This is a genomic window from Pararhodobacter sp., assembly GCF_036802785.1.
Taxonomy (GTDB): Bacteria; Pseudomonadota; Alphaproteobacteria; order Rhodobacterales; family Rhodobacteraceae; genus Pararhodobacter.
The window spans coordinates 1-42,318 of the sequence record NZ_DAIRVN010000038.1; the positions used below are offsets into that span (position 1 = coordinate 1).

The 42,318-nt window shown below is 65.4% G+C and carries 38 protein-coding genes; 23 read left to right on the plus strand and 15 right to left on the minus strand.

The features are described 5' to 3' along the window. Nucleotides 1-425 (minus strand): AMP-binding protein (locus V7Q53_RS13460; protein WP_333829111.1); only part of this gene is annotated, 425 nt, incomplete at its 3' end. Between the two features lie 106 nt (nucleotides 426-531). Between V7Q53_RS13460 and V7Q53_RS13465 the strand changes: the two genes are divergently transcribed. Both V7Q53_RS13465 and V7Q53_RS13470 read left to right on the plus strand, forming a co-directional pair. Then, nucleotides 532-1,440 (plus strand): LysR family transcriptional regulator, encoded by a 909-nt coding sequence (locus V7Q53_RS13465; protein WP_333829112.1) that lies wholly within the window; start codon nucleotides 532-534, stop codon nucleotides 1,438-1,440. Nucleotides 1,441-1,504: 64 nt separating this feature from the next. Continuing rightward, complete coding sequence (locus V7Q53_RS13470) at nucleotides 1,505-2,446, plus strand: NADP-dependent oxidoreductase (protein ID WP_333829113.1); 942 nt, start codon at nucleotides 1,505-1,507, stop codon at nucleotides 2,444-2,446. Between the two features lie 296 nt (nucleotides 2,447-2,742). On the opposite strand, the gene V7Q53_RS13475 is transcribed toward V7Q53_RS13470, so the two are convergent. The 4 genes from V7Q53_RS13475 to V7Q53_RS13490 form a co-directional block, all read right to left on the minus strand. After that, nucleotides 2,743-5,952 (minus strand): efflux RND transporter permease subunit, encoded by a 3,210-nt coding sequence (locus tag V7Q53_RS13475; protein WP_333829114.1) that lies wholly within the window; start codon nucleotides 5,950-5,952, stop codon nucleotides 2,743-2,745. Between the two features lie 17 nt (nucleotides 5,953-5,969). Further along, nucleotides 5,970-7,172 (minus strand): efflux RND transporter periplasmic adaptor subunit, encoded by a 1,203-nt coding sequence (locus tag V7Q53_RS13480; RefSeq protein ID WP_333829115.1) that lies wholly within the window; start codon nucleotides 7,170-7,172, stop codon nucleotides 5,970-5,972. A gap of 285 nt (nucleotides 7,173-7,457) precedes the next feature. Then, nucleotides 7,458-7,832, minus strand: coding sequence for an RcnB family protein (locus tag V7Q53_RS13485; RefSeq protein WP_333829116.1), 375 nt, complete (start codon nucleotides 7,830-7,832; stop codon nucleotides 7,458-7,460). Between the two features lie 134 nt (nucleotides 7,833-7,966). Beyond that, nucleotides 7,967-8,434, minus strand: a complete 468-nt coding sequence (locus V7Q53_RS13490) for a MarR family winged helix-turn-helix transcriptional regulator (protein WP_333829117.1) — start codon at nucleotides 8,432-8,434, stop codon at nucleotides 7,967-7,969. Between the two features lie 86 nt (nucleotides 8,435-8,520). On the opposite strand from V7Q53_RS13490, the gene V7Q53_RS13495 reads away from it, so the two are divergent. The 3 genes from V7Q53_RS13495 to V7Q53_RS13505 are packed head-to-tail and all read left to right on the plus strand — an operon-like array spanning nucleotide 8,521 to nucleotide 13,251. Then, nucleotides 8,521-10,299 carry an N-acetylglutaminylglutamine amidotransferase gene (locus tag V7Q53_RS13495; protein WP_333829118.1) on the plus strand — a complete coding sequence of 593 codons (1,779 nt, stop codon included), beginning with the start codon at nucleotides 8,521-8,523 and terminating at the stop codon, nucleotides 10,297-10,299. A gap of 19 nt (nucleotides 10,300-10,318) precedes the next feature. Next, nucleotides 10,319-12,082, plus strand: coding sequence for an N-acetylglutaminylglutamine synthetase (gene ngg / locus V7Q53_RS13500; protein WP_333829119.1), 1,764 nt, complete (start codon nucleotides 10,319-10,321; stop codon nucleotides 12,080-12,082). Then, nucleotides 12,079-13,251: an osmoprotectant NAGGN system M42 family peptidase gene (locus tag V7Q53_RS13505; RefSeq protein WP_333829120.1), complete on the plus strand. Its 1,173-nt coding sequence runs from the start codon at nucleotides 12,079-12,081 to the stop codon at nucleotides 13,249-13,251. Before ngg ends, V7Q53_RS13505 begins: the two co-directional genes overlap by 4 nt. A gap of 5 nt (nucleotides 13,252-13,256) precedes the next feature. Here V7Q53_RS13505 and V7Q53_RS13510 read toward each other — a convergent pair whose 3' ends face one another. The 5 genes from V7Q53_RS13510 to V7Q53_RS13530 all read right to left on the minus strand — a co-directional run bounded on the left by V7Q53_RS13510 (nucleotide 13,257) and on the right by V7Q53_RS13530 (nucleotide 19,581). Continuing rightward, nucleotides 13,257-14,399 carry a M20/M25/M40 family metallo-hydrolase gene (locus V7Q53_RS13510; RefSeq protein WP_333829121.1) on the minus strand — a complete coding sequence of 381 codons (1,143 nt, stop codon included), beginning with the start codon at nucleotides 14,397-14,399 and terminating at the stop codon, nucleotides 13,257-13,259. Next, nucleotides 14,396-16,042: an ABC transporter ATP-binding protein gene (locus V7Q53_RS13515; RefSeq protein ID WP_333829122.1), complete on the minus strand. Its 1,647-nt coding sequence runs from the start codon at nucleotides 16,040-16,042 to the stop codon at nucleotides 14,396-14,398. Before V7Q53_RS13515 ends, V7Q53_RS13510 begins: the two co-directional genes overlap by 4 nt. Continuing rightward, on the minus strand, nucleotides 16,039-16,929 hold the full coding sequence (locus tag V7Q53_RS13520; RefSeq protein WP_333829123.1) for an ABC transporter permease: 891 nt from the start codon (nucleotides 16,927-16,929) through the stop codon (nucleotides 16,039-16,041). Before V7Q53_RS13520 ends, V7Q53_RS13515 begins: the two co-directional genes overlap by 4 nt. Continuing rightward, on the minus strand, nucleotides 16,926-17,867 hold the full coding sequence (locus V7Q53_RS13525) for an ABC transporter permease (RefSeq protein ID WP_333829124.1): 942 nt from the start codon (nucleotides 17,865-17,867) through the stop codon (nucleotides 16,926-16,928). The genes V7Q53_RS13520 and V7Q53_RS13525 overlap by 4 nt, the downstream gene beginning before the upstream one ends. A 100-nt stretch (nucleotides 17,868-17,967) precedes the next feature. After that, complete coding sequence (locus V7Q53_RS13530; RefSeq protein WP_333829125.1) at nucleotides 17,968-19,581, minus strand: ABC transporter substrate-binding protein; 1,614 nt, start codon at nucleotides 19,579-19,581, stop codon at nucleotides 17,968-17,970. 264 nt (nucleotides 19,582-19,845) lie between these two features. On the opposite strand from V7Q53_RS13530, the gene V7Q53_RS13535 reads away from it, so the two are divergent. From V7Q53_RS13535 to V7Q53_RS13605, 15 genes are all read left to right on the plus strand, one after another. Continuing rightward, entirely contained in the window at nucleotides 19,846-21,171 is a 1,326-nt protein-coding gene (locus V7Q53_RS13535) for an ArgE/DapE family deacylase (RefSeq protein WP_333829126.1), read from the plus strand. Nucleotides 21,172-21,180: 9 nt separating this feature from the next. Next, nucleotides 21,181-22,674 carry a M81 family metallopeptidase gene (locus V7Q53_RS13540; protein WP_333829127.1) on the plus strand — a complete coding sequence of 498 codons (1,494 nt, stop codon included), beginning with the start codon at nucleotides 21,181-21,183 and terminating at the stop codon, nucleotides 22,672-22,674. Nucleotides 22,675-22,677: 3 nt separating this feature from the next. Further along, complete coding sequence (locus V7Q53_RS13545; protein ID WP_333829128.1) at nucleotides 22,678-23,832, plus strand: M20 aminoacylase family protein; 1,155 nt, start codon at nucleotides 22,678-22,680, stop codon at nucleotides 23,830-23,832. A 123-nt stretch (nucleotides 23,833-23,955) separates the two neighbouring features. Next, a complete protein-coding gene (locus V7Q53_RS13550; RefSeq protein ID WP_333829129.1) occupies nucleotides 23,956-26,169 on the plus strand; it encodes a methyl-accepting chemotaxis protein in 2,214 nt (737 codons plus the stop codon). Between the two features lie 371 nt (nucleotides 26,170-26,540). Further along, the gene (locus tag V7Q53_RS13555; RefSeq protein WP_333829130.1) at nucleotides 26,541-27,722 is read left to right on the plus strand and encodes a substrate-binding domain-containing protein; all 1,182 of its coding nucleotides are present in this window, start codon (nucleotides 26,541-26,543) and stop codon (nucleotides 27,720-27,722) included. Between the two features lie 125 nt (nucleotides 27,723-27,847). Next, nucleotides 27,848-28,612, plus strand: coding sequence for an ABC transporter ATP-binding protein (locus tag V7Q53_RS13560; RefSeq protein ID WP_333829131.1), 765 nt, complete (start codon nucleotides 27,848-27,850; stop codon nucleotides 28,610-28,612). Further along, a complete protein-coding gene (locus V7Q53_RS13565; RefSeq protein WP_333829132.1) occupies nucleotides 28,605-29,327 on the plus strand; it encodes an ABC transporter ATP-binding protein in 723 nt (240 codons plus the stop codon). Before V7Q53_RS13560 ends, V7Q53_RS13565 begins: the two co-directional genes overlap by 8 nt. Continuing rightward, nucleotides 29,324-30,355 carry a branched-chain amino acid ABC transporter permease gene (locus tag V7Q53_RS13570; RefSeq protein WP_333829133.1) on the plus strand — a complete coding sequence of 344 codons (1,032 nt, stop codon included), beginning with the start codon at nucleotides 29,324-29,326 and terminating at the stop codon, nucleotides 30,353-30,355. The genes V7Q53_RS13565 and V7Q53_RS13570 overlap by 4 nt, the downstream gene beginning before the upstream one ends. 113 nt (nucleotides 30,356-30,468) lie before the next feature. Continuing rightward, entirely contained in the window at nucleotides 30,469-31,527 is a 1,059-nt protein-coding gene (locus V7Q53_RS13575; protein ID WP_333829134.1) for a branched-chain amino acid ABC transporter permease, read from the plus strand. Between the two features lie 2 nt (nucleotides 31,528-31,529). Next, the gene (locus V7Q53_RS13580; RefSeq protein ID WP_333829135.1) at nucleotides 31,530-32,330 is read left to right on the plus strand and encodes an alpha/beta fold hydrolase; all 801 of its coding nucleotides are present in this window, start codon (nucleotides 31,530-31,532) and stop codon (nucleotides 32,328-32,330) included. Continuing rightward, entirely contained in the window at nucleotides 32,330-32,920 is a 591-nt protein-coding gene (locus V7Q53_RS13585) for a TetR/AcrR family transcriptional regulator (RefSeq protein WP_333829136.1), read from the plus strand. The genes V7Q53_RS13580 and V7Q53_RS13585 overlap by 1 nt, the downstream gene beginning before the upstream one ends. Beyond that, complete coding sequence (locus tag V7Q53_RS13590; protein WP_333829137.1) at nucleotides 32,917-33,672, plus strand: enoyl-CoA hydratase/isomerase family protein; 756 nt, start codon at nucleotides 32,917-32,919, stop codon at nucleotides 33,670-33,672. Before V7Q53_RS13585 ends, V7Q53_RS13590 begins: the two co-directional genes overlap by 4 nt. Nucleotide 33,673: 1 nt before the next feature. After that, complete coding sequence (locus tag V7Q53_RS13595; protein WP_333829138.1) at nucleotides 33,674-35,149, plus strand: class I adenylate-forming enzyme family protein; 1,476 nt, start codon at nucleotides 33,674-33,676, stop codon at nucleotides 35,147-35,149. Next, nucleotides 35,146-35,508, plus strand: a complete 363-nt coding sequence (locus V7Q53_RS13600; protein WP_333829139.1) for a MaoC/PaaZ C-terminal domain-containing protein — start codon at nucleotides 35,146-35,148, stop codon at nucleotides 35,506-35,508. The genes V7Q53_RS13595 and V7Q53_RS13600 overlap by 4 nt, the downstream gene beginning before the upstream one ends. Continuing rightward, on the plus strand, nucleotides 35,505-35,864 hold the full coding sequence (locus tag V7Q53_RS13605) for a phosphate acetyltransferase (RefSeq protein ID WP_333829140.1): 360 nt from the start codon (nucleotides 35,505-35,507) through the stop codon (nucleotides 35,862-35,864). Before V7Q53_RS13600 ends, V7Q53_RS13605 begins: the two co-directional genes overlap by 4 nt. A gap of 55 nt (nucleotides 35,865-35,919) precedes the next feature. Here the strand turns inward: V7Q53_RS13605 and V7Q53_RS13610 are convergent, their stop codons facing one another. Continuing rightward, nucleotides 35,920-37,266, minus strand: coding sequence for a DEAD/DEAH box helicase (locus tag V7Q53_RS13610; protein ID WP_333829141.1), 1,347 nt, complete (start codon nucleotides 37,264-37,266; stop codon nucleotides 35,920-35,922). A 440-nt stretch (nucleotides 37,267-37,706) separates the two neighbouring features. Here V7Q53_RS13610 and V7Q53_RS13615 point away from each other — a divergent pair, with 440 nt between their 5' ends. Further along, the gene (locus V7Q53_RS13615) at nucleotides 37,707-37,913 is read left to right on the plus strand and encodes a cold-shock protein (protein ID WP_333829143.1); all 207 of its coding nucleotides are present in this window, start codon (nucleotides 37,707-37,709) and stop codon (nucleotides 37,911-37,913) included. A 74-nt stretch (nucleotides 37,914-37,987) separates the two neighbouring features. Here the strand turns inward: V7Q53_RS13615 and V7Q53_RS13620 are convergent, their stop codons facing one another. The 3 genes from V7Q53_RS13620 to V7Q53_RS13630 all read right to left on the minus strand — a co-directional run bounded on the left by V7Q53_RS13620 (nucleotide 37,988) and on the right by V7Q53_RS13630 (nucleotide 39,452). Then, nucleotides 37,988-38,311 carry an arsenate reductase family protein gene (locus V7Q53_RS13620; protein WP_333829144.1) on the minus strand — a complete coding sequence of 108 codons (324 nt, stop codon included), beginning with the start codon at nucleotides 38,309-38,311 and terminating at the stop codon, nucleotides 37,988-37,990. A 70-nt stretch (nucleotides 38,312-38,381) separates the two neighbouring features. Further along, a complete protein-coding gene (locus V7Q53_RS13625; protein WP_333829145.1) occupies nucleotides 38,382-38,837 on the minus strand; it encodes an Lrp/AsnC family transcriptional regulator in 456 nt (151 codons plus the stop codon). Between the two features lie 156 nt (nucleotides 38,838-38,993). Next, nucleotides 38,994-39,452 (minus strand): Lrp/AsnC family transcriptional regulator, encoded by a 459-nt coding sequence (locus V7Q53_RS13630; RefSeq protein WP_333829146.1) that lies wholly within the window; start codon nucleotides 39,450-39,452, stop codon nucleotides 38,994-38,996. 130 nt (nucleotides 39,453-39,582) lie between these two features. Between V7Q53_RS13630 and ilvC the strand changes: the two genes are divergently transcribed. Together ilvC and V7Q53_RS13640 are read left to right on the plus strand one after the other, a co-directional pair. Further along, nucleotides 39,583-40,605 carry a ketol-acid reductoisomerase gene (gene ilvC / locus V7Q53_RS13635; protein ID WP_333829147.1) on the plus strand — a complete coding sequence of 341 codons (1,023 nt, stop codon included), beginning with the start codon at nucleotides 39,583-39,585 and terminating at the stop codon, nucleotides 40,603-40,605. Between the two features lie 173 nt (nucleotides 40,606-40,778). Continuing rightward, nucleotides 40,779-41,006: a sulfurtransferase TusA family protein gene (locus V7Q53_RS13640; protein ID WP_333829148.1), complete on the plus strand. Its 228-nt coding sequence runs from the start codon at nucleotides 40,779-40,781 to the stop codon at nucleotides 41,004-41,006. Nucleotides 41,007-41,052: 46 nt separating this feature from the next. Here V7Q53_RS13640 and V7Q53_RS13645 read toward each other — a convergent pair. Next, nucleotides 41,053-42,318, minus strand: a 1,266-nt coding sequence (locus V7Q53_RS13645) for a molybdopterin-binding protein (protein ID WP_333829149.1), incomplete at its 5' end; no start/stop codon positions are given.

Here is a 42,318-nt window from a genome sequence, read left to right on the forward strand (position 1 = left end):
GGGGCATCATGCAGGGTAACGGGCACATCACCGGGCACACCCGCCTCCAGCAGGGCCCCGAAGCCCGGCACGGTGATCACCGCCTCGGCGCCGGAGACCTGCATCTGGTGGCGCAGCTCATCAGGGCGCATATCGCCGTTGAGCGGCACAATCGCCGCACCGATCGCGTTCAGCGCCAGCCAGTGCAGCAGGAACTCCGGCCGGTTGAGAAGCAGAAGCGCCAGCCGTGACCCGGCACCATAGCCCGCCGCCACATAGGCAGTGCTCAATGCTGCAACCTGCGCTGCCGCCGCGCCATAGGTGATGGCGTAGCCCTCAGGCGCCCAGGGCAACGCCGCCGAGGCCGGTGCACGGGCAAACACAAGCTCAGGCCGCCGCGCTGCGGTGCGCGCAAAAGCGTCATGGGGTGATGCTGCCTGTGTCATCCGATCTGCCTCCGCAGCCGCTTACACAGAGAACGATACGGGCAGATCCACAATGTTTCCAATTCAAAACATTTGCAGGACTGATAGCAAACTGGTATCAAACTGCATGGAACTGAGACAAATCCACTATTTTGTCGCCATCGCCGAAGCCGAGCATTTCGGCCGCGCCGCCCTGCGCCTGCACATCGCCCAGCCCGCCCTCAGCCGCCAGATGAAACTGCTGGAGGCCGAGATGGGCGTGGCCCTGTTCGAGCGTTTGCCGCGTGGCGTGCGGCTGACCGAGGCGGGGCGCACATTTCTCAATGAAACTCGGGGGTTGCAGGTGCAGATCGCCCGCGCTGTCGAGGCCGCCAAGGCGGCGGCGGCGGGGCAGCACGGCGCGCTGCGGCTGGGCTTTATCGAGGCCGCGGCCTGGCAAGGGCTGGTGCCCGATGCGCTGCGCCATTTCCGCGCGCGCTTTCCGGGGGTGGAACTGTCGCTTTCCGCCATGCCCACCGCCGAGCAACTGGCGGCGCTGCGGCAGGGACAGCTGGATGCCGCGCTGATCTACAATGCGCTGCCCGCCGATGACCTGACCGCAGTGCCGTTGGTGCGTCACCCGGTGGTGCTGGCTGTGCCCGTGGAATCGCCACTGGCCGCGCGTGAAACGGTGTCGCTTGCCGATCTGGCCGGTCAGCCCCTGATCGGCTTTCAGCGCCGCGCCAGCCCCCGGTTCTTTGACGATGTCCATTCGCGTTACCGCGCCCTGGGCCTCACGCCGCGCTACATTGCCGAGTTGATGACCGAGACTGATATCCTTGCGCTGGTCAGCGCCGGTGCCGGGATCGCGCTGGCCAATTCATCGCAGATGTGGCGCCCGCCGCATGGGGTGCGTTTCATCAAGGTGCAGGACCTTTCGGTCAGCCTTGAACTGGCGCTGGTTCATGCCCGTGACAACCACGCGCCCACGCTCCAGCAATTCGCCGGTATCCTGCGCGCACTTGCGCCGCGTGACGGCAGGGCGTCTGAGGGGTGAGATATTTCAGGCTTGAAGCACCCGGCCCGCGCGCCTAGGCTTGCCCCGCAACAACGGAGCTGGCATGAGCGATACAATGCGCGCCGTCTGGTACGAAACCTATGGTGGCCCCGAAGTGCTGACCGCAGGCCGCCTGCCGCGCCCGCTGCCGGGGCCAGGGCAGGTGCTGGTCGCGCTGGCCGCCGCCGGGGTCGCGCCGTTGGACTGGAAGCTGCGCGCGGGCCTGCTGGCCGCGCATTTCACCCCCGCCTTTCCGAAAATTCCCGGCCGTGACGGCACCGGCACCGTGGTGGCTTGCGGGCCGGGGGTGACTGGCTTCGCACCGGGCGCCCGGGTCGCGGTGATGGCCCCGCCTGCCGGTTCAGCGGGCACCTGCGCAGAATTCATCGCCGTCGATGCAGCGCTTTGCGTGCCGCTGCCCGAGGGGGTTGACCTGATCGAGGGGGCGGCGCTGATCAATTCGGGCCTGTCGGCATGGATTGCGGCGGTGCGCACCGCGGGGGTGCGGGCGGGCCAGAGGGTGCTGGTGCAGGCCGGTGCGGGCGCTGTCGGCGGGCTTCTGGTGCAGCTTTGCGCGCATCTGGGCGCGGTGGTGAGCGCGACCTGCCACAGCCGCAATCTGGACTATGTGCGCAGCCTTGGCGCCGAGCGGGCGATTGCCTATGACCGCGCCTTTCCCACCGATCTTGCGCCGCAGGATATCGTCTTTGACCTGATGGGCGGCGCGGTGCATGACGCCTGCTACCCGCTGCTGGCACGCGGCGGCCACCTTGTCTGGCTGACCGCCGCGCCGATTACCGAGCGGGGTGATGCATTCGGCGTCAGGGTCAGCCGTGCCATGATCACCGATGATGCCGGTGCGGTGGCCGAAATACTGGCGCTTGCCGCGCGAGGCATCCTGCGCCCGCAGGTCGCCGGTATCCTGCCGCTGGACCAGACCGCACTGGCGCATGAACGCCTTGCCAGCGGGCAGATCTCGCGCGGGAGGATGCTGGTTACGCCCTGACGGCCTGCGGTGCGGCACCCGCCGCTCTCGCCTGTACCCGGCGGATAACAGCGCATGCGTCAGCCTGGCGCTTGCCTGAAGGCCCCCGCTTGTTGCACCTTTGTTAAGGAACCCGCGTCACACTGGGCTCCTGCAAAACCCGGGGGGTAAGCAAATGTCATCGAAATACCCACAACCTGACCGAAGCACGCGGCGCAACGATCCCGTTTCGCTGGCGCTCTTTTTATGCGCCTACAGCGCGCTTCTGGCCTTCATTCTGTTTTCCTGAGTACCACACCAGAACGTGGCGCAGCGCATCAGCCCTGCGCCACCCGGGCATTCTGAGGCGCGCCCTGATTGCCCGATGTCGCCGCGTTCAGCTCCTGCGACAGGCGCGCCGATTCGGCGGCCTTCGGGGTCGAGAAACGGGCGAGCAGCAGGTAGGCAACAGGCGTCAGATACAGGGTGGATACCGCCGCCAGCCCCAGACCGCCGACGATGATCCAGCCAAGCGCCTCGCGCGCTTCGGCCCCGGCACCAAAGGCCATGACCAGCGGCACGCCGCCCAAAACGGTCGATGTCATGGTCATCATCACCGGGCGCAGGCGGATGGTCGATGCCTCAAAAATCGCCTCGGCCACCGGCACACCCTTGTCGCGTAACTGATTGGCGAATTCGACAATCAGAATGCCGTTCTTGGCCATGATTCCCACCAGCATCACCAGCCCGATCTGCGAATAAACATTCAGGCTGCCCCCTGTCAGCAACAAAGCAAAGATCGCGCAGGCCAGCCCCAGCGGCACCGTGGCCATCACCACCACGGCCGAATTGAAGCTTTCGAACTGCGCCGAAAGCACCAGAAACACGATCACGATAGCAAAGCCGAAGGTGATCAGCAGACCCGACGAGGTTTCATCCAGCGTCGCGGCCTCGGCCAGCGGTATGATCCGCGTGCCCGCAGGGAAAAGCGCATCCGCCATTTCCTGCACCTGGGCATAGGCATCGCCAAGCGCCAGTTCCGGTGTCAGCCCTGCGGTAATCTCCACCGCGCGCATCTGCCCCTCGCGCGTCAGTTCAGGGGCCACCGCGCGCTCTTCCAGCGTGACGAAAGAGGCCAGCGGCAGGATCTGGCCGTTCGATGACTGAATGAATATCCGCTCCAGATCACCCGGGTCGCGGACCGGCGCCGAGGTGGTCAGCATCTGGATATCAAAGCTGCGGTCATCAATGAAGACCGTGCCGATGCTGCGCCCGTCGAGCACGGCCTGAAGCGCCTCGCCCAGACCGTCGATATTCACCCCGAGATCGGAGGCGCGGCGGCGGTCAACCTCGATGAAAAGCTGCGGCTGCGTGGTTTCATAGCTGAGCCGGACCTGACCGAATGCGGGGATATCCTGAAGCTGCTCAACCATCGTTTCAGCATATTCGGCCAGTTCATCATAGCTGCTGCCGACGACCGCGAAGCGCAGCCCCTGCCCCGCCCCGCGAATGCGCAGCGAATTGGGCTGAATGGCAAAGGCGCGCACCCCGACCACCTCGCTGATGGCGGTGTTGATGTCGGCGACGATCTCTTGCTGCGTGCGGCTGCGCTCTTCCCAGGGGGCGAGGGTCAGCACCATGAAGCCGGTATTTTCGCGCCCGCCACTGCCCGCGATGGAGAAGGAAAAGGTAACCTCTCCCACCTCGATGAACGGGGCGACCAGCGCCTCAAGCTCCAGCATCTTGCCATTGGTATAGTCCAGCGACACACCCTGCGGCGCGCTGACGCTGAGCAGCGCGACGGCGCGGTCTTCGGGCGGAACCAGTTCCTGACGGATCTGCCCGGCCACCAGAATGGCCGTGGCCCCGAACAGCACCGCTGCAACCACCACGGCCAGCGGGGCCGCCAGCGCCGCGCGCAGGCTGCCGCGGTAAAGCGCTGTCAGCCGGTTTCCCAGCCAGACCATCGGCCCCGTCGGGTCGGCTTTTGCCGGGCGCAGCAGGCGGCTGGCCAGCACCGGGCAAAGGGTCAGCGCCACGACCGACGACAGCAGCACCGCCATGGCCAGCGTGAAGCCGAATTCGCGGAACAGCCCGCCCGTCTGCCCCGGCAGGAACGACAGCGGAATGAACACGGCGGCCAGCGTGGCGGTGGTGGTGACCACGGCGAAGAACACCTCTTGCGTGCCCAGAACCGCCGCCGCGCGCGGCCCCATGCCCTGCGCGCGCCGTCGCACGATGTTTTCCAGCACCACGATGGCATCATCCACCACCATCCCCGTGGCCAGCACCAGCGCCAGCAGGGTCAGGATGTTAACGGAAAAGCCGACCAGATAGATCGCCGCGATCGTGCCGACCAACGCCACCGGCAGGGTCAGCGCCGGGATCAGCGTGGCGCGCACGTCACGCAGAAACAGATAGATGATCCCCACCACGATCAGAATCGCCATGCCCAGCGTCTTGATCACCTCGGTAATCGCGCCGCGCACGAAAGTGGCCTCGTCCGAGGTGATGAAGATGCTGACATCCTCAGGCAGGATCTGCTCAAGCTCGGCCACCACCGCGGTGACAGTGTTCGAGATATCGAGCGTGTTTGACGTGGCCTGCCGGATGATGCCGATACCGATGCCGTTGCGGCCATTGGCGCGCAGAATGCTTTCCCCCGGCGCGGGCCCCAGCGAGACCTGCGCCACGTCGCCCATCAGCGTATCGCCCCGCACCACCAGCGCCTCAAACGCCTCCGGCGTGGTGACCGAGGCGGTGGTGCGCACGAAGATGCTCTGACTGTCGTTTGAAAGCGCGCCCGCTGGCACGTCGAACGAGACATTGCGCAGCGTATTGCGCACATCGGCCAGTGACAGCCCCCGGCTGGCAAGCTGCATCATGTCAACATCGACACGGAACACCTGCTGACGGTTGCCGAAAATCTGAAGGTCAGCCACACCGGGGGCCGAGATCAGCCGGTCTTCGACCAGATCCTCCACCAGCCGCGTCAGTTCCTGCACCGAACGGGTGGAAGAGGTCACGCTGATGCGCATCACCGCGTCGGCATTGGCATCGGCCTTGACGATGCGCGGCTCATCCACGGTATCCGGCAGGTTGTTGCGGATGCGGCCGATGGCGTCGCGGATATCGGTTGCGGCGAGGTCAAGGTCCACCCCGTCGGCGAATTCAACCACCACCCGGCTGCGCCCGAAGCGCGAGGAGGAGGATATCGCCTTGACCCCGGCCACCCGGCCCACTGCGCCCTCGATGGCGCCGGTAATCTCACGGTCAATGGTTTCAGGCCCGGCGCCGCCGAAGGTGGTGGTCACGGTGACCACCGGGCGGTCAACATCGGGCAGCTCGCGCACCTCGACACCATAAAGCCCGGCAAGCCCGGCAATGACGATCAGCGCGCTGAGGACAAAGGCCAGAATTGGCCGGCGCACGAAAAGCGCCGTGCCCGAGCGCTGCGCCTCAAGCGCCGCCGGGTTGATATCGGGGGGGATGCCCGCACCGCCGCCGGGGCTGGTGTCAGGCGGCGTCGCGTGTGTGTCGGATTTCATGCTCATACCCCCGCCCGTCAGCTTTCTGACGGATCGGCCATTGTTCCGGCCCGCTCCGCCCCGTCGTCAGACATGCTCTGGGCGCGGTCCTGCACCTCGGAGCCCTCGCGCAGCGCCTGCACCCCCTCGCGCACCACCCGCTCGCCGGGTTGCAGCGCACCGCGGACCAGCACCGCGCCATCGCTGCGTTGCAGGATGCGTACCGGAACGCGCGTGGTGCGCCCCTCGCGCACGACCCAGACGAAAGACCCCTCGTTGCCCCACTGGATCGACAGCGGATCGACAGCGGGATACAGACTGCCCGGAAGCGTGATGGAAATGCTGAACGCCATGCCTGCGCGCAACGTGTCATCCGGATTGGCCACTTCGCCCAGCACACGCAGGCTGCGGCTGGTCTGGTCCACCCGGCTGTCAACCGCCCGGATACGCCCTTCCAGCGTGACATCCGGGCGCGCCAGCAGGCTCACACCCAGCGCATCGCCCGGGGCAATGCGGCCAACCAGACGCTCAGGCACGCTGAAATCGACAAGAATGATCGAGCGGTCGTCAATGCGGGCGATGGTAGTTCCAGGCCCGACCTGCGCGCCCACTTCGGGTTCGATAATGCCGATCCAGCCGGTGATCGGCGCCACGATCTCGCGCCGCGCAAGATCAAAATCGGCCTGACGCACGGTCAGTTCGGCGGTGCGCACGGCCAGCGATGCTTCGCGGATCTGCACTTCTGTCGCGGTCCCCGTGGCCTGAAGACGCCCCAGCCGCTCAGCCGTTGCGCGGGCCTCGTCCAGCATCAGCTCGGCGCGGTCACGGGCGATCTGCTCGGCGGCGCGGTCCAGGCTGGCGACAACCGTGCCCGCGCTGACCAGCTGCCCCGCCGAGACAAAAATCTCCGACACCCGGCCTGACACTTCGGGCACCAGCATCACCGAATGCAGGGCCTGCCCCGTGCCGATGGCCGCGACACGGTCGCTCATCTCACCCTCGCCGACCGGCGCGGTCAGCACCGGCACCGCGCCGCGCGCAGTCCCTCCGCCGGCAACGGGGCCATCAATCTGTGCGCCGCGCGCCAGCGGCACGCCCAGCCGGACCATAGGCTGCAATACCCCTGCGCGGTCAAGCAGCGCATGCGACGAGGGCAGCATCATCGCCCAGGCCACCGCTGCCACGATCAGAACCAGCGCAATCAGCGCCCCTTGTCCGATTATCCGAACGATCATTCGCATTCGTGCCATTCCCTGTCGCTGGCAACCCCGTCTGGCGCTTGCTGTGCTAACCTAGTGCAGCACCGGATAAAGGCGATATACCCCGCGCGTTTTCAAGCCCGGAAGGGGCCGGGCACGCTGAAATGCGGGCCACAATGCCCCGGAAGGCCCGGTCGCGGCGATCATGGACTGTCAGCGCTTGCTGGGCAAGCGCGCCCCGCACCAAGGCTGATAAACATTTCGCAAACCGTTGCCCGATGCACAGCATTCCATCGTATGCCGCCTGCCCCCTGTGCAGATAGCGGATCATCCGACAAGGCGGATGACGCGCAGAACCCGGTAGTCGCGGTCAGAGACCAGAACCAGATGGTTGCCGGTGCGCCCCCAGGTTGTGCCATAGGCCGGGCGCGGAAGATCGTAGCGCCAGAGGTCGCGCACCGGCGTGAACCGGGTGCCGCGCGGCAGGTTCTGACCGACGACCGGGGTGGCCTGCTGTTGGTAGCGCTGTTGCGGCGGGGGCGGTGCATAGCCCCGGTGATGGCGCGGCGGGGGCGCGCCCCATTGCGGGGCGGAAGACCAGCCCGGCGGGCCGTTGCGGTGGCCATGCATCGGCTGGGCCTGCGCGGCGCTCAACGTGGCGATCAGCGCAAGGCCCACGGCGGTGGGAAGGGTGATTTTCATGCGTTTCTCCTCGGGTCCGGGTGGATTGGCATGATGTTCCAACGGGCGCGCCGCGTGTTTCCGGCGCAAAGGCCGGTAAACAACCTGTTATGTCGCCCGTTGACCGGAAAGCCGCGCCTGCCCCGCCTCAGGCCTCAGGCCTCCGGCAACACCCCGCCCTCGGCAGCTTCCTCGGCGGCGGCCATCTCGCCCAGCCGTGACAACCCGGCCAGCACCGTCGCGCGCTCGCTGGCGGAAAGCGCGCGGAACCCGCCACTGATGCGCGCGCCCAGCGGGTCAGGCGCGGTCAGCAACGCCTCATGCCCGCGTTCGGTAATCAGGGCATGCACGATGCGCCGGTCTTTCCGGGAACGGTAGCGCTGGATCAGCCCCTTCGCCTCCAGCTTGTCGAGGATACCCACCACCGTGGGCGGGCTGATATCGGCGCGGGCAGAGAGGGCGCGGCTGGTAACCTCCCCCATTTCCCCCAGCGCGGTCAGTACAACGAGTTGCGGCAATGTCAGGCCAACCTCACGGTCAATGCGCCGCGACTGCACGTCAAGCGCCCGCGCCAGCCTGCGTATCTGTTTGAGAAGTATAAGATATTCGTCCGTCTGCTCCATTTTTGACCCCGAATGGTTGAAACTTAATGATTATTACACTAATTATTATTCGTCAAATCAAACCACAACGGAGGCACGTGACCGGCATGTGCGGTATCTGCGGAGAGATCCGGTTCAAGGGCGGGGCGATGGCCTCAGGGGCGGCGATTGAGCGGATGGCCGATGCCATGGCCCGGCGCGGGCCGGATGGCGGCGGAATTGTCCTGCGCGGGCGCGTGGGGTTCGGTCACCGGCGGCTGAAGATCATTGATCTGTCCGAGGCATCGGCCCAGCCCTTTGTCGATACCCATCTGGGCATGACCATCGCCTTCAACGGCTGTATCTACAACTACCCCGAACTGCGCACCGAGCTGGAGGGCAAGGGCCACCGGTTTGCCTCACGCGGGGATACCGAGGTGATCCTCAAGGCCTGGGCCGAATGGGGGCCGGAAGCGCCGAAGCGCTTTCACGGCATGTTCGCCTTCGCCCTTCATGAGCGTGACACGGGCCGTGTGACGCTGGTGCGCGACCGCTTCGGCATCAAACCGCTCTACTACAGCCAGACCGGCGACCGGCTGCGCTTTGCCTCGACCCTGCCCGCCCTTCTGGCGGCGGGCGATGTGGATACCAGCATCGACCGGGTGGCGCTGCATCACTACATGACATGGCATGCCGTGGTGCCCGCCCCGCGCACTATTCTGGCGGGCGTGCGCAAACTGCCCGCCGCCACGATCCGGGTGATCGAGCCCGATGGCACCAGCCGCGCCAGCCTGTTCTGGGAGCCAAGCTTTGAGCGCTCCGCCGAGGATGCCCGCCGCCCGATGGCCGAGTGGCAGGAAATGGTGCTGGACGGGCTGCGCACCGCCGTGCGCCGCCGGATGGTGGCCGATGTGCCGGTTGGGGTGCTGCTGTCAGGGGGCGTGGATTCGTCGCTGATTGTCGGCCTGCTGGCGGAACAGGGACAGAAGGGGCTGGCGACCTATTCCATCGGCTTTGAAGAGGCCAATGGCGAGAAGGGCGATGAATTTGTCTATTCCGACCTGATCGCCAGAGAATACGGCACCGACCACCACAAGATCTTCATTCCCTCCGATGAGATGCGGGTGAACCTGCCCGATGCCATCGCCGCCATGTCAGAGCCGATGGTAAGCTATGACAACATCGGCTTTTACCTGCTCTCGCGCGAAGTGTCGAAAACCATCAAGGTGGTGCAATCCGGGCAAGGGGCGGATGAGGTCTTTGGCGGCTATCACTGGTATCCGCCGATGCAGGATTCCAACGACCCCGTTGCAGCCTATATGGACACCTTCTTTGACCGCAGCCATGCCACGCTGGCGCAGCATCTGGCACCGGAATGGCTGGCCGACCGCGATGAATCGCGCGCCTTTGTCGAGGCCCATTTTGCCCGCCCCGGCGCCGATGACCCGGTGGACAAGGCCCTGCGCCTTGACACCAATGTGATGCTGGTCGATGACCCGGTGAAGCGCGTCGACAGCCAGACCATGGCCTGGGGGCTTGAGGCGCGGGTGCCGTTTCTGGACCATGAACTGGTGGAACTGGCGGGCCGCATTCCCGCGCGTCATAAGCTGGCGCAGGGCGGCAAGGGTGTGCTGAAGGAAGCGGCACGTCAGGTGCTGCCCGCCGCCGTGATTGACCGCAAGAAGGGCTATTTCCCGGTTCCGGCGCTGAAATATGTCGACGGCCCCTATCTGGAAATGTGCCGCGATGCCCTGACCTCGGACGCCGCGCGCGAACGCGGGCTGTTCCGGCCCGAATATCTTGACACGCTGTTTGCCGCCCCCTCGGAACATGTCACCCGCCTGCGGGGTTCTGAACTGTGGCAGGTGGCGCTGCTGGAGATGTGGCTTCAGGCGCAGGGCGCCTGAGAGAGTGGAGGGGTGGCCGATGGCCGAATCCGAGCAACCGAAGCGGCGCGCGGCGCAGGCACACCGGCTCAAACGGCTGCATAATGCCGCCGAGCAGCCGTCGCGGGGCGCAAAGGCCAATGCGGTGACGGATTGCGGCTGGGGGCGGCTGATCTTCGGGCATACGTTTGACAGCGCCGATGCGCTGGCCGAGGCTCTGCGCGCCGAGGGGCCGGAAGAGCGCGATATCGCGTTCTATGTGCGCGATCCGCATGTCCTGCTGGCCAACGCCCCGCAGGAGCTGTTCCTTGACCCGTCGCATACCTTCCGCCTGAACCTGTCGACCTACCGGGTGGCATCGCGGCGGCGCAAGGGGTTCCACATCCGCCGCCTGACCACGCGCGAGGATGCCGAGGCGGTGAATGCGATCTATGCCCAGCGCAAGATGGTCCCGGTTTCGCCAGATTTCTTCTGGACGGCGCGCGACGGGCGCACGCTGACAGTGCTTGTGGCCGAAGACGCTGAGAGCGGCGCGGTGCTGGGCTCGGTCATGGGCGTTGACCATGCGCGCGCCTTTGATGACCCTGAAAAGGGTTCCTCGCTCTGGTGTCTTGCCGTGTCACCGCAGGCCCCGCATGCCGGGCTGGGGGAATCGCTGGTGCGCCGTCTGGCGGAGCATTTCAAGGCGCGCGGGGCGGCGTTCATGGATCTGTCGGTGCTGCATGACAATGATCAGGCGATCGCGCTTTATGAAAAGCTGGGCTTCCGCCGTGTGCCGGTCTTTGCGGTGAAACGGCGCAACGTGATCAACGAGCGGCTTTATTCCGGGCCGGACCCGGCAGAGGGGCTGAACCCCTATGCCCGCCTCATCGTCGATGAGGCCCGCCGCCGGGGTATCCATGTTGAGGTGACCGATGCCGAGGGCGGCTTCTTCCGGCTGACACATGGCGGACGCAGCCTGCGCTGCCGCGAGGCGCTGTCAGACCTGACCTCGGCCGTGGCGCTGTCGCTTTGCGATGACAAACGCGCCACCCGCCGCGTGGTGGCACAGGCCGGGGTGCGTCTGCCTGAACAGCTGGACGAGGACAGCGCGGCAGCCCGCGCGGCCTTTCTGGAACGCCATGGCATGCTGGTGGTCAAACCCGCGCGCGGCGAACAGGGGCGCGGCGTGGCCGTGGGACTGACCACCCCGGAAGCGGTCGAAGCGGCGGTTGAGATCGCGCGCGCGCTGTGCCCGGATGTGGTGGTGGAGGAATGTTTCACCGGGCAGGATCTGCGGCTTCTGATGATCGATTACAAGCTGGTCGCCGCCGCCATCCGCCGCCCTGCCCGGGTGGTGGGCGATGGCAGTGCCACGGTGCGCGCGCTGATCGAAACCCAGAGCCGCCGCCGCGCGGCCGCCACCGATGGCGAAAGCCGCATTCCGCTGGATGCGGAAACCGAGCGCTGTGTGGCCGAAGCGGGCTTCGGCCTTGACGATATTCCGCCCGAGGGCTGCGAGATCACGGTGCGCAAGGCCGCCAATCTGCACACCGGCGGCACCATCCATGATGTGACCGCGCAGGTTCACCCTGAGCTGGTAAGCGCGGCGATCAATGCCGCCCGCGCCATCGAAATTCCGGTCACCGGCATTGACCTGATGGTCAAGGCCCATGACCGGCCCGACTATGTCTTCATCGAGGCCAATGAACGCCCCGGGCTGGCCAATCATGAACCCCAACCCACCGCAGAGCGCTTCATTGATCTGCTGTTTCCGCTTACGGTGCCGCAGGCGGTGCGCAAGAAGGAACGCAACACCCGATGACCAACGCCCCCCTGCCCCGGATACCGCAGATCGACGACGCCTGGATGAAAGAGCAGCTGGCCGCCCTTCTCGCCATCGCCAGCCCCACCGGCTACACCGATACCGTGGTGCGCCATGTCTGCGGTGTGCTGGAGTCGCTGGGCGTGGCGTTTGACCTTACGCGGCGCGGCGCGATCCGGGCCTGCATCAAGGGCGAGGATTCCGCCGGGGCGCGGGCCATCGTCTCGCATCTGGATACGCTGGGCGCACAGGTGCGCGCGCTCAAGCCCAATGGCCGGGTATCGCTGGCGCCCATCGGCACATGGTCCGCGCGTTTTGCCGAAGGCGCGCGGGCGACGCTGTTCACCGATCATGGCAGCTATCGCGGCACCATCCTGCCGCTCAAGGCCTCAGGCCATACCTATAATGACGAGATCGACACCCAGCCGGTGGGCTGGGACCATGTGGAGCTGCGCATCGACGCGCAGGCCTTTTCACTGGGCGATCTGCAGGCGCTGGGGGTCGAGGTGGGCGATATCGTCGCCATTGACCCGCATCCGGAGTTTCTGGACTCGGGCTTCATCGTCTCGCGGCATCTGGACAACAAGGCAGGTGTGGCGGTGATGCTGGCCGCGATCAGGGCGCTGGCGGAAACCGCACAGCGCCCGCCGGTCGATACCTTCTGGCTGTTCACCGTGGCCGAGGAGGTCGGGCATGGCGCGGCGTCCATCCTCTTGCCCGATATCGCCTCTATGGTGGCGGTGGACAACGGGACCACCGCGCCGGGGCAGAATTCATCCGAATTCGGCGTGACCATTGCCATGGCCGACCAGACCGGGCCGTTCGATTACCACCTGACCCGCAAGCTGGCCGCCCTGTGCAAGGCCTGTGACATACCGATGCAGAAGGATGTCTTTCGCCACTACCGTTCCGACAGCGCCTCGGCGATCGAGGCGGGGGCGGATGTGCGCACCGCGCTGGTGACCTTCGGGGTGGATGCCTCGCATGGGTATGAGCGCATCCATACCCATGCGTTGACCTCGCTTGCCGCGCTGCTGAGCGCCTATGCGCTCAGCCCCGTCGAAATCCAGCGTGACCGGCAGGCTGTTGCCGGGCTGTCAGGCTTCACCCGCCAGCCGGTGGCGCCCGTCGATATCGAGCCGGTAACGCCCCCGGACGATGCAAGCTGAGGCGGTTATTCCAGCCGCGCCAGAAGGCCTGCCATGACGCGCGCCCGCGCCAGAAAGCTGGGCACATCCATATGCTCCTGAAGCGTGTGGATCATGTCTCCCTCCACCCCCAGCCCGTCTATCGTGGGGATGCCCATCGCGCCGGTGAAATTGCCGTCAGATCCGCCGCCCTGGCTTTTGTGGGTAAAGCCGATACCGACCTCGCGGTGCAGTTCCTCAACCATCGCCGCCAGTTTCAGCGTGGCTTCTGAGGGCTCCCACACCGGGCGGGTCAGGCCGCGCGACACCTCGAACCCGGTCTCCGCATCGCTCAGCGCCAGCATGGCCGCCACGCCCTGATCCAGATCTTCCTGACGTTTGGACATGCTCAGCGCCTCGGCCCGCGCCTCGCTTGACACGCAGTTGACCCAGGTGCCGCCGTGGAAAACGCCCACGGAAAAGGTGCAGGCCTCGGTCGTCATCTCTTCGATCTGCAACACGCGCTTTGCCATCTCGCGGATGGCTGAGCGCCCCTGCGACAGCCGCGCGCCCGCATGGCTGGGCTTGCCGGTGGTCTTCAGGTTGTAGCGCGCGATGGCGTAGCGCCCGCTTGTCACGCCCCCGCCCTGCAAGCCCGGCTCGGGCACCAGAACCACCTTGGCGCGCGCGGCCTCGGCCTCGATCAGGGCGCGGCTGGTGGGGCTGCCGATTTCCTCGTCAGGGGTGAACAGGATGGTCACCGGCAGGTTGGTGGCGATCCCGGCCCGGGCAAGCTGGCGCAGGGCTTCAAGCGCGATGTAGTTGCCGCCCTTCATGTCGCAGACGCCGGGGCCATAGCATTTATCCCCCTCGCGCCGGAACGGGTTGACGGCAATCGTGCCCACCGGATGCACCGTATCGAAATGCCCCATGATCAGGATGCCCGGCTCACCCATGCGCGGATGCGGCAGGCGCGCGCGCAGCATATCGCCCATCATCACGCCCGAGGGGTCGCGCGCGCCGGGAATACGCTCAACCCGCGCGCCCAGCTCAGACAGATCGCGGGTGGCAAGGTCCAGCATCCGGTTGACCGCCGCCGCATCCCAGGTGGGGCTTTCGCACTCCACCCAGCCGCGCAGACCGGCCAGCATGGCATCGGTGTCGAAAGGAAGATCGGTCGGATTGGTCATGTAACTTTCTCTCTCTGGCCCTCGGCAAAGGGGCGGAAATTGGCGAAGTCCCAATGGCGGCCGGGTGCGGCCTCGATCAGGGCTTTGGTATAGGCGTGTTGCGGCGCGGCCAGCACCTGCCCGGCGGGGCCGTATTCGACGACCTCGCCGCGCTGCATGACCATCACCTCATCGCAGATCTGCGCGGCCACGCCCAGATCATGGGTGATGAACAGAATGCCCAGCCCCAGCCGCGCCTGCAGATCAGCCATCAGCCGCAAAACCTGCGCCTGAACTGATACATCCAGCGCTGATACCGCCTCATCCGCCACCAGCACCTCAGGGTCCATGGCCAGCGCGCGGGCAATAGCGATGCGCTGGCGCTGACCGCCGGAAAACTGGTGCGGGAAGCGGTCGACGGCTGAGGCAGGCAGGCCCACCAGCTCCATCAGCTCCCGCGCGCGGGCCATGGCCTTGTCACGCGACACGCCGAAATTGAGCGGGCCTTCGATGATCGAGGCGCCCACCTCGATGCGCGGGTTGAGCGAGCGCATCGGGTCCTGAAACACGATCTGGAACTTGCGCCGGTGTGGCTTGAGCTGGCCGCGCGGCAGGGTTGCGATATCGGTGCCGCCAATCTCGATCCGGCCCGAAGTGGGGTCAATCAGCCGCATGATGCAGCGCGCCACGGTCGATTTGCCCGAGCCCGACTCACCCACAATCCCCAGCGTGCGCCCGGCGCGCAGGGTCAGCGCCACGTCCTTGGCCGCCATGGTTGCACGGGTTTTGCGCAGCCAGCCGCTTTCCGTATAGGTCTTGTTCAGCGCCTTGGTCTGCAACACCACGGCGGCTGTGCTGTCGGCGCGCGCGGCGCGCGGCACATGGCTGGGCACGGCCTGCAACAATTCGCGCGTGTAATCGGTGCGGGGCGTGCGCAGGAGCGCCTCGGTCCTTTGCGCCTCCATCACCTCGCCCAGTTTCATCACCGTCACATTATCGGCGATATCGGCCACAACGCCCATGTCATGGGTGATGAACAGCACCGCCGTGCCCTGCTTCTCGCGCAACTCGCGGATCAGGGACAGGATCTGCGCCTGCGTGGTCACATCCAGCGCGGTAGTGGGTTCATCGGCGATCAGCAGTTTGGGCTGCATGATCAGCGCCATGGCGATCATGATACGCTGGCGCTGCCCGCCCGAAAGCTGATGCGGGAAGCTTCGGTAAAGCCGCTCGATATCGGGCAGATGCACCGCTTCCATCATCTCCAGAACGCGGTGCTTGCGCTTGTTCGGGGACAGATTGGTGTGAACCTCCAGCACTTCCTCAATCTGGCGACCCACCCGCGCGACGGGGTTCAGCGCCGTCATCGGCTCCTGAAAGATCATCGACATGGCAGTGGCGCGTAGTTTGCGCAACTGCGGCACCGGGGCGCGCAGAATGTCGGTGCCCTGCAACAGCACCTGACCGGCGGAGGCCTGCAGCACCTTGGGCAGCAGCCCCATCACCGCCAGCGCGGTCAGCGACTTGCCAGAGCCGGATTCACCCACCAGACACATGGTTTCGCCGGGCTGGATGGCCAGGTCAAGGCCCTTGACCAGTTCCTGATCGGCACGGCCATCAAGGGCGATGCGCAGCCCGCGGATATCGAGGACAGGCGCGCTCATCGGTCAATTCCCCGTTTTGCCATCCGGGGGTCGAGCGCATCGCGCACGGCATCCCCCAGAAGGTTGATCGCCAGAATGGTGACCGAGACCACCAGCCCGGGCCACAGAATGATGCCCGGGTTGATCTGGAAGTACAGCCGCCCCTCGGCCATGATATTGCCCCAGGTGGGGGTCTCGGGGTTGATGCCCGCACCAAGGAAGGACAGGATCGCCTCCACCAGAATTGCCGAAGCGCAGATATAGGTGCCCTGCACGATCAGCGGTGCGACCGTATTGGGCAGCAGATGACGGCGCATGATCAGGAAGGTTGAGGAACCCGCCGCAATCGCCGCCTCGACATAGGGCTCCTCGCGCGCCGACAGCACCACTGACCGCACCAGCCGCACCACGCGCGGCACTTCGGGCAGGGTAATGGCGATCAGCACGGTCCAGAACCCGGCACCCCAGAGCGCGACAATGGCAATGGCCAGCAGGATGTTGGGAATGGCCATCAGCCCGTCGACAAAGCGCATCAGCACCGCATCAAGCCAGCGCACATAGCCTGCCATAAGCCCCATCACCAGCCCCGCCCCCACCGCCACGATGGACGCGGTCAGGCCGATGGCCAGCGACATCTGCCCGCCCATGATGACGCGCGACAACAGGTCCCGGCCATAGGCATCGGTCCCCAGCCAATAGGTGCCATCGGGCGCGCGCAGCCGCACCGAGGGTGTCAGCCGCGTGGGGTCATGCGGGACGATCCATTGCGCGAAGACCGAGGCCAGCACGATGACGGCCAGCACCACCGCCGCCAGCAGCACGACAGGGCTGGACAGGAGCACATCGCGGATCTTGCGCAGGGCCGAGGGGCGCTCATTACGGGAGAAATTCAGCGCGGTATCGCTCATTGGTAGCGGATCCTCGGGTCAAGCAGGACATAGGCGATGTCGATCAGCAGGTTCACCAGCACATAGATCAGCGAGGCCAGCAGGATCACCGCCTGAATCACCGGATAGTCGCGCGCCAGCACCGCATCGAGCGTCAGCCGCCCCAGCCCCGGCAGGTTGAACACCGATTCCGTCACCACCACGCCCGAGATGATCAGCGCAAAACCGATGCCGATGACGGTGATGATCGGCACCGAGCAATTGCGCAGCGCGTGACGCATCAGCACCTTGCGTTCCGGCAAGCCCTTGGCATGCGCGGTGCGGATGTAATCTTCATTGAGGATTTCCAGCATCGAGGTGCGGGTGATCCGCGCGATCAGCGCCACATAAAGCAGCGTCAGCGTCAGCGTGGGCAGGGTGATGCGCTCAACGAACGGGCCGACGCCCTGGGTGATCGAGCGGAAGCCCTGCACCGGGAACCAGCGCAGCTCCATCGAGAAGAACGAGATCATCAGATAGCCGATCACGAAGACCGGCACGGAAAAGCCCACCACCGAGATCAGCATCACGAAGCGGTCGATCAGCGTGCCCTGTTTCCATGCGGCGATCACCCCCAGCGGCACTGCGATGATTACCGAAAGCGTGATGGTGGTCAGCGCCAGGCTCAGTGTGGGTTCCATCCGCTGGGCGATCATCTGCGTGACCGGGGTGCCTGACAGAAGCGAGGTGCCGAAATCGCCGCGCAGCATGTCGGCGATCCAGCTGAAGAACTGGATGTAGAGCGGGTCATTGAGGCCCAGCTGGTCGCGGATGCGGGCGATCTGAGCAGGCGTGGCCGCGTCTCCGGCCAGAATGGCCGCCGGGTCGCCCGACAGCCTGAGCAGCAGAAAGACAATCAGCGCCACGAATCCCATAACGGGGATGGCAGCGAGGATGCGCTGCACGATGTATCCGACCATCAAAAAGGGCCTTTCCGGTCAAGGTGCGCCCGCGCCAGCCCCGCCAAAGGGAGCGCGGGCGATGGTCCGGCGGGGGCTTCCCCGCCGGACGGACAGCGGGTCAGTTGCGACGGATATTCCAGAAGAACGGCGCCGGCCCTTCCAGCACGCCCTCCAGCTCGCCCGACCAGGCGGTAAAGACGAAATACTGCCCGATCGGCGCGTAATACCCCTGCTCATAGACGCGTGCCTGAATGGCCGCTGCCATTTCCTGCTGCTCGGCCAGCGAAGGCGAGGTCGCATAGGCAAGGCGCATTTCTTCCAGCTCGGCATCTTCGGGCCAGCCGAACCAGCCGCCCTCAGCGCCCTGCCCGCCGACCATGTTGTTCACGATCGGGTTGAACACATCCGCGCCCACCCAGTTGGTGATGAACAGGTTCCAGCCGCCCTCAGCCGGTGCCGCCTGATTGGCGCGGCGGCCCACAAGCGTCTGCCAGTCCATCGCCTGCAGATCGACGGTGAAGCCCACATCGCGCAGCGCCTGTGCCACAACCACCGGCTGCGTGCGCAGGGTGGACACATCGGTCGGATGCATCACCACCACCGGCGTGCCGTCATAGCCCGCCTCTGCCAGCAGTTCGCGCGCCATGTCCTGGCCGTTGCCCTGCACCAGCGTTTCCGAGCCGACATCGGTTTCCAGCGGTGTGCCGCAGATGAACATCGCGCCGCACAGGACATAGAGGTCAGGGTTGCCGATCATGGCATCCATCACATCCTGCTGCGCGACCGAGGCAATGGCGGCGCGGCGGATGCGGGCATCGTCAAACGGCGGATGCAGCGCGTTGGGGCGCATGATGGTCTGATAGCCCAGCAGGTTAAGGTTGGCGACCTCAAGCTCCGGATTGGCCTGAAGGATCGGCAGCAGATCGGCCGACGCATCTTCCCAATAGTCGATTTCGCCTGACAGAAGCGCGTTCAGCTTGGTCTGGTCATCCGGCATGGCGATCCATTCAACACGATCAACATGCACGACTTTCCCGCCCGAGGCCCAGCTCGGCTCCTCATCGCGCGGGATATAATCCTCAAAACGCTCATAGACCGCGACCACGCCCGGCTGGAACTCTGCCGCGTTCCAGCGGAACGGGCCGGAACCGATCTGCTCTTCCACCGCTTCGGTCGACGGGGTGTTGGCAGCGATCCGCGCAGGCATGATGAAGGGCACGTTCGACGAGGGCTTGGCAAGGCTGTCGATCACCAGCCCATAAGGCTCGTTCAGGGTCATGACGAAGGTGCTGGCATCCTCGGCATCCTGCCCCATGTCGGCGACATAGCGCATCAAAAGCTGGCCCATCGCATCGCGCTCACCCCAGCGGGCGATTGAGGCGGCGACATCCTCGCCGGTCACCGGCGCGCCGTCATGGAACAAGAGGCCCTCGCGCAGGGTGAAGCGGTATTCCAGACCGTCGTCCGACACGGTCCAGCTGTCCACCATCTGCGGCTGCGCCGACATGTCGGAATCCAGCGCGAAGAGGGTGTCATAGATCATGTAGCCATGGTTGCGGCTCATATAGGCGGTGGTCATGATCGGATCGAGCACGCGCAGTGCCGAATGCATCACCACGCGCAGCGTTTCGGCGCTGACGGGTGTTGCCACGGCCGCAGAGCCCGCGATCAGGGCGGCGGCGGCGGTATTGCGCAGCAGCCTTCCGACCGCCTTGGGCATTCTTGTAAACATCTGTTGTCTCCCCATCGTTGTGGATACGTCCGCCGGGGGCAATGCACCCGATAGCGGCGCAATTCTTGTTGTTTGAGCCTTCATCGTAGGCGCGCGCTTTGAAGCCTGTCAATCACTCTGTTTGCGTTCAAATGATTCTTGGCCGGGCGATGCTCAGCTATTGATACCCCCGGGATGCCGCGCCCGGATCCGGGCATAAACGGGGCTGGCAATGCCGCGAAAAGCATCGCATCCTGCACAGGTTCAGCAAACCGGGGGCAGCGCATGACCATTGAAAGCGACAAAACGGCACCGCATGGGACGGCCCCGGATGAAAAGGCCCTCAGCGCCATCCGCCGCGCGGTTGCAGAGAATTTCGACGCACAGACCCGCTTTCTGGCTGATTTCGTGCGCATCCCCAGCCTGCGCTTTGAAGAGGGTCCCGCGCAGGATTTCATCCATGACGCCCTGCGCCAGCGCGGCTATGAGGTTGACGACTGGACCATCGCGCTGTCCGATCTTGAGGCGCTGCCCGGTTTCGGCCCCATCGAGGGGGATTTTTCGCGCGCGCGCAGCGTGGTCGGCACCCACCGCCCCGCGCAGGAAAAGGGCCGCTCGCTGATCCTGCAGGGGCATCTGGATGTCGTTCCCGCCGGGCCGTTGGAGATGTGGTCAGATCCGCCCTTTGACCCGGTAATCCGTGATGGCTGGATGTACGGGCGTGGGGCCGGTGATATGAAATCGGGCACCGTGGCCGCGCTTTTTGCGCTTGATGCGATCCGCCGCGCCGGGTTCGAGCCTGCGGCACGGGTGCATTTCCAGTCGGTCATCGAGGAGGAATCAACCGGGCTGGGCGCGCTTTCGACCTTGCAGCGGGGCTACCGTGCCGACCTTGCCTTGATCCCCGAACCCTCGGACATGTCGCTCAACCGTGCCCAGATCGGCGTGTTGTGGTTCAAGCTGCGGGTGCGCGGGCGGCCCGTCCATGTGGCCTCGGCGGGCGAAGGGTCAAACGCGATCATGGCCGCCTATGACGTGATCCGCGCGCTCAAAGGGCTGGAGCGCGACTGGAACACCCGCGCGGGGCAAGACCCGGTTTACGGCGATGTGCACCACCCGCTCAATTTCAACGCAGGCAAGATTGCGGGGGGTGACTGGGCGTCAAGCGTGCCGGCATGGTGCGATGTCGATTGCCGCATGGGCCTGCTGCCCGGCTGGGATCTGGCCCGCTGCCGTGCTGAGATCGAACACTGCGTGGCAGAAGCGGCGCTTGGCCACCCCTTCCTGTCCAACAGCCCGCCCGAGGTGGTCTGGAACGGCTTTCAGGCCGAAGGCTATGTGCTGGAAGGCGCTGAAGAGGCCGAGGCACTGCTGGCCGAATCGCTGGGCATCCTGCGTGGCGCCCCTGTCAAAGTGCCCGAACACAAGATGACCGCGCTGACCGACAGCCGGTTCTACGGCCTCTACTACGGCATCCCGTCGTTCTGCTTTGGCCCGCATGCGGAGAATATCCACGGTTTTGATGAGCGCGTGAACCTGCAATCGGTGCAGGACGTGACCGAGGTTCTGGCCCTGTTCATCGCCCGCTGGTGCGGGCTCAACCCGCTTTAAGGAGGGTTCATGCCCCGTATCGCTATCGGTGGATTTCTGCACGAAACCAATACTTTCGGCCCCTCCAAGGCAACCTATGCCGATTTTGACGGCGGCAGCGGCTATGGCCATATCCGCGAGGGCGAAGCGATTATCGAACACCTCGCGCAGGTGAACGCCGCCATCGCCGGGGCCATCCACACCGGCCATGCCCTGGGCTGGGACATGGTGCCGACGCTCTGGTGCGCGGCCTCCCCCTCTGCGCAGGTAACTGAAGACGCGTTCGAGCGTATCGCCGGGCGGCTGCTGGACCTGATCGCGCAGGCCGGCCCGCTGGACGGCGTGTTTCTGGACCTGCACGGCGCGATGGTCACCGAGCATCTGGATGACGGCGAAGGCGCGTTGCTTGCCCGCCTGCGCGCCCTGCTCGGCCCCGATGTGCCGGTTGCTGTTGCGCTGGACCTGCATGCCAATGTCACGCCGCTGATGGTCGAAAAGGCCGATCTGCTGGAAAGCTACCGCACCTATCCGCATGTGGACATGACGGAAACCGGCGCGCGGGCGGCACAGGTACTGGCGCAGATGGTCGCAACCGGCAAGCGGCCCGAAAAGGCCTTTCTGCAAGCCCCATTCCTGACGGCCATCGCCTGGCAAAGCACCTGGGGCGAGCCTGCGCGCGGGCTTTACCAGCGGCTGGAAGAGATCGCGCAGGATGTCACCGCGCTAAGCTTCAACATGGGCTTCCCCGCCGCCGATTTCCCCGATTGCGGCATGAGCGTGCTGGCCTATGGGCCGGGGGCCAGTGACGCCGCGCGCGCGATGATGGATGCGGCTGAGGCAGCCGAGCCTGATTTCAACGGCCGCGTCTGGTCTGCCACTGAAGGGGTGGCCGAGGCCATGCGCCTTGCGGCCAGCGCCACCCGCCCCGTCATCCTGTCAGACACGCAGGACAACCCCGGCGCAGGCGCGAACAGCGACACCACGGGCATGCTGCGCGCCATGCTGGAAGCCGGTGCCTCGGGCGCCATCGGCAATCTGTTCGACCCTGTCGCTGCGCAGGCCGCGCATGAAGCGGGCGAAGGGGCCGTGGTGGAACTGGCGCTTGGCGGCCATTCCGGCGTGCCCGGAGATGCCCCGCTCAGGGCCAGATATCTTGTGGAAAAGCTCAGCGACGGCGTGTTCACCGCGCCCGGCCCCTATTACGGCGGGCGGGTGATGAAAATGGGCCCCTCAGCCTGCCTGCGCATCGAGGGCGTGCGCATCGCGCTGACCTCGGCCAAGGCGCAGATGGCAGACCGGGCGATGTTCTCCAGCCTTGGCATTGTGCCTGAGCGTGAAAAGATCCTTGTGGTGAAAAGCTCCAACCACTTCCGCGCCGATTTTACCCCCATCGCCGAAGACATCCTCGTCTGCCAGTCGCCCGGCCCGATGGCCGTGAACCCCGCCACCCTGCCCTGGCGCCACCTGCGCCGCGGGCTGCGCCTGTCGCCCATGGGCGCGGCATTTGAACCAAAGGAAATCTGAGACATGACCCTTCAGGACCGCATCAACACTTTCGCCGACGACCTGACCGCCATTCGCCGCGATCTGCACGAACATCCTGAACTTGGCTTTCAGGAGGTGCGGACATCCGGGATCGTGGCCGAAAAGCTGCGCTCCTGGGGGATCGAGGTGACCACCGGCATCGGCAAGACCGGCGTTGTCGGCGTGCTGAAGGGTGATCGCCCGGGCCGCACCATCGGACTGCGCGCCGATATGGACGCCCTGCCGATTGATGAGCAGACCAACCTGCCCTGGGCCTCGAAAACGCCGGGTGTCATGCATGCCTGCGGCCATGACGCCCATACCACGATGCTGCTGGGTGCCGCCCGCTATCTGTCTGAGAACCGCGATTTCGCAGGCACGGCAGTGTTCATCTTCCAGCCCGCCGAGGAGGGGCTGGGCGGCGCGCGCGCCATGCTGGCTGACGGTCTGTTCGAGCGATTCCCCTGCGATGAAATCTACGGCATGCACAATTCGCCCTATCACGAACCGGGCGTGGTGGGTGTCAAACCGGGGTCTGCCATGGCGGGGGCCAATTTCTTTGACATCCACATCACCGGCAAGGGCTGCCACGCCGCCATGCCCGAAAGCGGCATTGATACAATCGTGATTGCCACCGCGCTGGTGCAGCAGTTGCAATCCATCGTCGCGCGCAATGTGCCGCCGACCAAACAACTGGTGCTCTCGGTCACCCAGATTCACGCGGGCGCGGCCTATAACGTGATCCCCGAAACCGCGCATCTGGCAGGCACCGTGCGCTATTTCGACCGCGGGGTCGCCGACATGGTCACGCGCCGCATGCAGGAATTGTGCGACGGCGTGGCGAAGGGCTACGGCGTTGAAATCACACTCGATATGCGCAACGTCTTTGATGTGCTGGAAAATGACCCTGCGCTGGCCGAGGCCATGATCGGCGCGGCGCGTGAGCTGGTGGGTGACAAGGCGCAGATCAAATCCGACCTCGTGATGGGGTCCGAGGATTTCGCCGATATGTTGCAGGCCGTGCCGGGCGCCTATTGCACCATCGGCCACAAGGGCTCGGTGCCGCTGCACAACCCCGGTTTCGTTCTGGATGACGGCATTTTGCCGCTGGGCGCCTCAATCATGGCGCGGATGGTGGAACTGCGCGGCGCGGGCTAAACGGAGGGGGTGTGGCGATTTGATGAAAAGTCGCCGTATTTTCGGCGATTCCACCAGCGCGGTTTAGGTAATCTTTAGGTCCGTATCCTCAGTATGAGCAAATCGCAGCTCTGAGGGACGATCATGCTTAGCAACATCCGCATCGCCACACGGATCTCGGGGGGCTTCTTCCTGATCCTGGCACTCCTGACCGCACTGGCAGTCTTTGCCTATTCCTCCACCCATACGCTCGGCGCCTATCTTGACCGCTTCAGCACAGGCTCGACACGTGCGGTCGACGCCACGAGCGTGCGCTATACAGCCGCCTATATGCGGCTTGCAGCCAATAACTATCTTGTCACCCCGACCGAGGAGAACCGGCAGGGGTTCCAGCAATGGATGGAAACAGCACAAACCGAATCGCAGGCTCTTCTTGCGTCAGGTCTGGCCACCGCCCGGCAGTTCGACGGGGCCATCGACACCTACGTCGCAAGGGCACGCCAGTTTCTTGACGCCAGCGCACCGCGCACCGCGGCAGTAGAGCGCGTGGAACAACTGGGCATCGAACACCGCCGCAACATCGGTCGTCTGAACGATATGCTCGAAACACGCGGTGCCAGCGATCTGGCCTATACCGCCCTGCGCGCCTCCGAATCGTTCCTGGTCACGCGGGTCCGGATGGACCGGTTCCTGGCGGGGGGAGAGATTTCCGAGTTCGCAAGTGCCTCCGGCCCGCTGGAACAGACGCAGTCACTGCTGCAAAGCCTTGCCCCCGGCGCGTTGCTCGGCGAGGAACGCGGTCTGCTGGCAGCCGCCCGCGATGGCGTTGCCGAGTTCGGGCGTGCAATCAATGTTGCGCGCGACGCCGAACTACTGAACCGGCAGCGCCTGTCCGATGTGCAGAGCACCGTGCCGCAGTTGACAGCCGCCATGGAAGCGCTGCGCGCCGAGGCCGAGGGTTATCTGGACCATCTGGCCGACACCAGCATCGCGACTGTAAACTCAACCTACACCTCATTGATCGTCGGGGCGGGTGTCATTCTGGCCCTTGGTCTCGCAACCGCGGCGCTTTTGTCGATCAATCTCAGCCGCGGCCTGCGTCAGACCGTCGATCAGACCCGCCGGCTTGCCGAGGGGGATCTGAGCGTCGATATCACCGGCAGTGAACACCGCAGCGAACTCGGCGACCTGTCGCGCGCGCTGCTGGTGTTCAAGGAAAACGCCGCTGAAACCCGCCGCCTCACCGCCGAGGCCGAGGCCAAGCGCGCCGAGGATGATGCACGCCAGAAGAGCGAGATGGCCAAACAGCAGCGTGTGGTCAACGATATCAGCGCCGGCCTGACCCGGCTGTCCTCGGGCGATCTGACCCGCCATATCGACAGCCCGGCAAACAACCCGTTCCCCGGCGAATACGAGGACCTGCGCCAAGCCTATAACGATGTGGTCGATCAGTTGTCGGGCATCGTGTCACGGATCGGCATGGTCGCTGATTCGGTGCGCTCGGGATCAGGTGAGATCAACGCGGCCTCGCAGGACATTTCCTCGCGGGCAGAAACGCAGGCCGCCACGCTTGAACAATCGGCTGCGGCCCTCAACCAGCTGACCGAAAGTGTACGCTCCACCGCCCAGCGCGCCTCGGCTGCGGAAAAATCCAGTCAGGACAACCGCGCGCATGCCGAATCGGGTGCACAGGTCGTACGCGAAGCCATGAATGCGATGAAAGGGATCGAGCGCAGCTCCGAGCAGATCACCCGGATCATCGGCGTGATCGACGATATCGCCTTCCAGACCAACCTGCTGGCACTGAACGCCGGGGTCGAGGCGGCGCGGGCCGGCGAAGCGGGGCGCGGGTTCGCCGTGGTCGCCTCCGAAGTGCGGGGGCTGGCGCAGCGTGCCTCGGAATCAGCGCGCGAAATCAAGACACTCATCCGGGAAAGCGCCACACAGGTTGAATCCGGTTCCGAACTGGTCAACCGCACGGGTGAAAGCCTTGAGGAAATCCTGCGCCGGGCCGCCGATGTCTCTGGCCTTGTGGCGGAAATCGCCGTGGCGGCCTCCGAACAGGCTGCGGGCCTTGATGAGATCAACACCGGGGTAAACCAGCTGGATCAGGTGACGCAGCAGAATGCCGCTGTCGCCGAGGAAACCACGGCAGCCGCAACATCGCTGCTGCAGAAGGCAGAAGAGCTGACACATGAACTTTCCGGCTTCCAGACCAGTGGCGGCGCAGGGCGGATCGTTCCTCTTGTGTCTCCGCAGATCAAGGCATCGCCCGTGGCGGGCGCGTCCACCAACTGGGCGGCGGCAAAACCCGCAAAAGCGGCAGCCGCCGGTGGTAACCCCTGGCGCGATTTCTGAGCGCGAGGCGCGCGCGAGGCCCCCTGGCCGGATCCACTTCCTGCTGAGTATCCGCCCAGTCGGGCCCACAACATCCAGACAAAGGGCGCGCCATTGGCGCGCCCTGACCGCATCGTGCCACCGCGATCCGGCGCCGGCCCGGCTTTGCACGCGGCAAAGCAGCCCCGCCCGCCCAACCTTCCGCATGCAAAACAGCTGCCAGCCCGTCTCGCAAACGGTGGCGTCGGAGGCGAACCGCCGCGCAGCGGAAACGAGCATACCCTCACCGGGCGATCACCAACCGGCATCAGCGGGGTTGACACGAATCACCCGCTTCCCTAGCCATATATGAAACATGAACCATGTGTCATGTTTTTATCAGGGAGGACTTCATGAAACTCATATCTGCCGTCATTGCGACGGCTCTTCTCGGCATGGCCGCACCCGCGCTTGCCGAAATCCGCATCGCCCATGTCTATGACCGCACCGGCGCGCTTGAGGCCTATGCCGCGCAAAGCCATGTCGGGCTGATGATGGGGCTGGAATATGCCACCGATGGCACCATGGAAATCGACGGCCAGCCGCTTGTCGTCATCGAAAAGGACAGCCAGCTGCGCCCCGATCTGGGCCGCGCCCTGCTGGCCGAGGCCTTTGGCGACGATGACGCGCATATCGCCGTCGGCCCCACCAGTTCGGGCGTGGCGCTGGCAATGTTGCCGGTGGCAGAGGAATTCGAGCGCATTCTGATCGTCGAACCGGCTGTCGCCGACAGCATCACCGGGTCGGACTGGAACCGCTATATTTTCCGCACCGGGCGCAACTCCAGCCAGGATGCCATCTCCAACGCGGTCGCCCTCGGGCGCGAAGACATGTTCATTGCCACGCTGGCGCAGGATTACGCCTTTGGCCGCGACGGCGTCGCCGCGTTCCGCGAAGCGCTCGACGGGACCGGCGCCACGCTGGTGCATGAGGAATATGTACCGACCGACACGACAGATTTCACCGCCGCCGCCGAGCGCATCTTCAACGCCATGGCCGGTGTTGAAGGCGAAAAACGGCTTTTCGTCATCTGGGCGGGCGGCAACAACCCCATGAACCGCATTCAGGCGATGGACCCTTCGCGCCATGGCATTGAGCTGGCCTCGGGCGGGAATATCCTTGCTGCGATGGGCGCCTACCGCGACATGCCCGGCATGGAAGGCGCGACCTATTACTACTATGAAATCCCGCAAAACCCGGTCAACGACTGGCTGGTCGAGCAACATTTCGAGCGTTTCGGCACCCCGCCTGATTTCTTCACCGCCGGCGGCATGGCAGCAGGCCTTGCCGTCGTGGAGGCACTGCGCCGCACCGGGGGGTCAACCGATGCGGAAGACCTGATTGAGGCGATGGAAGGCATGGAGTGGGAAACTCCCAAAGGCACCATGCGTTTCCGCGCCGAGGACCATCAGGCACTGCAAGAGATGTATCACTTCCGCATCCGTGTCGAAGATGACGTGGCATGGGGCATCCCCGAACTGGTGCGCGTCCTGGGCATCGACGACATGGATATCCCCGTACGTAACGAGCGCTGATGCGCTGGCCGGGGCACGCAAAGGCCCCGGCCCCACTTCCCCCAAAACCCCTGCTCATGGCTGGCACCGCGCCCTGCGCGACCGGCCCTGCGCACCCCGCTAACCGGCTATTGCGCGAGGCCCCCATGACCAAACCTTCGCTTGAAACCCGCGATCTGACGGTGCGCTTTGGCGGCCATGTCGCGGTCGATCATGTCACCTGTGCCTTTCACCCCGGCGAACTGACGGCGATTGTCGGGCCCAACGGCGCGGGCAAGACAACCTATTTCAACCTCATCTCCGGCCAGATCCCGGTCACCGAGGGCACCATCCTGCTCGACGGCGAGGAGATCACCCGCCTTTCGGTTCCCGCGCGCACCGAGCGGGGCCTTGGGCGGGCCTTCCAGCTGACCAACCTGTTTCCCAAGCTGACGGTACTGGAAAATGTGCGTCTGGTGATCCAGTCGCGCATGCGCCGGGGCTTCAATATCTGGACCATGGCCATGAGTCACCGCGACATGATCGAAGCCGCCGAGGCCGTGCTGGAGCGTGTGCGCCTGCAGCATCTGGCCCATCAGACGGTCTCTGCCCTGCCCCATGGCGACCAGCGCAAGCTGGAGGTGGCCACGCTGATCGCCATGGAACCGAAGGTTTTCATGTTCGACGAACCCACCGCCGGGATGTCGGTTGACGAGGCGCCGGTAATTCTGGACCTGATCGCCGAGATCAAGCGCGACCCGGCCGCCACCGTGCTGCTGGTCGAGCACAAGATGGATGTCATCCGCACCCTCGCCGACCGGATCATGGTGCTGCACAACGGCGCGCTTGTCGCCGATGGCCAGCCCGCCGCGGTGATGGCGTCAAGCGTGGTGCAGGAGGCCTATATGGGCAAGGAGCTGGCTGATGTCTGACGCCATTCTCACACTTGCGGGCGTGCAGACCGATATCGAACAATATCACATCCTGCATGGCGTCGATCTGGAGGTGCCCCGCGGGCAGGTGACCATGCTGCTGGGCCGCAACGGCGCGGGCAAGACGACGACACTGCGCAGCATCATGGGCCTGTGGAAGCCGCGCGCCGGGTCCATCCGTTTTGACGGGGCCGAAATCGCGGGCCTGTCGCCGCCCCAGATCGCGCGGCGCGGGGTGGGTTTCGTGCCCGAGGATATGGGCATATTCGCCGATCTCACCGTCGAGGAAAACCTGATCCTCGCTGCCATCTCCGGCCCTATCCAGCGTGACCGGCTGGACTGGGTCTTCGCCGCCTTCCCCGCCTTGTCGACCTTCTGGAAAATGCCTGCCGGGAACCTTTCGGGCGGGCAGAAACAGATGCTGGCGATTGCCCGCGCGGTGATCGAAAAGCGCGGCCTGTATCTGATTGACGAGCCCTCAAAGGGCCTTGCACCGGCGATTGTCGCCACCATGGCGCGGGCGCTCAAGGATCTGAAGGCCGATGGCGCCTCGATCCTGATGGTCGAGCAGAATTTCTCGCTGGCCCGCGCGCTGGGTGACCGCGCCGCCGTCATGGATGACGGGCGCATCGTCTGGACCGGCGCGATGGCGGAACTGGCCACGGACACTGCCCTGCAGGAACGCCTGATGGGCCTGAAGATGGAGGTCGCATGACCCTCGCCCCTGAACATGCGCCCAAGATGGCGCGACTGTCGCTCATGGAACGGCTGGAACCCTGGATGCCGCTGCTGCTGGTTCCGGCGCTGATTCTGGCAGGTTACCTCTCCATCGCCTCGCCCACCTCATGGCTGACGCTCACGGTTTCGGGGCTGGCGATGGGGATGATGATTTTCGTCATCGCCTCGGGGATGACGCTGGTTTTCGGCCTGATGGATGTGATCAACTTCGGCCACGGCGCGTTTGTCTCCTTCGGCGCTTTCGTTGGGGTGAGCGTGCTTCTGATGCTCAGCAGCATGACAGGCGCCCCCTCGCTGTTGCTCAACCTGCTGGCGGTGGGTGCGGCAATGCTGGCGGCGATGGCGGTTACCGGCGTGATCGGGCTGGGCTTTGAGCGGGTCATCGTGCGCCCGGTCTATGGCAGCCACCTGAAACAGATACTCGTCACCATGGGCGGGCTGATCGTGGCCGAACAACTGATCCATGTGATCTGGGGCGGTGAGGAAATCTTCATCCCCCGGCCTGAGATGCTCAAGGGCTCCATCACCCTCTTCGGCGCCACGCTGGAGAAATACCGGCTGGTCGCCGTGGGTCTGGGGCTGGTGCTGTTCGTGATCATGCGCGCGGTGCTGCGCGGCACCAAGCTGGGGCTGATCGTGCGCGCGGGCGTGGAAAATCCTGAAATGGTGCAGGCGATGGGCTATCAGATCCGCCGCGTCTTCATTCTGGTCTTTGTCGCCGGGTCGGCGCTGGCCGGGCTGGGTGGCGTGATGTGGGGCCTCTATCAGGAGATGGTCACCGCCCATATGGGCATGGAGATCATGATTCTGGTCTTCATCGTGGTGATCATCGGCGGTCTCGGCTCGGTCGAAGGGTGCTTTATCGGCGCTCTGATGGTCGGCCTGATGCAGAATTACACCGCCTTTCTGGAACCCAAACTGGCGCTCATCTCCAACATCGCGCTGATGGTGGCGATCCTGATGTGGCGCCCGCAGGGCATGATGCCGGTCATCAAGGCAAAATGACATGAGCCGGTCGCATTCCATTTTCTGTCCGAAAATATCCCGGGGGGTGAATGCGCGCAGCGCAGAGGGGGGCAGCGCCCCCCTTCCCCTCCGCCAGCAGATCCGAGGTTGACATGGTCAGACTTTTCCTTTCCGGCGACGGCCCCCAGAGCAGGATCCTGGGCGCGGTGCTTCTGCTCATCCTCTTCGCGCTGGCCTTTGCCCCGTTCCTCTTTCCCGGCACCCGCAGCCTTGAAACCGCAGCCCGCATCTGCATCTTCATCGTGCTGGTCGCCAGCTACGATCTGCTGCTGGGCTATGCGGGCATCGTCAGCTTCGCGCATACCATGTTCTTCGGCATGGGCGCTTACGGTGTGGCGCTGGCCACGCGCAACATGGGCACCGGCTATGACGCGCTGATCATCGGCACGCTTGGCGGCACCGCGCTGGCGGCGGCTTTTGCGCTGCTCATCGCGCTTTTCTCGCTCAGGGTGCGCGCCATCTTCTTTGCGATGATCACGCTCGCCATTGCCTCGGCTGTGGCGGTGCTGGTCAGCCAGCTTTCCGGCATCACCGGGGGCGAGGACGGGCTGAATATCCGCATCCCGCGCGAACTGACCCCGGCCTTCCGCCCCTTTGACGGGCCGGTTATGGGTGTCAACATCACCGGGCGGCATCTGAACTATTACCTCGTGTTCTTCTCCTGCCTGATCATGTTCCTGATCATGCTGCGGGTGGTGAACTCGCCCTTCGGCCGGGTGTTGCAGGCGATCCGCGAAAACGCTTTCCGCGCCGAAGCGATCGGTTACCGCGTGGTGCTCTACCGGGCGCTGGCGACGGTGCTGTCGGCCGCGATGGCAGCGCTGGCCGGGGCGGTTTTTGCCATCTGGCTGCGTTATGTCGGCCCGGCAACCACGCTGGGGGTCGAGATCATGCTGGATATCCTGCTGATCGTGGTCATCGGCGGGATGGGCACGATGTATGGCGCGGTGGTCGGCACAGCGGTTTTCGTGCTGGCGCAGAACTACCTCAAGGACTGGATGGGCGGCGCGTCCGAGGCCACCTCCTTCCTGCCGCTGGTGCCGGACCTGCTGAACCCGGACCGCTGGCTGCTGTGGCTGGGCATCCTGTTCATCCTCTCGGTCTATTTCTTCCCCACCGGGATCGTCGGCCGCCTGCGCGGGAAGCTCTGAGGGTGGCGCGGCATATCCACATCCACCGCCACGGCGCGGGGCCGGTCCTGGTGTTTCTGCACGGCTGGACCATGGCGGGCGACATCTTTGCCGATGCCCTCAATCGGCTGGGGGCGGATTTCACCTGCCTCGCCCCTGACCTGCCCGGGCATGGCCAGACCACAGGCTTTGCCCCCACGGTCAGCGGCGCGGCGGATATGCTGGACCATCTGCTGCGTCAGGAGGGGCTGGAGGATGTCACGCTGATCGGCTGGTCGCTGGGCGCGCTGGTGGGGTGGCAGTATCTGGCCATCCATGGGGGCGCGCGGATACGCGCCATGATCAGCCTGGACATGAGCCCGCGCCCGCTGAACGGCGATGGCTGGGATCTGGGCCTGAGCGGCCAGAGCGCTGACGACGGGCGCGCCAAGTCCGGCTGGTTCCGCAATGACTGGCCCCGCGCCGCCCGTGCCGTCGCCCGCACCATGTTCGCCGGGCCCGAGGGGGCGCCCCTGCTGTCGGTCGCGCAGGCCGAGGCGCGGATCGCCGCCCAGCCCGGCCCCGTCATGGCCGGTTTCTGGGATTCGCTTGTCGAATGCGACCTGCGCGCCACCGTTCAGGCGCTGCCCGTGCCGCTTCTGGCGATCCATGGTGCGCAAAGCCGCGTCTATCCGTCCCGGACCGCCGGTTGGCTCGCCAGCCACGCGCCCCGGGGTGCCGCGCTGGTCTTGCCCGGCGCGGGCCATGCCCCCATTCTGGAACAACCCGTGGCCTGCTGTGCCGCGATCGCCCGTTTTGCCGCCAACCCAGTGATTGCCCCCTGATGGAAAAAGCCGCCGCCCGCAAACCCCGCACCAAACGCGGCCTTGAAACGCAGGAAGCGATCCTGCGCGCGGCTGAGGCCGTGATCGGCGCGCAGGGCTATGCCGCCGCGTCGATCAGCGACATCACCCGCGCCGCCGGGATCGCGCAGGGCACCTTCTACATCTATTTCGACAGCAAGGAGCATGTGTTCCGCGAACTGGTGACCGAGATGGGCCGCCTGACGCGCAAAACCCTGTCTGACGCCGTTGTGGGTGCACCTGACCGGCTCAGCGCCGAGCGGCTGGGCCTGCGCGCCTTCCTTGAGATCGCCGCCACCCGCCCCACGCTCTATAATATCGTCGAAGAGGCCCGCTTCGTCGATCCTGACAGCTACCACGCCTATTTCACCTCCTTCGCGCGGGGCTATGCGCGCAATCTGGCCGCCGCCGCGCGCGAAGGCGAGATCCGGCCGGGCAACGCCGAAATCCGCGCCTGGGCGCTGATGGGCATGGCCGTCACGCTGGGTGAGCGTTTCGGGATGACCGGCGCTGACAGCGACGAAGTGGTGGCTGAGGTTTTCGATATGCTGGAGCGGGGGTTGAAGCCATGAGCTCCGTTTTGCTGACCCATGAAGACGGGGTAGCGGTGCTGACACTTGAGCGGCCAGAGCGCTGCAACGCGCTGAACGATGACCTTCTGGCAGACCTGAACGCGGCGCTGGAACGGCTGGAAACCCCGCGCGCCGTTGTTCTGCGCGCCGCAGGGCGGCATTTTTCCACCGGCGGCGATGTGGCGCGTTTCGCGCAAGCGGTGGCGGCGGGCGATGGCCGGGCCTATGCGCAGGCGGTGGTGGGCGGGCTGAACCGTGCCATCCTGCAACTGGCCGCGCTGCCCTGCCCGGTTCTGGCGCAGGTTCAGGGCGCGCTGACCGGCGGCGCGCTGGGGCTGGTGCTGGCCGCTGATCTGGTGGTGATGGAGCGCAGCGCCTTTGTGCAGCCCTTCTACAGCGTGGTCGGCTTTGCCCCTGATGGCGGCTGGACGGCGATGTTGCCCGCGCGTATCGGCGAGCACCGGGCGCGGGAAATCCAGCTTCTGAACCAGCGCATCACTGCCGACCAGGCACTGGCAATGGGGCTGGCGCAGTCCGTCAGCGCTGACCCTGCCGACGTGATCGCCGGATGGCTGCGCACCTTGCGCGGCCATATCCCCGGCGCCATGGCCGTCACCAAACGTCTGACAACCGACCTGCCCGCGCTGAAAGCCGCGCTGGACGCCGAGCGCGCGGCCTTCGTTGAGCGGATCGAAACCGATGAGGTGCGCGACGGAATGGCGCGTTTCCTCGCCTCGCTGAAAGGAGCCTGAGATGGGCCTTGCCCCCGACATGGCCGCCCGCCGCGCCGAACTGACGCCCGATGCGCCCGCCTTCACCGACCACTCCACCGGCCGGGTCTGGACCTTCGCGCAGGTCAACGCCGAGGCCGCCGCGCTGGCGGGCGGGCTGCTGGGGCTGGGGTTGGAACCCGGCGCGCGCGTGGCGATCCTGTGCCTGAACCGGGCCGAGTTCTTCATCGCGCTGTTCGCCTGCCTGAAGGCCGGGCTGATCCTGTGCCCGCTCAACTGGCGGCAGCCCGAGGCCGAGCTGCGCCCGGTGATGGACAGCGTCGGTTGCGCCGCCGTCATCCATGATGAACCCCACGCCGCGCTGGCCCGCGCGCTGGCCGGGGCGTACCCCTGCATCCCTTTTGCTCCGGGCGGCGGCTTTGCCCTGCACGGCCCCACGCCCGCCCCGCGCGCCATTGATGAGGATGCGCCGTGGTATCTGCTGTTCACCTCCGGCACCACCGGCCTGCCCAAGGCGGTGATCCAGACACCGCGCATGGCCTTGGCCAATGCCACCAATATCGCCCAGCATACCGGCCTGACCGCGCAGGACCATTCCGTCTGCTTCCTGCCGCTGTTTCATACCGCCGGCATCAATCTATATACATTTCCGGTCTTCTTCTGGGGTGCACACAGCCATATCCTGTCAAAATTCCAGCCTGACGATCTTTTCACCCTGATCGCCGAGGGCAAGATCACCCAGTTCTTCGGCGTGCCCGCGATCTATCAGGCCTTCCGGCTGCACCCGGCGATTGACCGCGTCGATCTGACCCGCGTGCGCGGCTATGCCTGTGGCGGGGCCGCGCTGCCGGTCGATCTGATCCGCTTTTTCGCCGAACGTGGGGCGCTGATCTGCAACGGCTATGGCATGACCGAAACCGGCCCCACCGGCTTTCTGATCGACGAGGGCGCGGCGCTGGCAAAGATCGGCTCCATCGGCAAGCCGCAGATGATGACCGAGGCGCGGCTGGCCGGTGTGCCGGATGGCCAGCCCGGCGAGGGCGAGCTGGAAATGCGCGGCGGCACCGTCACGCCGGGTTATTACGCCAATCCGCAGGCCACCAGCGCGGCTTTGACCGCTGACGGCTGGCTGAAATCCGGCGATGTCGCGCGGCGCGATACTGAGGGCTATTACATGATCATCGACCGGATAAAGGATATGTTCATCTCGGGCGGCGAAAATGTGTATCCTGCCGAGGTGGAGCGCGTTCTGATCACACACCCGGACATTCTTGAGGCCGCCGTGATCGGCGTGCCCGATGACAAATGGGGCGAGGTCGGCGCGGCATTCCTCATCGCCCGCCCCGGCCAGAGCCCCGATATCGCCGCCCTGCCCGGCTGGTGCCGTGAGCGGCTGGCGGGCTACAAGGTGCCCCGGTCGTTCCATCTGCTGGATGATTTCCCCCGCACCGCCGCAGGCAAGGTGCGCAAACCCCTGTTGCGAGACATGCTGCCATGACCCTTCTGATCCGCGAGGAATGGGTGCCCACCCAGGACGAATTCGACGCTTTCGCCCGTGTCTCGGGCGATGATAACCCCATCCATGTTGACCCCGAATTTTCCGGCCGCACCCGGTTCGGGCGCACGGTCAGCCATGGGATGCTGATCTATTCCAAGCTCTGGGCGCTGGTGAACCGCGCCCGCCCGGGCCAGCGCCATCGCTTTCAGTCGCTGATGTTCCCCAACCCCACCTATGCCGGTGAGCCGGTGTTGCTGGAAATCAAGGAAACGCCCGAGGGGCATCTGGCGGTGCTGGCCACGCGCAAGGCTGATGATCTGATCGTGCTGCAGGGTCAGGCGGAACTGGAGGCGGAATGATGCATGTGGGAAAATTCACTGAGACCACCCGCAGCTACAGCCGCGATGACCTTGCGGCCTTTGCCGCGCTGTCGGGCGGCGCGCCGGGTACGCAAGTGCCCGAACCCCTGATCGGGGCGCTGTTCTCGTATCTGCTGGGGGTGCATCTGCCCGGTTCCGGCACCAATTACCTCAAGCAGGAGATGCGGTTTCTGGCGCCCGCGCCACTGGACCAGCCGCTGACGGCACGGGTGGAAATCACCCGGCTGCGGCCTGAAAAGCACCTGGTCGATCTGGCCACAACCTGCCGCACCGCCGATGGCAGGCTGATCTGCGAAGGGCGCGCGCTGGTGCTGGCCCGCGATGTGGGTGCCTGAACAAGCGACGCCTGAACGAAAAAGGCCGGGCGCTCTGCCCGGCCTTTGTCATTGATCACGCAGCCCGGTGCTTGCTGCCACCGCGCGCGGGGCGGCGTTTGGGCTTGCCTGCGGGGGCACCATAGGCGGGATGTTGGCGCGGCTTCTCGCCTTGCTTGGCCCCGGCATTACCGCCGCCGGAACGCGGCGGGCCGCCACGGCCCTGCCCCTGACCACCCCGGCCTTGGCCATTGGCCTTGCGCGCGGCGGTGCGGGCAGCATCGGCCAGGTTTTCAGACCACGGTTCGCCACCGGCCACTTCGACCGGCTGCCGCATCAGTTTCTCAATGGCGCGCAGATCAGCCATTTCGGCAGGTGCACAGAAGGCCATCGCCCGGCCATCGCGGCCCGCGCGGGCGGTACGGCCGATGCGGTGGATGTAGTTTTCCGGCACATTCGGCAGGTCAAAGTTATAGACATGGCGCACCAGCGGAATGTCGATGCCGCGCGCGGCCACATCGGTCGCCACCAGCACCTTCAGCTCACCCGCCCGGAACGAGGCCAGCGTACGCTCGCGCTGCCCCTGGCTTTTGTTGCCATGGATCGAACCGGCGGCAAAACCCCAGCTCACCAGCAGCTTCATCAGCTTCTCGGCGCCATGCTTGGTGCGCAGGAAGACCAGCGCCAGCTCTTCGCGGTGCTGGTCAAGGTAATGCTCCAGCAGTTTGGCCTTGTCGTTTTGCGCCACGAAATGCACCGCCTGCTCGATCTTGTCGGCGGTCTTGCCCGGCGCCGTGACCTGCACGCGCACCGGGTTGTCGAGATAGGTCTCGGCGATTTCGGACATGTCCTTGGGCATGGTGGCCGAAAAGAGCAGCGTCTGGCGCTTGGCTGGCAGATGGCGGGCGATCTGGCGCAGGGCATGGATAAAGCCCATGTCCAGCATCTGGTCGGCCTCATCAAGAACCAGAACCTGCACTTCGCCCAGCGTCAGCGCGCGGCGGTCCAGCAGGTCAATCAGGCGTCCCGGCGTGGCTACCAGCACATCGGTGCCGCGGCCCAGCTTTTCGGCCTGACGGCCCAGCGAGGCACCGCCCACCACCGTCACCACCTTCAGCGGGCCGCCCTGGGCCAGCGCACTCAGGGTTTCGGCAATCTGGTTCACCAGCTCACGGGTGGGGGCGAGAATCAGCGCGCGCACGGTTTTCGGCGCAGGGCGGCCCTGCCCCATCAGCCCGTGCAGCAGCGGCAGGCCAAAAGCCAGCGTCTTGCCGGTGCCGGTCTGGGCCAGACCCAGAAGGTCGCGCCCTTCCATCACCGGCGGAATGCCACGCGCCTGAATCGGCGTGGGGGCGGTAATGCCCATGCGCTCGACGGCGGCAAGAAGACCCGGGTTCAGGCCCAGCATGTTGAAATCAGTCATTATCAGTCCTTCTGAGCGCAACGCGCGCTCATATACGTTCGGGCGCAATGCACCCATGACCTGCGCAGGGCAGGCAAAGCGGTTTCGGGCGTATGGCTTGCACCATACGAGCCCCCACGCGTGATCTCGGGAACCATTTTGGGCCACAGGCCCCGCACCTACCCTGGCGGCCGCAATGCCGCTGGCTGCTCACGCGGCAGCAAGGTGGTGTCTGCCACGGAAATGGGCATATAGGCGACAAAAGTCAAGCGAAACCCGCCATGAGGCCCTGCCGGAGGCTTCCTTATGCTTGATTTAATACGAAAACGTGGCAGAATTTGCCGCGTGACAACAGACTTTCCCGCGACCGCCTATTCTCAGGCAGCCCGCACTACCGGAAGACCTGGCTGCACGGCCCGAGGGTAATTTCGCCCCGGGGGAACTGAGAAGGGGGAACGGACATGCCCACCGGCACCGTTAAGTGGTTCAACGCGACCAAAGGCTTCGGATTCATCGCTCCTGATGACGGCGGCAAGGATGTCTTTGTGCATATCTCGGCGGTCGAACGCGCCGGGCTGACCGGGCTGGCCGACAATCAGAAAATCAGCTTCGAGATGCAGGCCGGGCGCGACGGGCGCTCGTCGGCAAGCGATCTCAGGCTGCTCTGAGCATTGTGCTTCCTTGAAACCCCGCCGGGTCTGGCGGGGTTTTTCTTTCGGGTGGGTTCTGCCTTCTTGCGGGGCTATTCCGCACACAGCGCGCGGCGGACATCCGGTGCCCAGCCCAGATACATAACATCCCCCGTCACGATAACGGGGCGCTTCATCAGTGACGGATGCGCGGCGAGCAGGGATTCGGGAGGATTCTGGCGCTCATCCTCCGTCAGGCTCCGCCAGGTGGTTGAGCTCCGGTTGACCAGCTTTTCACCGAATTTCTCAAGGAATGCCGCGCGCTCGCTGTCGCTGAGCGGCTCGGCGCGGATATCGCGGAACCGCGCATCGGGCAGGGCCTTGCGCGCCTTGCGGCAGGTGTCGCAGCTTGCCAGCCCCAGAATGACCATTTCCATCGCCGCCTCCTTTTGTACCACCCCGTTCCTAGCGCAGGAAGACGGGTGACGCAAAGGTTACAGCGGTCAGTTACAACGGGCCGGGGCGCCGCTCTTCGCTGAGGAGGACATTGGCATCCACCTGCCCCACCCCCGGCAAGGTCATGATCCGGCGCCGCAGGACGCGCTCGAAATCCGACAGATCGCGCGCCACCACCCGCAGCCGGTAATCGTAAAGCCCCAGCACATGCTGGACGGTCTGCACCTCGGGGATGGCCGACACCGCGCGCTCGAAATCTTCCAGACTGACGCGGCCCTTGGTGGCCAGTGTCACGCCCAGAAACACCGTCACGCCAAAGCCCAGTGCCGCCTGATCCAGCACCAGCCGCTGCCCGGCGATCACCCCTTGCGCGCGCAGGCGCCGGATGCGCCGCCAGGTGGCGGGCTGGCTGAGGCCGAGCGCCCGCCCCAACGCGCCCGCCCCCTGCTGCGCATCTTCCACCAGTGCGCGAAGGATGGCGCGGTCGGTATCGTCAAGGTCAGTCATACCGCCTGCCCCGGTCAGGAGCGCGGCGGCGCGGGGGGCATCGAGCCCCCCGCGCCGCCCGGGGGTTCCACCCCCGCGGGCCTGCGGCCCGTCCCCCGGCCAAAGGGCCTTCGGCCCAAAACAGATGCGTATTTCCGGCAAGATGAAAACGCGCGGTCATATTGGCAATACCTCGGCGCTTTTGATCACGGCGATATGCATGAGTGCCTCGATATCGGTGATATGCGGCAAGGTCAGGATGCGGGCACGGTAGATCTGCTGATAATGCGCCATGTCGCGCGCGATCACGTTGAGGCGGACATCAACGCGGCCCAGAAAGGTTTGTATTTCAAGTACTTCGGGCACAAGCCGGGCGGCGGCGATGAAATCATCGAAGGCGCGCGGGTCAGTTTTGTCGAGGGTGACGCGTAATGATACCTCCACCTCCCAGCCCAGTTTGCGCCAGTCGATCACCGCGCTTTGCCCCTTCAAGACCGCACGCGCGCGCAACCGCTCGATCCGGCGCGAGGCCGTCGCCTCGGTCACGCCGGCGCGGGTGGCAAGTTCGGACATGGGCTGGCCCGGATCCGCCTGGAGGTGGCGGAGCAGACGGCGGTCGGTATCGTCGATGAGCATGAAAACCACTAAAATTTTGAAAATGGCGAATGAACTTCGTTCATGGATGGCTATTCATGGCGGTTTTTGCAACCAAATTTCGGCATTCATCCCTATGATGCGCTCATCATGAAACGAAAGGAACCGGGCCATGCGCGTTTATTATGACCGCGACTGCGATATCAACCTGATCAAGGACAAGAAGGTGGCGATCCTTGGTTATGGCAGCCAGGGCCATGCCCATGCCCTGAACCTGCGCGATTCGGGCGCCAAGAACCTTGTCGTCGCACTGCGCGAAGGCTCGCCCAGTGCCGCCAAGGCCGAAGGCGAGGGGCTGAAGGTCATGGGTATCGCCGAGGCCGCCGCCTGGTGTGACCTGATCATGTTCACCATGCCGGACGAGTTGCAGGCCGAGACCTACAAGAAATACGTCCATGACAACCTGCGCGAAGGTGCGGCGATTGCCTTTGCCCATGGGCTGAACGTGCATTTTGGTCTGATCGAGCCGAAAAAGGGTGTCGATGTCATCATGATGGCGCCCAAGGGCCCCGGCCACACGGTGCGCGGCGAATATGTCAAAGGCGGCGGCGTGCCCTGTCTGGTGGCCGTGCATAACGACGCGACGGGCCGGGCGCTGGAGCTGGGCCTTTCCTATTGCTCGGCCATCGGTGGCGGCCGTTCGGGGATCATCGAGACCAACTTCCGGCAGGAATGCGAGACCGATCTGTTCGGTGAGCAGGCAGTGCTCTGCGGCGGCCTGGTCGAGCTGATCCGCATGGGCTTTGAGACACTGGTGGAAGCCGGCTATGAGCCCGAGATGGCCTATTTCGAATGCCTGCACGAGGTGAAGCTGATCGTTGATCTGATCTATGAGGGCGGCATCGCCAACATGAATTACTCGATCTCGAACACTGCCGAATATGGTGAATATGTCAGCGGCCCGCGCATTCTGCCCTATGCCGAGACCAAGGCGCGGATGAAGGCGGTTCTGACCGACATCCAGACCGGCAAGTTTGTGCGTGACTTCATGCAGGAAAACGCTGTCGGCCAGCCGATGTTCAAGGCCACCCGCCGCCTGAATGACGAGCATCAGATCGAACAGGTGGGTGAGAAGCTGCGCGCCATGATGCCGTGGATTTCCAAGGGCAAGATGGTGGACAAGGCGCGCAACTGAGCCCGGAGCTGAGCGCAAAAACACCGGCCCGCATGCCAGAGGAGGGATGCGGGCCAACCGGCGGGTGCGTGGCGAGGGGGGCTGCGCACCCGTTTGCGTTCCGGCCTTCTGCCGCACCCGCCGGGCGTATGGCGGTGATGGACAGTGACGGCGGCAAGAGGTAGATCTGCGCCATGATGTGGGATCAGGAACTTGATGCGCGGGGCCTGTTGTGCCCCCTTCCCGTGCTCAAGGCGCGCAAGCGGCTGATGGGCATGGCGCAGGGGCAGGTCTTGCGGCTGGTGGCGACCGATCCGGCAGCCGTGGTCGATGTGCCGCATTTCTGCACCGAGGCGGGGCATGAGTTGCTGGGTCATACCCCTGACGGCGATGCCATCGCCTGGCTGATCCGCCGTTCGTGAATTGCTGCGCCTGAGTTGCTGTGCCTGAGTTGCTGTGCCTGAACCGTTACAGACCAAAACTGCCGAAAGGCAGGTAGCGCACCGGGCTGCCGGGTGTGATCTGCACGGCGGCGTCGGGCAGCTCCACCAGCCCTTCGGCCCAGCTCAACCCGCTGATCCGGCCTGAACCTTCGGAGGCAAAGACCTCGGCCGCGCCTTCGGCATTCAGCCGCGCGCGCAGATATTCGCGCCGCCCCGGTTTCTTGTTCTTCGAAAAGGCGGCGGGCACGGTGAAGCCCTGCGCCATGCGCCAGCCGCTGCCCGCCATGACCGACAGCGCGGGCCGCCCGAAGATCAGCGTGCAGACAAATGCCGCCACCGGGTTGCCCGGCAGGCCCAGCACCGGCACCCCGTGCCAGAGCGCCAGCGCCAGCGGGCGGCCCGGCTTGAGGGCGATGCGCCAGCTTGACAGCGTGCCGCTGTCGCGCAGCAGGCGCGAGACATGGTCTTCATCCCCTGCCGAGGCACCGCCCGAGGTCAGGATCACGTCGGCCTGCGCCGCGCCCCGGTCGAGCGCTGCAGCAATCGCGGCGGGGTCATCCGGCGCATGGCCCAGATCGACGGGCAGGTAGCCCCAGCGCCGCGCGATTTCCAGCAGCATGGGGCGGTTGGCGTCATAGATCTGGTGCGGCGCGGCGCGGGTGGCGGGGTCACCCACGATCTCGTCGCCGGTGGACAAAACGCCCACCCTGAGCGGGCGCCAGACCTGCACCTGCCCCACACCCAAAGCCGAGAGAAGCGCCAGATCGGGGGCGCCAAGCATGCGGCCTGCGGGCAGCGCGGGTGCGCCCTCGCGTACATCCTCGCCCGCGCGGCGGGTATTGGCGCGCGCCCTGACCGGCCCGTCAAAGGCCACGCGCGCCGCATCGGTGGCGCAATCTTCTTCCAGCACCACGCAATCCACCCCCTCCGGCAGGATCGCGCCGGTGAGGATGCGGATCGCCTGCCCGGGCGGCACCGCGCCGGTAAAGGGCTGCCCCGCCGCCGCCCGCCCGGCCACCAGCGGCAGGGTATAGGGGCCGGGGCCTGCAAGGGCTGCATGGGCAAAACCGTAGCCATCAACCGCCGAATTGGCATGAGGCGGGTTGGCGCGGTTTGCGGTGGCGTCAGCGGCAAGCACCCGGCCACCGGCCTGCGCCGTGGGCAGGCTTTCAACCCCGGTCAGCGGCACCAGCGCCGCGCGCAACCGCGCCAGCGCCTCATCGACGGGCACCCATTGCACGCCCTGTGGCATGGCAAAACAATCGTCGCGCAGGCGGGGCGGGGTGAGGGG

Bases quoted from the DNA above. Each gene is read 5' to 3' on its own strand.
- V7Q53_RS13465 (WP_333829112.1), top strand. From the start codon at position 532: ATGGAACTGAGACAAATCCACTATTTTGTCGCCATCGCCGAAGCCGAG.
- V7Q53_RS13470 (WP_333829113.1), top strand. From the start codon at position 1,505: ATGAGCGATACAATGCGCGCCGTCTGGTACGAAACCTATGGTGGCCCC.
- V7Q53_RS13475 (WP_333829114.1), bottom strand. From the start codon at position 5,952: ATGAAATCCGACACACACGCGACGCCGCCTGACACCAGCCCCGGCGGC.
- V7Q53_RS13480 (WP_333829115.1), bottom strand. From the start codon at position 7,172: ATGCGAATGATCGTTCGGATAATCGGACAAGGGGCGCTGATTGCGCTG.
- V7Q53_RS13485 (WP_333829116.1), bottom strand. From the start codon at position 7,832: ATGAAAATCACCCTTCCCACCGCCGTGGGCCTTGCGCTGATCGCCACG.
- V7Q53_RS13490 (WP_333829117.1), bottom strand. From the start codon at position 8,434: ATGGAGCAGACGGACGAATATCTTATACTTCTCAAACAGATACGCAGG.
- V7Q53_RS13495 (WP_333829118.1), top strand. From the start codon at position 8,521: ATGTGCGGTATCTGCGGAGAGATCCGGTTCAAGGGCGGGGCGATGGCC.
- ngg (WP_333829119.1), top strand. From the start codon at position 10,319: ATGGCCGAATCCGAGCAACCGAAGCGGCGCGCGGCGCAGGCACACCGG.
- V7Q53_RS13505 (WP_333829120.1), top strand. From the start codon at position 12,079: ATGACCAACGCCCCCCTGCCCCGGATACCGCAGATCGACGACGCCTGG.
- V7Q53_RS13510 (WP_333829121.1), bottom strand. From the start codon at position 14,399: ATGACCAATCCGACCGATCTTCCTTTCGACACCGATGCCATGCTGGCC.
- V7Q53_RS13515 (WP_333829122.1), bottom strand. From the start codon at position 16,042: ATGAGCGCGCCTGTCCTCGATATCCGCGGGCTGCGCATCGCCCTTGAT.
- V7Q53_RS13520 (WP_333829123.1), bottom strand. From the start codon at position 16,929: ATGAGCGATACCGCGCTGAATTTCTCCCGTAATGAGCGCCCCTCGGCC.
- V7Q53_RS13525 (WP_333829124.1), bottom strand. From the start codon at position 17,867: ATGGTCGGATACATCGTGCAGCGCATCCTCGCTGCCATCCCCGTTATG.
- V7Q53_RS13530 (WP_333829125.1), bottom strand. From the start codon at position 19,581: ATGTTTACAAGAATGCCCAAGGCGGTCGGAAGGCTGCTGCGCAATACC.
- V7Q53_RS13535 (WP_333829126.1), top strand. From the start codon at position 19,846: ATGACCATTGAAAGCGACAAAACGGCACCGCATGGGACGGCCCCGGAT.
- V7Q53_RS13540 (WP_333829127.1), top strand. From the start codon at position 21,181: ATGCCCCGTATCGCTATCGGTGGATTTCTGCACGAAACCAATACTTTC.
- V7Q53_RS13545 (WP_333829128.1), top strand. From the start codon at position 22,678: ATGACCCTTCAGGACCGCATCAACACTTTCGCCGACGACCTGACCGCC.
- V7Q53_RS13550 (WP_333829129.1), top strand. From the start codon at position 23,956: ATGCTTAGCAACATCCGCATCGCCACACGGATCTCGGGGGGCTTCTTC.
- V7Q53_RS13555 (WP_333829130.1), top strand. From the start codon at position 26,541: ATGAAACTCATATCTGCCGTCATTGCGACGGCTCTTCTCGGCATGGCC.
- V7Q53_RS13560 (WP_333829131.1), top strand. From the start codon at position 27,848: ATGACCAAACCTTCGCTTGAAACCCGCGATCTGACGGTGCGCTTTGGC.
- V7Q53_RS13565 (WP_333829132.1), top strand. From the start codon at position 28,605: ATGTCTGACGCCATTCTCACACTTGCGGGCGTGCAGACCGATATCGAA.
- V7Q53_RS13570 (WP_333829133.1), top strand. From the start codon at position 29,324: ATGACCCTCGCCCCTGAACATGCGCCCAAGATGGCGCGACTGTCGCTC.
- V7Q53_RS13575 (WP_333829134.1), top strand. From the start codon at position 30,469: ATGGTCAGACTTTTCCTTTCCGGCGACGGCCCCCAGAGCAGGATCCTG.
- V7Q53_RS13585 (WP_333829136.1), top strand. From the start codon at position 32,330: ATGGAAAAAGCCGCCGCCCGCAAACCCCGCACCAAACGCGGCCTTGAA.
- V7Q53_RS13590 (WP_333829137.1), top strand. From the start codon at position 32,917: ATGAGCTCCGTTTTGCTGACCCATGAAGACGGGGTAGCGGTGCTGACA.
- V7Q53_RS13595 (WP_333829138.1), top strand. From the start codon at position 33,674: ATGGGCCTTGCCCCCGACATGGCCGCCCGCCGCGCCGAACTGACGCCC.
- V7Q53_RS13600 (WP_333829139.1), top strand. From the start codon at position 35,146: ATGACCCTTCTGATCCGCGAGGAATGGGTGCCCACCCAGGACGAATTC.
- V7Q53_RS13605 (WP_333829140.1), top strand. From the start codon at position 35,505: ATGATGCATGTGGGAAAATTCACTGAGACCACCCGCAGCTACAGCCGC.
- V7Q53_RS13610 (WP_333829141.1), bottom strand. From the start codon at position 37,266: ATGACTGATTTCAACATGCTGGGCCTGAACCCGGGTCTTCTTGCCGCC.
- V7Q53_RS13615 (WP_333829143.1), top strand. From the start codon at position 37,707: ATGCCCACCGGCACCGTTAAGTGGTTCAACGCGACCAAAGGCTTCGGA.
- V7Q53_RS13620 (WP_333829144.1), bottom strand. From the start codon at position 38,311: ATGGAAATGGTCATTCTGGGGCTGGCAAGCTGCGACACCTGCCGCAAG.
- V7Q53_RS13625 (WP_333829145.1), bottom strand. From the start codon at position 38,837: ATGACTGACCTTGACGATACCGACCGCGCCATCCTTCGCGCACTGGTG.
- V7Q53_RS13630 (WP_333829146.1), bottom strand. From the start codon at position 39,452: ATGCTCATCGACGATACCGACCGCCGTCTGCTCCGCCACCTCCAGGCG.
- ilvC (WP_333829147.1), top strand. From the start codon at position 39,583: ATGCGCGTTTATTATGACCGCGACTGCGATATCAACCTGATCAAGGAC.
- V7Q53_RS13640 (WP_333829148.1), top strand. From the start codon at position 40,779: ATGATGTGGGATCAGGAACTTGATGCGCGGGGCCTGTTGTGCCCCCTT.